General features: G+C 39.8%; 64 protein-coding genes (1 of these 64 only partly in view). 49 read left to right on the top strand and 15 right to left on the bottom strand.

The window, feature by feature from the left end; translation table 11 throughout:
- Nucleotides 1-1201, top strand: partial view of a S9 family peptidase gene (locus tag E4661_RS01670; RefSeq protein WP_136465077.1) — the 3' portion only. Its footprint begins 857 nt before the window's first position; the window shows 1201 of its 2058 coding nt (coding positions 858-2058); its start codon lies off the left edge, out of view; it ends in the stop codon at nt 1199-1201.
- A 52-nt stretch (nt 1202-1253) separates the two neighbouring features.
- Here the strand turns inward: E4661_RS01670 and E4661_RS01665 are convergent, their stop codons facing one another.
- The 6 genes from E4661_RS01665 to E4661_RS01640 all read right to left on the bottom strand — a co-directional run bounded on the left by E4661_RS01665 (nt 1254) and on the right by E4661_RS01640 (nt 7706).
- Nucleotides 1254-1628 (bottom strand): DoxX family membrane protein, encoded by a 375-nt coding sequence (locus tag E4661_RS01665; RefSeq protein ID WP_136465076.1) that lies wholly within the window; start codon nt 1626-1628, stop codon nt 1254-1256.
- 92 nt (nt 1629-1720) lie between these two features.
- Nucleotides 1721-2506, bottom strand: a complete 786-nt coding sequence (locus tag E4661_RS01660; protein ID WP_136465075.1) for an SDR family oxidoreductase — start codon at nt 2504-2506, stop codon at nt 1721-1723.
- 1 nt (nt 2507) lies between these two features.
- Nucleotides 2508-2819, bottom strand: a complete 312-nt coding sequence (locus tag E4661_RS01655; protein WP_136465074.1) for a cupin domain-containing protein — start codon at nt 2817-2819, stop codon at nt 2508-2510.
- 109 nt (nt 2820-2928) lie between these two features.
- Nucleotides 2929-4944, bottom strand: coding sequence for an OmpA family protein (locus E4661_RS01650; protein ID WP_136465073.1), 2016 nt, complete (start codon nt 4942-4944; stop codon nt 2929-2931).
- Between the two features lie 3 nt (nt 4945-4947).
- Entirely contained in the window at nt 4948-5883 is a 936-nt protein-coding gene (locus E4661_RS01645; RefSeq protein ID WP_136465072.1) for a PorP/SprF family type IX secretion system membrane protein, read from the bottom strand.
- Between the two features lie 11 nt (nt 5884-5894).
- Entirely contained in the window at nt 5895-7706 is a 1812-nt protein-coding gene (locus tag E4661_RS01640; protein WP_136465071.1) for a gliding motility-associated C-terminal domain-containing protein, read from the bottom strand.
- Between the two features lie 157 nt (nt 7707-7863).
- On the opposite strand from E4661_RS01640, the gene E4661_RS01635 reads away from it, so the two are divergent.
- Nucleotides 7864-9219 carry a UDP-N-acetylmuramate--L-alanine ligase gene (locus E4661_RS01635; protein ID WP_136465070.1) on the top strand — a complete coding sequence of 452 codons (1356 nt, stop codon included), beginning with the start codon at nt 7864-7866 and terminating at the stop codon, nt 9217-9219.
- 96 nt (nt 9220-9315) lie between these two features.
- Nucleotides 9316-9465, top strand: a complete 150-nt coding sequence (locus tag E4661_RS01630) for a hypothetical protein (protein ID WP_205728911.1) — start codon at nt 9316-9318, stop codon at nt 9463-9465.
- A gap of 11 nt (nt 9466-9476) precedes the next feature.
- Here E4661_RS01630 and E4661_RS01625 read toward each other — a convergent pair whose 3' ends face one another.
- Nucleotides 9477-9926, bottom strand: a complete 450-nt coding sequence (locus E4661_RS01625) for a DUF1569 domain-containing protein (protein WP_136465068.1) — start codon at nt 9924-9926, stop codon at nt 9477-9479.
- Nucleotides 9927-9978: 52 nt separating this feature from the next.
- Between E4661_RS01625 and radC the strand changes: the two genes are divergently transcribed.
- From radC to E4661_RS01595, 6 genes are read left to right on the top strand one after another with little or no spacing between them, the layout of a single operon-like run.
- Nucleotides 9979-10677, top strand: a complete 699-nt coding sequence (gene radC, locus E4661_RS01620; protein WP_136465067.1) for a RadC family protein — start codon at nt 9979-9981, stop codon at nt 10675-10677.
- Between the two features lie 5 nt (nt 10678-10682).
- The gene (locus tag E4661_RS01615; RefSeq protein WP_136465066.1) at nt 10683-11978 is read left to right on the top strand and encodes a polysaccharide deacetylase family protein; all 1296 of its coding nucleotides are present in this window, start codon (nt 10683-10685) and stop codon (nt 11976-11978) included.
- Nucleotides 11971-12657 (top strand): YjjG family noncanonical pyrimidine nucleotidase, encoded by a 687-nt coding sequence (locus E4661_RS01610; RefSeq protein ID WP_136465065.1) that lies wholly within the window; start codon nt 11971-11973, stop codon nt 12655-12657. Before E4661_RS01615 ends, E4661_RS01610 begins: the two co-directional genes overlap by 8 nt.
- A gap of 57 nt (nt 12658-12714) precedes the next feature.
- Nucleotides 12715-13266, top strand: coding sequence for a hypothetical protein (locus tag E4661_RS01605; RefSeq protein ID WP_136465064.1), 552 nt, complete (start codon nt 12715-12717; stop codon nt 13264-13266).
- On the top strand, nt 13263-14720 hold the full coding sequence (locus E4661_RS01600) for a DUF5723 family protein (protein WP_136465063.1): 1458 nt from the start codon (nt 13263-13265) through the stop codon (nt 14718-14720). Before E4661_RS01605 ends, E4661_RS01600 begins: the two co-directional genes overlap by 4 nt.
- Before the next feature lie 13 nt (nt 14721-14733).
- Nucleotides 14734-15576 carry a hypothetical protein gene (locus tag E4661_RS01595; RefSeq protein WP_136465062.1) on the top strand — a complete coding sequence of 281 codons (843 nt, stop codon included), beginning with the start codon at nt 14734-14736 and terminating at the stop codon, nt 15574-15576.
- Here E4661_RS01595 and E4661_RS01590 read toward each other — a convergent pair.
- Nucleotides 15573-16850: a replication-associated recombination protein A gene (locus E4661_RS01590; protein ID WP_136465061.1), complete on the bottom strand. Its 1278-nt coding sequence runs from the start codon at nt 16848-16850 to the stop codon at nt 15573-15575. The two genes, E4661_RS01595 and E4661_RS01590, sit on opposite strands and share 4 nt — an antisense overlap.
- A gap of 449 nt (nt 16851-17299) precedes the next feature.
- On the opposite strand from E4661_RS01590, the gene E4661_RS01585 reads away from it, so the two are divergent.
- A complete protein-coding gene (locus E4661_RS01585; RefSeq protein WP_136465060.1) occupies nt 17300-18025 on the top strand; it encodes a rhomboid family intramembrane serine protease in 726 nt (241 codons plus the stop codon).
- Between the two features lie 275 nt (nt 18026-18300).
- Here the strand turns inward: E4661_RS01585 and E4661_RS01580 are convergent, their stop codons facing one another.
- Together E4661_RS01580 and E4661_RS01575 are read right to left on the bottom strand one after the other, a co-directional pair.
- The gene (locus E4661_RS01580) at nt 18301-19032 is read right to left on the bottom strand and encodes a BspA family leucine-rich repeat surface protein (protein ID WP_136465059.1); all 732 of its coding nucleotides are present in this window, start codon (nt 19030-19032) and stop codon (nt 18301-18303) included.
- 45 nt (nt 19033-19077) lie between these two features.
- On the bottom strand, nt 19078-20055 hold the full coding sequence (locus E4661_RS01575) for a cadherin repeat domain-containing protein (protein ID WP_136465058.1): 978 nt from the start codon (nt 20053-20055) through the stop codon (nt 19078-19080).
- Nucleotides 20056-20097: 42 nt separating this feature from the next.
- Here E4661_RS01575 and E4661_RS18990 point away from each other — a divergent pair, with 42 nt between their 5' ends.
- Complete coding sequence (locus E4661_RS18990) at nt 20098-20241, top strand: hypothetical protein (RefSeq protein ID WP_168796306.1); 144 nt, start codon at nt 20098-20100, stop codon at nt 20239-20241.
- A gap of 391 nt (nt 20242-20632) precedes the next feature.
- Here the strand turns inward: E4661_RS18990 and rlmB are convergent, their stop codons facing one another.
- The 5 genes from rlmB to E4661_RS01550 all read right to left on the bottom strand — a co-directional run bounded on the left by rlmB (nt 20633) and on the right by E4661_RS01550 (nt 31298).
- Nucleotides 20633-21364, bottom strand: coding sequence for a 23S rRNA (guanosine(2251)-2'-O)-methyltransferase RlmB (rlmB, locus tag E4661_RS01570; RefSeq protein ID WP_136465057.1), 732 nt, complete (start codon nt 21362-21364; stop codon nt 20633-20635).
- Nucleotides 21365-21403: 39 nt separating this feature from the next.
- Entirely contained in the window at nt 21404-24757 is a 3354-nt protein-coding gene (locus tag E4661_RS01565; RefSeq protein WP_136465056.1) for a VCBS repeat-containing protein, read from the bottom strand.
- A 199-nt stretch (nt 24758-24956) separates the two neighbouring features.
- The gene (locus E4661_RS01560; RefSeq protein ID WP_136465055.1) at nt 24957-26291 is read right to left on the bottom strand and encodes a hypothetical protein; all 1335 of its coding nucleotides are present in this window, start codon (nt 26289-26291) and stop codon (nt 24957-24959) included.
- 29 nt (nt 26292-26320) lie between these two features.
- Nucleotides 26321-28027, bottom strand: coding sequence for a SusD/RagB family nutrient-binding outer membrane lipoprotein (locus E4661_RS01555; RefSeq protein ID WP_136465054.1), 1707 nt, complete (start codon nt 28025-28027; stop codon nt 26321-26323).
- Nucleotides 28028-28043: 16 nt separating this feature from the next.
- A complete protein-coding gene (locus E4661_RS01550; RefSeq protein WP_136465053.1) occupies nt 28044-31298 on the bottom strand; it encodes a SusC/RagA family TonB-linked outer membrane protein in 3255 nt (1084 codons plus the stop codon).
- Nucleotides 31299-31732: 434 nt separating this feature from the next.
- Between E4661_RS01550 and rpsL the strand changes: the two genes are divergently transcribed.
- The 38 genes from rpsL to ctlX all read left to right on the top strand — a co-directional run bounded on the left by rpsL (nt 31733) and on the right by ctlX (nt 56669).
- A complete protein-coding gene (gene rpsL / locus E4661_RS01545; protein WP_013305196.1) occupies nt 31733-32107 on the top strand; it encodes a 30S ribosomal protein S12 in 375 nt (124 codons plus the stop codon).
- A gap of 20 nt (nt 32108-32127) precedes the next feature.
- Nucleotides 32128-32604 (top strand): 30S ribosomal protein S7, encoded by a 477-nt coding sequence (gene rpsG / locus E4661_RS01540; RefSeq protein WP_136465052.1) that lies wholly within the window; start codon nt 32128-32130, stop codon nt 32602-32604.
- Between the two features lie 8 nt (nt 32605-32612).
- Nucleotides 32613-34739 carry an elongation factor G gene (gene fusA / locus E4661_RS01535; protein WP_136465051.1) on the top strand — a complete coding sequence of 709 codons (2127 nt, stop codon included), beginning with the start codon at nt 32613-32615 and terminating at the stop codon, nt 34737-34739.
- 12 nt (nt 34740-34751) lie between these two features.
- A complete protein-coding gene (rpsJ, locus tag E4661_RS01530; RefSeq protein ID WP_007094989.1) occupies nt 34752-35057 on the top strand; it encodes a 30S ribosomal protein S10 in 306 nt (101 codons plus the stop codon).
- Between the two features lie 160 nt (nt 35058-35217).
- A complete protein-coding gene (gene rplC / locus E4661_RS01525; protein ID WP_136465050.1) occupies nt 35218-35835 on the top strand; it encodes a 50S ribosomal protein L3 in 618 nt (205 codons plus the stop codon).
- Nucleotides 35835-36464 (top strand): 50S ribosomal protein L4, encoded by a 630-nt coding sequence (gene rplD, locus E4661_RS01520; protein WP_136465049.1) that lies wholly within the window; start codon nt 35835-35837, stop codon nt 36462-36464. Before rplC ends, rplD begins: the two co-directional genes overlap by 1 nt.
- A gap of 7 nt (nt 36465-36471) precedes the next feature.
- The gene (gene rplW, locus E4661_RS01515) at nt 36472-36762 is read left to right on the top strand and encodes a 50S ribosomal protein L23 (RefSeq protein ID WP_136465048.1); all 291 of its coding nucleotides are present in this window, start codon (nt 36472-36474) and stop codon (nt 36760-36762) included.
- A gap of 9 nt (nt 36763-36771) precedes the next feature.
- Nucleotides 36772-37596 (top strand): 50S ribosomal protein L2, encoded by an 825-nt coding sequence (gene rplB, locus E4661_RS01510; protein ID WP_136465047.1) that lies wholly within the window; start codon nt 36772-36774, stop codon nt 37594-37596.
- 11 nt (nt 37597-37607) lie between these two features.
- On the top strand, nt 37608-37886 hold the full coding sequence (gene rpsS, locus E4661_RS01505; protein WP_136465046.1) for a 30S ribosomal protein S19: 279 nt from the start codon (nt 37608-37610) through the stop codon (nt 37884-37886).
- Nucleotides 37887-37893: 7 nt separating this feature from the next.
- Entirely contained in the window at nt 37894-38301 is a 408-nt protein-coding gene (rplV, locus tag E4661_RS01500; RefSeq protein WP_073181014.1) for a 50S ribosomal protein L22, read from the top strand.
- A gap of 9 nt (nt 38302-38310) precedes the next feature.
- Nucleotides 38311-39027 carry a 30S ribosomal protein S3 gene (gene rpsC / locus E4661_RS01495; RefSeq protein WP_136465045.1) on the top strand — a complete coding sequence of 239 codons (717 nt, stop codon included), beginning with the start codon at nt 38311-38313 and terminating at the stop codon, nt 39025-39027.
- 20 nt (nt 39028-39047) lie between these two features.
- Nucleotides 39048-39467 (top strand): 50S ribosomal protein L16, encoded by a 420-nt coding sequence (gene rplP, locus E4661_RS01490; RefSeq protein ID WP_136465044.1) that lies wholly within the window; start codon nt 39048-39050, stop codon nt 39465-39467.
- 19 nt (nt 39468-39486) lie between these two features.
- On the top strand, nt 39487-39678 hold the full coding sequence (gene rpmC / locus E4661_RS01485; protein WP_136465043.1) for a 50S ribosomal protein L29: 192 nt from the start codon (nt 39487-39489) through the stop codon (nt 39676-39678).
- Between the two features lie 13 nt (nt 39679-39691).
- Nucleotides 39692-39952 (top strand): 30S ribosomal protein S17, encoded by a 261-nt coding sequence (rpsQ, locus tag E4661_RS01480; RefSeq protein WP_136465042.1) that lies wholly within the window; start codon nt 39692-39694, stop codon nt 39950-39952.
- Between the two features lie 2 nt (nt 39953-39954).
- Nucleotides 39955-40323, top strand: a complete 369-nt coding sequence (gene rplN / locus E4661_RS01475) for a 50S ribosomal protein L14 (protein ID WP_136465041.1) — start codon at nt 39955-39957, stop codon at nt 40321-40323.
- Between the two features lie 16 nt (nt 40324-40339).
- Nucleotides 40340-40651 carry a 50S ribosomal protein L24 gene (gene rplX / locus E4661_RS01470; protein ID WP_136465040.1) on the top strand — a complete coding sequence of 104 codons (312 nt, stop codon included), beginning with the start codon at nt 40340-40342 and terminating at the stop codon, nt 40649-40651.
- Nucleotides 40652-40653: 2 nt separating this feature from the next.
- Entirely contained in the window at nt 40654-41205 is a 552-nt protein-coding gene (gene rplE, locus E4661_RS01465) for a 50S ribosomal protein L5 (protein WP_136465039.1), read from the top strand.
- Between the two features lies 1 nt (nt 41206).
- A complete protein-coding gene (gene rpsN / locus E4661_RS01460; protein ID WP_073180998.1) occupies nt 41207-41476 on the top strand; it encodes a 30S ribosomal protein S14 in 270 nt (89 codons plus the stop codon).
- 17 nt (nt 41477-41493) lie between these two features.
- Entirely contained in the window at nt 41494-41892 is a 399-nt protein-coding gene (rpsH, locus tag E4661_RS01455) for a 30S ribosomal protein S8 (RefSeq protein ID WP_136465038.1), read from the top strand.
- An 18-nt stretch (nt 41893-41910) separates the two neighbouring features.
- The gene (gene rplF, locus E4661_RS01450; RefSeq protein ID WP_136465037.1) at nt 41911-42453 is read left to right on the top strand and encodes a 50S ribosomal protein L6; all 543 of its coding nucleotides are present in this window, start codon (nt 41911-41913) and stop codon (nt 42451-42453) included.
- 11 nt (nt 42454-42464) lie between these two features.
- The gene (gene rplR / locus E4661_RS01445; RefSeq protein ID WP_136465036.1) at nt 42465-42818 is read left to right on the top strand and encodes a 50S ribosomal protein L18; all 354 of its coding nucleotides are present in this window, start codon (nt 42465-42467) and stop codon (nt 42816-42818) included.
- Between the two features lie 7 nt (nt 42819-42825).
- Entirely contained in the window at nt 42826-43350 is a 525-nt protein-coding gene (gene rpsE / locus E4661_RS01440; protein WP_136465035.1) for a 30S ribosomal protein S5, read from the top strand.
- A gap of 12 nt (nt 43351-43362) precedes the next feature.
- Complete coding sequence (gene rpmD / locus E4661_RS01435; protein ID WP_136465034.1) at nt 43363-43542, top strand: 50S ribosomal protein L30; 180 nt, start codon at nt 43363-43365, stop codon at nt 43540-43542.
- Nucleotides 43543-43555: 13 nt separating this feature from the next.
- Entirely contained in the window at nt 43556-44008 is a 453-nt protein-coding gene (gene rplO, locus E4661_RS01430) for a 50S ribosomal protein L15 (RefSeq protein ID WP_136465033.1), read from the top strand.
- 13 nt (nt 44009-44021) lie between these two features.
- Complete coding sequence (gene secY, locus E4661_RS01425) at nt 44022-45365, top strand: preprotein translocase subunit SecY (RefSeq protein WP_136465032.1); 1344 nt, start codon at nt 44022-44024, stop codon at nt 45363-45365.
- A gap of 92 nt (nt 45366-45457) precedes the next feature.
- Entirely contained in the window at nt 45458-45673 is a 216-nt protein-coding gene (infA, locus tag E4661_RS01420) for a translation initiation factor IF-1 (protein WP_014031991.1), read from the top strand.
- A 4-nt stretch (nt 45674-45677) separates the two neighbouring features.
- Nucleotides 45678-45794 (top strand): type B 50S ribosomal protein L36, encoded by a 117-nt coding sequence (ykgO, locus tag E4661_RS01415; RefSeq protein WP_013621733.1) that lies wholly within the window; start codon nt 45678-45680, stop codon nt 45792-45794.
- Between the two features lie 2 nt (nt 45795-45796).
- On the top strand, nt 45797-46171 hold the full coding sequence (rpsM, locus tag E4661_RS01410) for a 30S ribosomal protein S13 (protein WP_136465031.1): 375 nt from the start codon (nt 45797-45799) through the stop codon (nt 46169-46171).
- A 137-nt stretch (nt 46172-46308) separates the two neighbouring features.
- Nucleotides 46309-46701, top strand: coding sequence for a 30S ribosomal protein S11 (rpsK, locus tag E4661_RS01405; protein WP_136465030.1), 393 nt, complete (start codon nt 46309-46311; stop codon nt 46699-46701).
- Between the two features lie 100 nt (nt 46702-46801).
- Nucleotides 46802-47407: a 30S ribosomal protein S4 gene (gene rpsD / locus E4661_RS01400; protein WP_136465029.1), complete on the top strand. Its 606-nt coding sequence runs from the start codon at nt 46802-46804 to the stop codon at nt 47405-47407.
- A 19-nt stretch (nt 47408-47426) separates the two neighbouring features.
- Nucleotides 47427-48419, top strand: a complete 993-nt coding sequence (locus E4661_RS01395; RefSeq protein ID WP_136465028.1) for a DNA-directed RNA polymerase subunit alpha — start codon at nt 47427-47429, stop codon at nt 48417-48419.
- A gap of 61 nt (nt 48420-48480) precedes the next feature.
- Complete coding sequence (gene rplQ, locus E4661_RS01390; RefSeq protein WP_136465027.1) at nt 48481-48987, top strand: 50S ribosomal protein L17; 507 nt, start codon at nt 48481-48483, stop codon at nt 48985-48987.
- A 95-nt stretch (nt 48988-49082) separates the two neighbouring features.
- Entirely contained in the window at nt 49083-50195 is a 1113-nt protein-coding gene (gene carA / locus E4661_RS01385) for a glutamine-hydrolyzing carbamoyl-phosphate synthase small subunit (protein ID WP_136465026.1), read from the top strand.
- 115 nt (nt 50196-50310) lie between these two features.
- Nucleotides 50311-51603 carry a phosphopyruvate hydratase gene (gene eno / locus E4661_RS01380; RefSeq protein ID WP_136465025.1) on the top strand — a complete coding sequence of 431 codons (1293 nt, stop codon included), beginning with the start codon at nt 50311-50313 and terminating at the stop codon, nt 51601-51603.
- 128 nt (nt 51604-51731) lie between these two features.
- Entirely contained in the window at nt 51732-53267 is a 1536-nt protein-coding gene (locus tag E4661_RS01375) for a glycogen synthase (RefSeq protein WP_136465024.1), read from the top strand.
- A gap of 132 nt (nt 53268-53399) precedes the next feature.
- Complete coding sequence (locus E4661_RS01370) at nt 53400-54683, top strand: citrate synthase (RefSeq protein ID WP_136465023.1); 1284 nt, start codon at nt 53400-53402, stop codon at nt 54681-54683.
- A gap of 82 nt (nt 54684-54765) precedes the next feature.
- Nucleotides 54766-55680: a dimethylarginine dimethylaminohydrolase family protein gene (locus tag E4661_RS01365; RefSeq protein ID WP_136465022.1), complete on the top strand. Its 915-nt coding sequence runs from the start codon at nt 54766-54768 to the stop codon at nt 55678-55680.
- Nucleotides 55681-55739: 59 nt separating this feature from the next.
- Complete coding sequence (ctlX, locus tag E4661_RS01360; protein WP_136465021.1) at nt 55740-56669, top strand: citrulline utilization hydrolase CtlX; 930 nt, start codon at nt 55740-55742, stop codon at nt 56667-56669.
- Nucleotides 56670-57089: the final 420 nt, after the last annotated feature.

The following is a 57089-nucleotide window of genomic DNA, read 5'->3' as shown; positions in this document are numbered from 1 at the left end:
AAGTGATAAGGCCGAAATTGTCCTATATGACTTAAAGGAGGACAAACTCATTGAAAAAGTATTCACCAATGATTACTATGATGTACAAGACCTTGGGGTTTCGCGCACAAGGGATTATACCATTGATTATTTTGAATACGAAGGAGAGAAAGCCATTGTGGTTCCTGTCAGTGAACCATATAAAAAATTGCATAAAAAAGTTAGTAAGGAACTTCCTGAAAAAACATACAGTGTCTTAGATACTACCGAAGATGAGAATCTGCTTATGGTATATGTAGGTAGTGATAGGCTTTATGGGGTGTATTATGCCTATGATGTAGCCAAAGATCAACTCAAAGAACTATATAACACCATGCCTCAGTTGAAGGAAGAAGATATGGCCGAAATGAGACCAATTACCTTTAAAAGTCGTGATGGAATCACATTGCATGGATATATTACCTTGCCAAAAGCCGCTTTGGCTGGTCAAAAAGTACCGGTTATTGTGAACCCGCATGGTGGTCCGCAAGGTATTCGCGACTCTTGGGGTTTTAATCCAGAGTCTCAATTATTTGCTAGTAGAGGGTATGCAACGCTACAGGTGAACTTTAGAATTTCGGGTGGTTACGGAAGAGAGTTTTTGGAGTCAGGCTTCAAACAAATTGGAAGGAAGGCTATGGATGACGTGGAAGATGGACTAAAATATGTCATTGATCAAGGATGGGTAGATGGAAGTAAAGCGGCCATTTATGGGGGTAGTCATGGAGGTTATGCCGTGTTAAGGGGGTTGACCAAAACACCCGACCTCTATGCATGTGGGGTTGACTACGTGGGTGTTTCCAATCTATTCACTTTTATGAAGACCATTCCGCCATATTGGAAACCCTATTTGAAAATCATAAAGGAGATTTGGTACGATGAGGACAATCCTGAAGAGAAAAAGATTATGGAGGAAGTATCTCCGGTCTATCAGATTGACAAAATAAAAAAACCACTTTTCGTTGTGCAAGGCGCCAATGATCCAAGGGTGAACATCGATGAATCTGACCAAATTGTAAGTGCCCTAAGAAATAAGGGGTATGATGTACCTTATATGGTAAAATACGATGAGGGCCATGGGTTTGGAAAAGAAGAGAACAGATTGGAACTCTACAAAGCTATGCTGGGCTTTTACGCCAAGCATTTGGGCAAGCAAGAAATTCCAACACCTTTAAAGGATTAAAAGATTTGAAATCTATTAAAAAGGAGCCTAAAAGGCTCCTTTTTAATTTGCTTTAAGGTCGGAGAATTTCTTTATATCTGTCCTTATATCCGATAAGAACAACAATATTCAAAACTAACAGTAATAGAGCGCCCCAAATATCATCTGGAGCCAATGTGGCATGAAACAGTACAGCATTTACTGAAACACTCATTAGAATAAGCGCCATAAGTGAACCATACTTGTTCAAAATGAATGCGAGTCCAGCTAAGATTTCAATAACTCCAACAAGTTTAAGAAGATGGGTTGGGCCCAGGCCGGTGAAGTAGCTTATTGCTGCTTCCGGCATTTCTCCAAAAGGAATAAAACCAAAGAATTTGTTTAAGCCAAAGGTAAGAACGAATAATCCTAAAAGAATTCGGGCTACCATGAAAACTTTTGAATTCATAAAGTTAATTTTTAGTGGTTAAACAATAAAATTAACTAAAATTTACAAATTTGATAATTTTAACACGAATTTGTTTCGATATTAAAAAAAGGTTATAGCGATTTCAACAAACCACCGTCTATGGGAATGTTGGTGCCCGTGATGTACCCAGCTTGCTCTGACACCAAAAACGCGACCAAATAACCATATTCGGCAGGTTTGCCAATACGCTTCATAGGAATCTGGGCTTCCATGGTTGAACGTACTTCACTAAATGGAACTCCCATTTTCTCTGCTTTTTTTTCATTTAACTGAGCTATACGGTCGGTATCAAAATAACCAGTAAGTACATTGTTCACTGTAATGCCATCTTTAGCTACATCAAAGGCAAGGCTTTTTGCCCAAGTGACCACTGCAGCCCTTATGGAATTGGATAATGCCAAATAATTCAAGGGCTCTTTGACCGAAACTGATGCCACGTTTATGACCCTTCCCCACTGCTTTTTCTGCATATTGTCCAACGCTAACTCAGTGGTCAACACAACAGATTTGAATAGGAGGTCAAAGGCGTTTTGATAATCTTCTACCTTTTTTTCCAAGGCCCCTCCTGCCTGTGGTCCCTGCGTATTGTTCACAAGGATATCTACCGAATTTTGTTTAAAAAAAGAAGTAATGATTCCTTTGAAGTTCTCAAAATCAGAAAAATCAACTATAATATATTCGTGCTTTTGCCTATGTTCTGAAGGGAGTTCTGAAACAATTCGTTTCAAACGGTCCTCATTTCGAGCCATGAGGGTAACGTTGGCCCCGCTTTCGGCAAGTTGTCTGGCAATAGCTTCACCAATGCCTTTGCTGCTTCCCCCGACAAGTGCATTCTTTCCTAAAAGTGATATTTTCATACTATCTGTATTCTTCTCTTACCGGACTAAAAACGTCCATTAACCTGCAATTGGTCAATGCTTTTCCACTATGTGGAACGTTCGAAGGAATGATTACTACATCACCAGGGTTATGGACATTGGTGTTTCCGCCAACAGTAAATTTAAAAGTACCTTCCAAAACATGCATGATCTGTTCGTGAACATGATAGTGTTCCGGTACTTCAGCATCTTTTTCCACATCCCAAAAAGCCCAAGTCATGGTTTCACCGTGAATCATTTTACCATGATAACCCGGCATTATTTCTTTGGATTGAATTTTGGATAAGTTCATTTTTTTCAATTTTAACCTAAGGTAGCAATTAATAAGATGGTATCTGAGTTTGTACTTGGGGGGCAGCAATGTTTGTTTAATATCCCCCACAAGATTAAGGAGATGAGTTTTAATCCCATCTTTTGATTACAAATTCGCATCTTCGATTCCATTCATGATCTTCTTCGGAACAATCATTTTCAGTCTTGCATTTTACAATAGGTTGTGATTCTCCATATCCTTTGGCGATTATTCTATTTGGTGTGATACCTTTGCTTATCAAGAATTCTTTTACGACATCGGCACGCTTTTGAGAAAGATTCCTATTATACTTTTCATTACCACGAATGTCGGTATGCGTGCCAATTTCAATTATGATATTGGGATTGTCGGTCATAACTTGGACAACTACCTGCAAGCGTTCCCGGGACTCTCTTCTAAGATACCATAAACTATAATCAAAGTGAATTTCCTGAGTTTTGATTATGGTCCTATTTTTTTCTTTGACCAATGCATCTTCTCGTTCGATAGCATCCTTTATTTTGGCCTCTTTGTTTTTTTGTGCCTGGATTAGTTGCTGCTTTTTAACTTCTTTTAGTGGCAATAATTGGAGGGAGCCATCTAAAGCTTTTTTACGCACTTTGGTGCTTGCTACATTCCTGTAGTTATCCTGATACCCTTCTTTGTTTGCGAATATGGTGTAAGATGATGAACACTCAATGGCAAAGCTAAATTGGGCATTGTTATCTGTCAATAACTCTGTTATGGTTTTTCCTTGATAATCCAATAGTTTGATTGTGCCATTTGGTATGGGTTGGTTAGTGATTTGATCTGTCAGGAATCCTACTATAAATTGTTGACAATCTTCTATAACCAAAGGCTTTGTCTCTATAAACGAATAGATGTCATCACTCCCTTTTCCGTTTGGTCGATTTGAGGAAAAAAAACCTTTTTTGCTCGAATAAAAAGAAATGGAAAAATCATCATAGCCGCTGTTAAGTGGTAATCCTAAATTGTCAGGTTTCTTGTAAACTCCGGTATCAAATTTGGAAAAGAAAATATCCAGAAGACCAAACCCGGGATGACCATTCGAGGCAAAATAAAGGTTATCCTCCGAATCGAGATATGGAAACTGTTCTTTCCTAGAGGTATTTATAGTGTTCCCGAGGTTTATTGGATTTCCATATCGTCCATTTGACAATATATCTACACTATACAGGTCAAAAGACCCATGCCCACCAGGACGATCGGAGGCAAAATAGAGCTTTGTTTCATCTTTGTTCAAAGCCGGATGTTCAATGGAAAATTCAGTACTGTTAAAAGGTAATTCTGTTATATTTCCCCAGCCTTTATCCAACCAAACGGCCTTATAAATTTTTAAATTGGTAATCTTTTCTGCGTCAGTTCTTTTTTTGCCGTTGATAAAACTGTTTCGTGTAAAATATATGGTTTTTCTATCCTTGGTAATGGCAAAAGTACCTTCATGCATCTTGGTGTTTATTTGACTTGAAATGCTTTTGCTCAGACTATCACCGTGGGATATTTTATCAATGGGATGGGTATAGATATCCAAATAGTTTTGGTTGTTCCAACGATATAATTTTTTTGTTGAAGTATTTTTTTTTCTGGCGGCTGAATAGACTAGTGTAGAATCAACACGTGCAGCTCCAAACTCCGAAGTGCTAGAATTTAATGGTAGGTTTTTAATTGAAAATCGATTGCCGATTGCACTTATGTTCTCTATATATAGAAGCTCTTGTCTTAGTTTGCCCAATGCTACAGTATCGTTTCTGTGTTTATGATAATTTTCTAGTCTTTCATAGGCCTCATCATATTTGCCGATGGCCTTTAAAGTCTGACTTAGCTTAAAGTAATAAGATGAATCAACAGTATGGCCGTATTTTGAGATTAGAACTTTGTACCATCTTGCCGCAGAATGCAGGTTATAGGTGTTGTAATATGAATCAGCTAAATTTTTTAAAACGGATTGGCTTTTGTCAGTCTTCAACAATTGCTCATATAAAGGAATCGCATCACTATAAAAAGCTCGTTCAAAATAAGTTTTGGCTCGCAGTTGCAATTCTTTTTGAGTATACAGTGGTTGCAGGCTTAAATAGAAAATAATAAAAGGAATCACTTTTTTCATGACCTAATAGAATCTTGGGGATTTGTCATATCCTTTTTTAAGACTAAAAAAATTCAAATTGAAAAGCGCAAAAATTTCATGGGAGCCTGAACTAAAGCTTTCCAAATTGGAAATTGTATGGTCATAGGAATAGCCCATTCGAATTGATGGCGTGATCGACATATTGAACATGGCACTTATAGCGTCCTCGAATCTGTATGAAAGGCCACCTTCAAACCGATTATTAAACAATACATTGAGGGATGTGTCAAAAGAAATTGGCGAGCCTAAAGCTGTCTTTGCCATAAATGAGGGCTTTATCTTTATAATAGAGCTCAAAGTATAAACATAACCAGATGTGAGGAAAAGATGTATTGCTTCTGAACCGATTCTTTTTAGTTCATTTTGATTGTCCAGATGTTTTGTTGTAAGCAGGTTGGGGGCTGATATACCCACATAAAAATTGGATTTATTGTAAAAAGTACCAATACCAACATTAGGGAAAATACGGTTTATGTTTTCGTTGAAAGCATCGTCATCTTGAAATTCTGGTAGAACAAATCCGTTGAAGTTAGCTTCAAAGGAGGTAAAGCCTCCCTTAAGTCCCAAGGCAACATTACTCTTAGCATTAAGTTGAAGAATGTATGCAAAATCCGCATAAATGTTATTTTCCTTGAGTACGCCATTACCAATATTGTCAGAAATAAAAGATATTCCCGTTTCAACTTTTTTGTTAAATGCAGTATGGGCAAAAAATGTCAATGTTTTTGGTGCTCCTTCAACATTGGTCCATTGAGAACGATAGAGTGTTCCAAAGTTTAGCACTCCAGTTTCGTTAATGGTATACGCTGGGTTTATAACACTAGGATTGTATATGTATTGGGTGTACTGAGGATCCTGTTGTGCTACGGAGTCAATTTGCCATAACAAAAACAGCACTAAGAAGTTTGTTCTTTTCATATACTTCAGGTTCATCGATTGAGGTAAAGTCTGCCTTGTTTGGGATTATATCCTGTTTTATTGAATCTTACTATATAGAAGTATACTCCATTTGGGGCGATGTTCTTTCCATTTTTTGAGCCGTTCCAGGCAGGATTGTCGATGTTTCCCTTGAACAGAGAATTTCCATATCTGTTGAAGATTTCTAGGGTGAAATCAGGAAAGATTTTTTCAATATTCGGAATAAAGAAAGTATCATTTCGTCCATCATTGTTAGGGGAAAACCCATCAGGAATGTAAAAATCATAATCTTCCGGATTGCAATGACCAAGATCAACGGTCACTGGTGTCCTCTCAGGATCAATGATACATTCAGATTCTAAATAGATCTGCGCATAATAGGTGGCATTATCTTTTAAAAGATTTTGAACGGATAATGGTTCACCTCCTTCCGCTGTATCGAACCATTCTATCTGTTGATCAATAACATTTTCTAAATCCTTGAGTTCATTCACAGTTGGATTGTCCAAACGGCAGAGAAAAAGTTCGTTGGCACTTAGGTAGTTGTCGTCAGGAATGGTTGGGTCAGAGACCATAAATGTTTTTGATTGAACCAAGACGTTGTTGCAAACATCTTGCTCAGGCATTGTCCCTTGGATTCCAATGATATCAATTTCTATAGGCTCATTGACCGGAACAGAAGAAGATGGGATGATGAACATACCTAAACCATTGATCAAATCGATATCTGTGTTGATTTGCTGTACGCCTAGGGTGCTGTTTATTGAATACACAAGTTCATATAAGCCGTCTGGAAGTATTGATTGATCATAATTTAAAGTGACCAGATATTCTTCTTCCAGACAATAATTCGGAATATCTATATTTCCATCAAGAACCGGCAGAATTGTAATTAAAACTTCGGTCATGGCTATGGGACAAACCGGATTTGTTGGAAAAACGGTATAGTGAAAACCATACTCGCCATAACCAAAATTCTGATTGATTTCCTGAACATTTATAAAATGATCCATTTCATTGTCAATCTGTCCAGTGCCATTTTCTGACCAAATTCCGAAAGGATCTTCATTCACTAATCGGGTGGCCAAATCCAAATTGGTAAAACTGCTTAGATCATCTGTCGTGCAAACAACAATATCAATTGGTTCTCCTGAATTGGCCTTTGGATGTACTTCCAATTTAACCTTTGAGCTATAACCCTGACAACTACCTACATTGGGAACCATGTATATAAAATCGTATTCTCCAATGTCTGCCAGTTCAGCATTAAAAAGATTGCCATTCAAAGTTTCCTGAGGTGGAGCGTTGCCCATTGGATCTCCAATCCACAAACCGTTGGAATCTGGCACTACATCCGGCTCGGGACTTCCGATAAAATTGAAAAGATTAACTTTTGGGTTACCGTTACAGGCATTCGCACTACCATCTATATTATCTTCCCCTGCATAACCGCCAAGTTGTAAGGTCACTGAAGCAGATTCACCGCAGGCTTCGTTGGTATAGATGAAAAGATGCTCTCCAAAACGATTTATTTTCCATAAATCAACAATTCCAGTATTTGTATTTAGGGCATTTAAGTTTAAAGAGTTTGTTGTTGACCAAATACCACCTGGTTGAGGTGCGCCACTTAAAATATTGAATAGATTGAAAGTTCTGTTCGATAGGTCACTGTATTTATCGCAAACATCAATTGTATTGTCACCGCCGGCGCATTGGGACTGTACAATAGAAATATTCGAAAGGAGGAAGGTGAAAAAGGCAATAAAGGCCTTAAACGTTTGGAATTTGTAGAATGATAAACCTAAATAAATGTATCGTAACATACGAACAACATTAATCGAGGTCTATTAAAAATAATAACTATGCTACAAATGTATATTTTTTATTGGTAACCCGTTTTGTGGTTGCAATAAAATATGATAATTAAAAAACCATCATTTTCAGGGCTATAAGTATCTTTGGATGCCAAAATAGATTTAGATGAAAATCCATTTTATTGCCATTGGCGGAAGTGCCATGCATAACCTGGCCTTGGCCTTGGAACATAAGGGATACAAAATTACCGGGAGTGATGATGTTATTTTTGAACCCTCAAAGAGTAGGCTCAAAGCTAAAGGATTGCTACCCCAAGAATTTGGTTGGTTCCCAGAGAAGATTCATAAGGATTTAGATGCCGTGATTTTGGGGATGCATGCCAAACCAAACAATCCTGAATTGCTTAAAGCACAGGAAATAGGATTGAAAATTTACTCTTATCCAGAATTTTTATACGAACAGTCAAAAGATAAAACTAGGGTTGTGATAGGCGGAAGTCATGGTAAAACAACCATAACTTCGATGATTCTTCATGTGTTGAACTATCATGACATCCCGGTGGATTATATGGTTGGGGCACAACTTGAAGGTTTTGACCGAATGGTGCACCTTACGGAAGAAAATGATTTCATAGTTCTGGAAGGGGATGAATATTTGTCTTCACCCATTGATAGAAGGCCTAAATTTCATCTGTATCAACCCAACATCGCACTTTTAAGTGGAATTGCCTGGGATCATATCAACGTTTTTCCAACATTTCAGAACTACGTGGAGCAATTCCAGATTTTTGTGGATGGCATAGTTCGAGGAGGCTCCATTACCTATAACGAAGAAGATCTGGAGGTTAAAAAAGTGGTGGAAAGTTCGGAAAATGCCATAAGGAAGTTTCCTTATGCAACCCCTGCATATCGTGTCGTGGATGGAGTAACGTTATTGGATACTCCCGAAGGGGAAATGCCCATTGAAATTTTCGGAAAGCACAATCTGAACAACTTGGCCGGAGCCAAATGGATTTGCCAGAACATGGGTGTTGATGAAGATGATTTTTATGAGGCCATAGCTTCATTTAAAGGTGCCTCAAAACGTTTGGAAAAAATAGCCGAGGGAGATAACAAAATTGCTTTTAAAGATTTTGCCCATTCCCCGAGTAAGGTAAAGGCAACAACAAAAGCAGTCAAAGAACAATATCCGAACCGAAAATTACTCGCATGTCTTGAACTTCATACTTACAGTAGTTTGAACGCAGAATTCCTGAAGGAATATGATGGAGCTTTAGATGCAGCAGATGAAGCTGTTGTTTTTTACTCCCCAGATGCTGTAAAAATCAAGCAACTGGATGAAGTGACCGAAAAGCAGATAGCGGAAGCATTGAAAAGAGCGGACGTGAAGATCTTTACAGACTCCAAAGCCTTTCAAGAGTATCTTTTTGCCCAAAATTTTGACAATTCTACTTTGTTATTAATGAGTTCTGGAAACTATGGTGGATTGGATTTCGACAAGGTTAACCAGCTTTTTCATTAAAACTTCTAAAAGGCAATTTGTCAGTCTTTTAGCAAAAGGAATGGTAATTGACCGTTTTCCTGCGTGAAAAGACAGGCACATTTTTTTCTCCAAAGTTTGCTGAAAAGACTTCGACGCATTGTGTCGATATTCTTGGCGGCGTTTATGTTGGGGATTTCCAATGTTTTTTTGGAGGAAGATCGAATGATTAATGATACCCGTGCCAAAATTGAACATCAAGAGATCCAGAGTGAAGATGAGGATTGAACGTGTTTGAATCAGATTCCGAACTGTCTCAAATGATGATCTAGATGTTTATATTGCATTTTCCCCCATTGTTCATGGGTGAATTGCCCGAAAGCCGGATGCGGTTCCCAGTTTGTCCTATTTCTTTCTTCATGAAAATCATTGATTGCTGTGATAAGTTTGGTTTTTTCAGAACTGAAATCCTTTTTGTCTACAACTTTAAAAGGCTTTGCCGTAGGTAGATTGGGCTTCCACAACTTATCATCGTACAAACCCTTTTTAAAACTTTTAAAAATTAGTTTCATAATTGGGTTTGGTTTTTTCATTTCATATCTTCCCAGAGCCAAATTCAATGGAAATTGACAATGAAAAAGCATTTGGCCAACCTCCATTTTACCCCATAACCCTTTTGAAGACTCGTTCAACTCGTTGATGAGACTTAAAATTTCCGAATGCGATTCGGTTTCAAACAGTGATTTCATTTGAAATGATTTATATGATAATTTACATAAAATAATCTTCTATATTTAGACTATGCAAGAGAAAATCGTGTCCTTTTCCATTAAGAATTGGGCAGATGATGACAAGCCAAGAGAGAAATTGATGCAAAAGGGACGTTCGGTGCTCTCAGATGCAGAATTGATTGCAATTTTGATAGGCTCCGGAAACAGAAGTGAAAGTGCGGTTGAACTATCAAAACGCATTCTGGCATCGGTCAACCATAATTTAAATGAACTGGGGAAACTTTCGGTAAACCAGTTAAAACAGTTCAATGGTATTGGAGAAGCCAAGGCAGTTTCAATTGCAGCTGCTTTGGAGGTAGGACGAAGGAGAAGAGGGGAAGACGCTGAAATAATATGTAAAATTACAAGTAGTAGAGATGCCTTTGAGCTTTTGTATCCATTGATGGGAGAGTTGGAGCATGAAGAATTTTGGATTGTTTATTTGAACAATTCCAATAAGGTCATTCACAAGTCGCAACTGAGTAAAGGCGGTATTACAGGTACTTTGGTAGATGTTCGGTTGGTGTTGAAACAAGCTTTGGAATTAGGGGCGGTAGGTCTTATTTTGGCCCATAACCACCCATCAGGAACCATAAAACCCAGTGCAGCGGATAAGCATGTTACCTTAAAATTGAAAAAAGCAGCAGAGGCTCTTGACATAAAAGTACTTGATCATTTAATATTGACACAGCATAGCTATTTAAGTTTTGCTGATAAAGGAATTCTTTAGTATACATGTTATTGATTTATACCCATAAAATCACGAATAGGCTAACGTATACGGCCAAACAACTGTTTGAAAGGATTTTAGGGATCAATGTGATTTTTACGACCAAGGTCGAGGATTTTATAAAACATTCCGGGCCCAAAATCACTTATTCCAAACAACCACTACAAAGTGAGTTTTTTATTCGGAGCAATGATTTGCTTTTTGAACAGGGCATAAATGATTTGGATATAAAAATATCTGATTGGGACGGAATTCCCTGTTTTTTTTCATGTGGCGAGCAGAGCAGCATACCTTATGATATATTTTCCGCTAGTTTTTATTTGTTGAGTCGTTATGAAGAATATCTGCCCCATGTAAAGGATGCCGTTGGAAGGTTTCCTGCGAAAGAAAGCATAGCGTATCAACATAATTTCTTACATCTTCCGGTTGTAGATTTATGGGCACAAAAATTACTTTTGAACTTAAAGGAGCGTTTTCCCGATATTCAAACAAAATCTAAGAAATACAATTTTGTTCCAATTATAAATGTAACCACATCACATTGCTATGCCCTAAGGGGTTTTGCACGAAATTTCGGTGGTTTCATGCTCGATTTGGGGAATTTAAGATTCCGAAGTTTTGCGAGACGTCTATCAGTTGTTTTAGGATTTAGAAAAGATCCTTACGATAATTTTTATGAATTGATTGAGGTTCATAAAAAATTTCCCATAAAAACGATGTTTTTTTTCCAGATGGCCAAGTATTCGGCACACGATAAAAATGTTTCTCCAAACAACAATAAGTTTCGGTACCTTGTGAAATCTGTTGCAGATTACAGCGCCGTTTCACTAAGTACCTCTTTCCTTTCTTCAACAGATAAAAAAGTACTTAAGGAGGAAAAAAGAACATTGACAGATTTGATTAACAGGCCAGTTTCGTATTGCAGGTTGCGATATAATCGTGTGAATGTCCCAACAACCTATAGAAATCTCATCGAAACTGAATTCACCAATGATTTTTCTATGGGTTATACGCATGAGATTGGATTTCGGGCGGGTACTTGCACTCCCTTTTATTTTTATGACATTAATATGGAAGTAAGGCAGCCACTAAAAGTGCATCCTTTTGCAGTTCATGATTATGCCTTGATAAATTTTGAGAGAAAGGATCAAGTGTTTGAAAAAATGGATCAAATCTATAGGCAAGTGAAGCAAGTAAATGGTGACTTGGTTGCCGTCTTTTCCAATGAATTGTTGGGAAGTGATCATAAGATAAACTGGTTGGACCTCTATCAATCCTTTTTAAAGCGATATTATGTATAAAGAGGTCACTGATATTTTTTTTGACTTGGACCATACCCTTTGGGATTTTGAGAAGAATTCAGCGCTTACTTTTGAAAAAATCTTTTATAAAAACCGATTAAATATTGAATTGGATAAATTCCTTGAAGCGTATGTGCCAATAAACCTTGATTATTGGAAGTTATATCGAGAGGATAAAATCAGTAAAACAGAACTGCGGTACCAACGATTGAAAAAAACATTTGATAGGGTTAATATACCGGTTTCAGACGAAACAATTGATCTGTTGGCATTGGAGTATATTGAGTATTTATCTTCTTTTTCTAATTTGTTCCCCCATACTCAGGATATTCTGGAATATTTAGCTCCAAAATATAAGCTTCATATCATTACCAATGGGTTTCAAGAAACCCAAGAAAAGAAGTTGAAAGAATCCAATATCCACCATTATTTTAACCAAATAATCAATTCGGAAACCGCTGGGGTGAAAAAACCCCACCCATATATTTTTGAATTGGCCTTGCAAAAAGCCCAAGTTTCCCCAAAAAAGGCCTTGATGGTAGGGGATAGCATAGAAGCTGATATTATGGGAGCTCAATCTGCAGGATTGCAAACACTTCACTTTAATGCACATAAAGAACCTAAACATCATTTGTGTAAGATGATTAACAGTCTTATTGAAATAAAAAGCATTTTATAAAGTTATATTAGGGTATAACCAGCTTTAACTGTTGTATTAAAAAATGCTTGTTAAGCTATGAGAAGACTATTTTTTCAACCTGCCCTGGTTGCTATTACCCTTTTTCTTTGCCTTTCATGTTCTGACAAACAAGACTTTAACCAGTTTGATGATTTGGAAATTACTCCAACCGTTGCATCCAGTATATTCTATCTGGAGGCCGATGAAACTCATATAAATGACATTGGAAGCTTTGCCAATTTCTATTCTCAAACAGTCGACTTTGAAGCTTTTAACGAAAAATATGTCTCGGAAAGGCTGCTAGAGGGGAAGCTTATCTATGAAATCGAGAACACCACGAGCAAAACATTGAACTTTACCATAGAGTTTTTGGATGAAGAAGGTGATATTCTTGATGTTCAGGTGTTTGATGTAGACCCCACACCATCTCCCTTGCTGATTTTGGAGGTTTTTTACGGCCCAGGGGATAAGAACATCGATATTTTGACCAATACCACTTCACTTCGTATTAATGGAAGCAATCAAAGTGACTCTACAAGTGTGTCGGGGTTGTCAGAACCCAAAGTGAGATTTAAATCGGCTGCCGAATTTATATTTCGATTAAAATGAGATGTAGTCTTTGTTTGTTCCTCGCAGCTTTGTTTGGAGCACAGATTATATGTGCTCAAAATAAGCAGTTGCTTTATGATTTTTATGAAATTCCTCAATCTTTGATGGTAAATCCAGGTGTTAAAACTATGGAAAAGTGGCACGTAGGGATTCCTATGCTGTCTGGCTTGGCATTTCAAGCTGGTACCAGTGGAGTAACCGTTAACGACCTTTTTGCTGATGATGGAGTAGATTTCACTACCAAAGTAAGAGAACATTTGATTCAGGGCATGCGAAAAAGGGATGACTTCAGTACTACCAGTCAAATAGAGGGATTCAATATAGGTTTTAGAGGTGAAAATCGACCTGAAAACTATTACAGCTTTGGAATGTACGGGGAAACCGATATTATAGTCTATTGGCCAAAAGATTTAGCTGCTTTGGCATTTGAAGGGAATGGCGGGAGTAATATTGGCAGAAGCTTTGATCTCGGTGATTTGAGCCTTCGTGGAGAGATGGTAAATGTGCTGCATTTTGGAATTAATCGGAAGGTTAGCAACACCCTTACCATTGGAGGGCGGGCTAAAATTTATTCTGGCATATTTCAATTTCAATCTATAAATAATTCAGGTTCCTTTAGAACCTCTCAAGGCCAAAACAATATTTATACAACCAGTGTAACTGCCGATATGCAACTTCAAACTTCAGGCGTAGAAGAGATTGTTAATATTTTAGATGAAGATACCGGTACAACACAAAAAGACTTGGCCAGCCTGTTCATAAAAAGAGTATTGTTTGGGGGTAATCTAGGACTGGGTTTTGATGCTGGATTTACCTATCAATTAAACCCAAGAACCACGATTACAGGAAGTATTTTGGATGTAGGCTTCATTCATAATTCGAAGGATCTTAAAAATTATACCCTAAGTGGTAATGTGAACAACGAAGGTATTTCTGTTTTTCTTCCTGAGGATATTCCAAATTTGAATAATAACCTATGGGAAGATTTGGTAGATGAAATTGAAGAAGCCATTCCCTATGAAGAGAATGAAAAAGGGTATATCTCGTTTAGACCTGTAAAAGCATATGGATCTATCCGCTACAATTTTGGAGAAGGTAGTACTTTTAATGAAAATTGTGGCTGCGGGGTAAATGCGCAAAGTGGCGGTCAAAATGATGCTTTTTATAGAAACAGCCTGGGTGGGCAATTGTTTTTAATGAAACGTCCTAGGGGCGTACAGGCGGCCGTAACAGGGTTTTTTCAAAAGAGATTGGGCCGTGGATTTGCCTTTAAGACCACTTATACCGCTGATAAATATTCGTTGACAAATATAGGGCTGGGACTCAATTTTCAAATGGGGCCTGTAAACTTCTATGTCTTGGGAGATAACTTGTTAGGATATCAAAATATTGCCAATAGCCACTACGCCTCTTTACAGTTTGGATTTAATATTATATCTTGGAACGATAATTGATTTGTTACAAGGTATGAAACTAAGAGTATTAATTTTAGCGGTATTTGTGATAGGTTTGAGCGGGTCTATGAATGGGCAATTGAACAAGTATAAATATATTATTGTGCCCAAACATTTTGACGCTTTCAAAACTCCGAATAAGCATCAGACCAGCACTATAATCAAGCATTTGTTCACCAAAAATGGTTTTAATGCCGTTTACGATGATGCCTTGCCAGATGATTTGACCATTAATAGATGTTTGGGATTGTTGGCGGATTTGGAAGACAACTCAGCTTTGTTTTCAACCAAAACGGCAATTGTGTTAAAAGACTGTCAGTCGAATGAGGTTTTTAGGTCTATTGAGGGTAAAAGCAAAATTAAAGAGTATCAAAAAGCGTATAGAGAAGCACTTTATGATGCCTTTATCTCATTTAATGGAATGAACTACGCTTACACCCCCGAAACTGATGAAAAGCAGGAGGTTTCAGAAGAACCGATTGTTGTCAGTTTTCGGAATGATATCAAAACAGTCGAGGAAAAACCAGTGGAAGAAGTTATAATTCAAGAAGCAACACCGGAAAATCAAACCTATAAGAGTGTCAAGCCAAAAGAGTCTTCATATACAAAGGCAGAAAAGAGCCAAAAACTTGCTGACGGAACTCTTTTGTATGCCCAGCCCATTGATAATGGATACCAACTTGTAGATAGTACTCCAAAAGTAGTCATGAAGTTGACGAAAACCTCTGTGGATGATATTTTTCTGGTGAACCATAACGGTAAAAGCGGTATGCTCACTAATCAAGACGGAAAATGGATTCTGGAGTATGCTGATGACGCTGGTAAAAAGTCAAAAGAATTAAATATCAAGTTCTAGAACTGGTATTTATTTTTCCAGTGATTTTTTAAGAACTCTTTCATCGCATTTTCACGGGGATTTTTTCCGGGTTTATAAAATGTGGTTCCTGATATTTCTTCGGGCAAAAATTCAAAGTCGACGAAATTGTCTTTGTGATCATGGGCATAATCATACCCTTTTCCGTACCCTAGGTCTTTCATCAACTTAGTTGGAGCATTTCGTATGGCTAGAGGAACAGATAAATCTCCTGTTTCCTTGACTTTTTGCTGCGCGGCCTTTATTGCCATATAACTAGCATTACTTTTCGGTGAACTTGCCAGATATGTTGCACATTGGCTTAGAATGATTCGTGCTTCTGGATAGCCGATAGTGTTTACAGCTTGAAAGGCTGAATTTGCCAGCACCAAAGCGGTAGGGTTCGCATTGCCAATATCCTCCGAAGCCAAAATCACCATTCTTCTGGCAATAAACTTAACATCTTCGCCGCCCTCAATCATTCTGGCGAGCCAATATACTGCAGCGTTCGGGTCACTTCCTCGTACCGATTTGATAAAAGCAGAGATGATATCATAATGTTGTTCTCCGGTTTTGTCATAAAGTACTGTGTTCTTCTGAACTTTTTGAAGTACAAGGTCATTGGTTACGGTTACGTTATCCCCGGTTTCTGAATTGACAATAAGCTCGAAAATGTTTAGTAATTTTCGTCCATCGCCACCAGAGAGTCGAAGCAGGGCTTCCGTCTCTTTTAAATCTATCTTTTTTGACTTTAACATGGCGTCAGTGGTCATGGCCCTATCCAAAAGAGCTTCTAGATCTCCCTTTTCAAAAGGATTTAAGATATATACCTGACATCGGGACAAGAGTGCCGGAATCACCTCAAAACTTGGGTTTTCCGTAGTAGCACCAATCAGAGTCACCCATCCCTTTTCCACGGCGCCCAATAAAGAGTCTTGTTGTGATTTGCTGAAACGATGAATTTCATCAATAAACAAAATGGGGTTTTTGGCGGTAAAGAGACCTCCGGCCTGTTTGGCCTTGTCGATTACCTCTCTTACATCTTTTACACCACTACTTATGGCACTAAGGGTATAAAATGGCCTTTGACTTTCATTAGCAATAATGTTGGCCAAGGTGGTCTTTCCCGTACCCGGAGGCCCCCACAAAATAAGCGAGGGAATAATGCCATTTTTAATTTGATGGGTCAATGAGCCATTTTCACCTACCAAATGGTTCTGGCTTATATAAGCTTCCAATGTTTTGGGCCGTATGCGTTCTGCCAAAGGTTCGTTCATACGGATAAAAATAAGACAAATTTGTACGAGGTATTTGCTTTAGCGAGAATCTTGCTTAAGGGATAAGATGTCATTTCGAGTGAAATTTCATGGAAATTTAGTATCGAGAAGTGTTTTTCTGGAAGGAATTTATTGGCAGGGAGAAGATTAAAAACCCTGCGATTTTATTGTAATTTCTATAAATTATTTGCACCAAGTTTGTCATTCCGCACTTGATGCGGAATCTAATATATATTGTTTTTTTGGATTCCTGCCTTCGCAGGAATGACAACTCTCCATTGAAAAACGATTTCATTCTTTTAAGATTAAGATGAATTATTGGTTTTTTGATACACTCGGCACTCTAACTGACATAAATTTCTTATTCGAGATTCACATTGCTTTACGTTTTAGAGCATGACAAAATGTGTAATTTACAGGAATGGCTAGATGTTTGATAATTTAGCACTATGTCCGATACCAATTACTTCAAATTTTCCAATAGCGTTTTAATAGCTCCTTTTTTGGCTGTACTTTCTATTTGGACAGTTTTTTGGATTGAGCTACAGCTTGGACAAAACTTTAACGAATTTGGTATTTACCCTCGAAGACTTATAGGACTTAGGGGTGTTGTTCTGAGTCCTTTTATACATGGTTCATTGGAGCATTTGTACAATAATACCATTCCTTTGGCCATATTGACCGCCTTTCTGTTCTATTTCTATCGGTCGGTGGCCTTAAAAACGTTGATTTGGGGGGTGTTGATATCGGGAATGTTGACCTGGGTCATTGGTAGAACATCATACCATATTGGGGCAAGTGGAATCATCTATGTTTTGGCAAGCTTTATTTTCTTTAAAGGAGTATTTGCAAAGCATTTTAGGTTGATTGCTCTATCTTTGGTGGTGGTCTTTATCTATGGAAGTATGATATGGTACATATTCCCGATTGAAGAAGGGATTTCATGGGAGGGGCACCTTTCTGGGTTTGTTGCAGGGCTTGTTTTGGCAGTGGGTTTGAAGGTGAAAGTCCCGAAGCAAAAAAAGTATGATTGGGAGCGTGAAGATTATAACGAAGAGAACGATCCTTTTTTAAAACATTTTGATGACGATGGGAATTTTATAGAAGTTCCTCCAGAAGAAACAAATGCTAAAATCGAAATCAAATATCATTATAAAAAAGACTCGAAGGATTAAAAGAGCAAATAATGAATTTTTGATGATGGTACTTGACGGAATACTCGCCTGAATAATGCAAACACTTTGGTTTTTTTCATTCTTGTATTTTTATGGCATTCCTGCGGAAGCAGAAATCTTATAGTTAGAAGCAATCAACCCCGTGGATCCCACATCAAGCACGGAATAACAAATTGGGATGTATCCCGCATCAGGTGCGGGATACAATACATCACAAAACAAAAAAAGGAGGCTTAGCCTCCTTTTTAATATTTTACAGTGTTCTGTTCAATGGTTTAGTCACAAGGAACGGGATTTCCAACTCCGTCAAAAGTCCAATTTGGTTCAGCCAACAGAGATAATGCAGCTAGCTGGGCATCTGTGTCATCTTCGCAGAGAGCCATGCCCTCAGAGCCCAGAATTATGTTCTGTGGTATTGTCTGTCCTTCGGGTGGGTTGGCCCAACCTATAAGAGTGGCACCAAAATTCTGTGGGGACATCCCTGAATTATCCAACATATTGACCATACTGGTTACATTACTTATGTTCCAGGCCCCTAAATTTTGATTAAAAGCTGTAGCATCTTCGAACATGAAGCTCATACTGGTAACACTGGACACGTTCCAACCACTGATATCTTGGTTAAAGGCGGCTGCTTGTCGAAACATGGACTCCATGCCTATAACACTGGATACGTCCCAGCCACTGATGTCTTGGTTAAAAGCATCTGCCCCAATGAACATTTGGCTCATACTGGTCACACTGGACACGACCCAATCACTGATGTCTTGGTTAAAGGCAACTGCTCCAGCGAACATTTGGCCCATATCGGTCACACTGGATACGTCCCAATCGCTGATATCCTGGTTAAATGAATTGTTGTTAAAGAACATAGATCTCATAGTGGTCACACTGGATACGTCCCAATCAGCGATGCTTGTATTAAAGATGATATTGCAACTTGAAAATGTATTAACTAATCCAACACTATTTGAAAGGTCGGGAATATCCTCGGCATTGTACTCCATACCATCGACTCCAGTAAAGGAAATAAATCCCCATTGGATATTGCCTCATTGCTCCAAACTGGTAATATACTCTTGTGAAACGAATGGAAAAAATACGGGAAACTGCCCGGCAATGGCCACGGTATAGGTCCCCGGTTCAGCATACTGGTGTGTAATCTTTCCATTTGTAAGGTTCTCTTCAACGGTGCCATCTCCCCAATCTATGGTGTAGTCAAATTCAAAATTATTTACCCCAGCATTCTCGTTCAGTATAATCTCTACATTGGCGACATCGGTTGTCCAAACAGTGATAAAGGAGTTGGGGTCGTCGGACAACAATTCATCATCAACCACATTTATAGTAATCCCGGCTTCGGTTGCAACGGTGCCGTCCGTTACGCTCACGGTCAATGTATAGGACGGAGTGCCTTCAAAATCGAGCGTTTTGCCCTCGTCCAAGCTCAATATCCCTGTTGCCTTATCGATCACAAAAAGGCCGTTGGCAGGGTCGGTGATATCGGTCACAATCTCAAATTCAAGTGTGTCGCCATCAGGATCGGTCGCATCTACTGTTCCAACCTCGGCGCCTTCAACGTTCTCGTCCACCTCGAACACTTGGTCAGCCGTTATCTCTGGGGCCTTGTTCACGTTGTTTATGTTTATGGTGACCTTCCCATCCCCCGACAGTGCCCCGTCAAAGGCAGTTACCGTTATGCTGTGCGAGGCTTCGCCATCGAGGCTCTTGCCCGTTGCCAGGCTCAGTGCCCCGGCATCGGTGATCACGTACAGTCCTTTGTAGTTGGTGGAGAAGCCAAGGGTTATTTCATCCCCGTCGGGGTCGCTTGCCGTTACCGTACCTATTTGGCCGGTTGCGGTCTCATCTACCGTAATGGTCTTGGCCTCCACAACAGGGGCCCTGTTGGCAGGTTCATCATCCTTGCTACAGGATACGGCCCCGATGAGCAATAGGGCCAATAGTAAAGATCTTTTTTGGGGTTTTACGCTCGATGGCGCTCGATGGCGCAATTTTAGCTTATTTCTCATGGTATTTAGTATTTAAGTGAATACCGCTAAGTTAGCCTGCCAATGTATGGCCCATTGCTCCCAATTGACGGATGGCCCGTTTGGGTTGACGGATGGGGGAGTACGGTGAACCGTTCAGTTGGCAGTGGTCAGAAATCAGAGGCCAGAAATCAGAAAATCAGAGGTCTGGTGTTTGGTGTTGGATAGATCCTTCGCCAGCCTTCTTCGCCAAAGTGGCTTGGGTACGACGGCCGAAAGGCTTCGGACCAGGGGTTTGGTTGTTGGATAGATCCTTCGCCGGTCTTCTTTGCCAAAGTGGCTTGGCTACGACGGCCGAAAGGCTTCGGGCTACAAGTAAAGAATGGAAGGCTACGGACTAGGGGTTTGGTATTCGATTGTTGGCTTATTGGATGGTTGGATAGTGAAATAGTGGAATAGTGGAATAGTGGAATAGTGGGATAGTGGGATAGTGAAAAGTAACTACTTGACAGTTTATCGTGTTGAACTTGACATTGATAATTGTTTATTGGTATTAGCGAGATTCATGCCAAAAACACTGCAGAATCAATTTGCTAAAAACTTAATTGATAGTCTGGCCTTAACGCATTCGTTGGCGAACCACTTCGTATAAAAAAACGCCGCAGGCCACAGAAACATTCAAAGAGCCAATTCCACCCATTAAGGGAAGTTTTGCTTTATGGTCCACAAGATTGAGAATGGAGGGCGAAATGCCTTTGTCTTCAGAACCCATTATAATGGCCGCAGGTTGATTAAAGTCTATATCGTAAATGCTGTCATTTCCTTTTTCGGTAGCAGCAACGATCTTTATATCTGAAGACTGAAGGTAAAACAGTGCATCTTTTAGATGGTCCACTTTGGCAATGGGAACATTAAAAGCGGCACCAGCCGAGGTTTTGACCGTGTCATCGGTTATGGGGGCCGTTCCATTTTTCGGAACAATGATGGCATCGACACCACAACATTCAGCCGTTCTTATGATGGCACCAAAATTTCGGACATCGGAGACTTGATCCAATAGTAAAAAGAAAGGGGTTTTATCATTTTCGAGGACCTTCTCGACCAAATCCTCAAAATTGTGAAACGCAACGGGAGAAATATTCGCAACAGCCCCTTGATGGTTGTTTTTTGTTAATCGGTTCAGCTTTTCAATGGGAACATACGAACTGCTGAGGCCATTTTTACGGATTTCGGTTTCCAGTTCCTTGAACAACTCCCCGCCAAGCCCTTTTTGAAGAAATATCTTGTTTATGGGTTGCTCGGCATGGATGGCTTCGAGAATTGCCCTTATTCCATAGATTTGGTTGCTCATGGTATCTTTCAATTTTGGCGCAAGGTAAGTTACTTCTGCTTAAGAAGAAACTTTATAGATTGTCAATGCCCCATTGTTTGCGGCACTAAGTAAGTATTTTGTGTTGTTGGGACCTTCAATAAGTTCAATGCTTTTGACATTTCCGTCCAAAAACAATCCAGAATCTTCGTGCGAAAGGGGTTGATATCCATCTTTTCCATTTGATAAGAGCACAACACCTGAGATAGCATCCAAACGAGGGGTCTCCACTTCTGTCTCGTAAATATTTCCGGCGGTTATGACATCTTCAAAACCGTCTTGGTTCAGGTCGATGAAAACACAATCCAACAAAGGAAATGTTTGTGCTTCCGTTGGGAGTAACTTTTTTTCAAAATTACCATCACCTTTGTTGATCAATAAAACAGATTCAAACTGGGTGACACTATTTTCGTAAGATGAATTCAATTTTTCACCATAAATATCTGAAAGGCTTGCATTGGCAAATTCGGTATAGGTTTCAAATTTTTGTTTTATAAAGGGCATTTGCTGAGAGGAACACTCCCTGCCGCGTACGGGAACATAAGCCCCGTTATATTTTTTGCTCAACACAATATCGTTGGTGCCGTTGTCATCAAAATCGGTGGCATAGATTTTAAACGGTTTTTCTGGGGAAGCTTTGAACTTAATATTAAGGCCTATATTTCCGATGATATAGTCTTTTAAACCGTCATTGTTTATGTCAGTTTCATTGACTGAAAACCACCATCCCTTTTCTTTTAAAGCATTATTTTCTTGACCAACGTTTTTAAAAGTTCCTTTATTATTAATAAAAACACCTATACCGGTCCATTCGCCAACGGCAATAAAGTCCATCCATCCGTCATTATTGACATCTGTGGTGAGAATGTCGTTTACGATACCAAAATCCAAAAATTCTGGAACGACCTTTTCGGTGGCCTCAATAAGCTCGCCATTTACGTTTTCGAACAGTGCTGATGGTTGATGGTTTGGATACATTTTTGGTATAATCCTGTTGCCCACCAGAATATCTTTGTCACCATCTTGGTCAAAATCAATAAAACTTACTGCTTTTCCATTTTTGGGGAAAGAGCCAAGGGCGTCGCTCCCAAGTCTGCTGAACTGGCCCTTACCATTATTGATATAAATTCTGTCGGTATGATAAGAGGAGTGTTCCGCAAACTCATTACCTCCACTGGTAACATATAAATCGAGATCGTTGTCGTTGTCAAAATCGAAGAACATCGATTCCATATCTTCAAATTGCGCATCATTGGAAAGGGCAGGGGAGTTACCTTTGGTAAAACCCGATGCGGTCTGTAGATAGATTTGACCAGCTTGTCCTGAGGCACCACCGACATAAAAATCCATGAAGCCATCATTGTTCACATCTCCTTTTGAAATGAACGGTCCTAGGTTGGATTGCTTGTAAGGCAATAATATTTCATCTTCAAAATCGTCGTAAACATTTTCTTTATGTACAAAATCTACCCCAAAATTACCGTTTGGTGTTTTTTGAAAGTAACCTTCTTTATTATCTGTCCTATAGGGTGTTTTGGCGTCTTTTTTAAGAAATGTAAGTGTGGTATTCGCAGGGACGTTGGTTTTTTGTTCCATTTTCCCGTTTCTCCAATAGACTGTTACGGTATCTATCATTTTTGCCTCTCCAAGCCCAAATAGGGCATTATTTTCCTGTGATGATCTGTAACCCCGTACACGTTTTATTTCTATGAATTGCGCTTGTTCGCCAACATTGATCATAACCTTTGCGAACTCTTCGGAAGCATCGCCATTGGCAATTACTTTGAGGTAGTTTCCGGTTTCTTCTTCTACGGAGAGATTTTGATAGATGAAAGCACGGTCATCCATGTTGTTGATAATCAGGTCAAAGTCGCCATCATTATCCAAATCTGCCGATACAGCGCCATTGCTAAAAGAAAAATCGTCCAATCCCCAGTCCGAGGAAACATTTTCAAAATGTAACTCTGAATTTCTTTTGTACATAATATTGGGCAGCTTCTCCGAGGGCATAGCGTTGTAAAGTTGTTGTTTTATGGCCAAGGGTACATTATTGCCATATTTTTGACGAGCTTCAAAAACCTGCCTTTGTAGGTCGTTGTCCAAAGCGTAGCGCCGGTATCCATTGGTCACATGGATTTCTTTATGGCCGTCGAGGTCAAAATCGTTCATCAATACGGACCAGCTCCAATCAGTGTTAGCCACACCTGACATTTGGGCTATATTGTTGAACTTTAGGTTCCCCATATTTTTTTGAAGGGAGTTGTACATGTATTGGTATTGAAAATCTGCTTTGTTGACCAAATAATCAAATCGCCCCGTGCTCATTGACGCCATTAAAGTTTTTGACCTTACATGGTCATTGGCAGCCATATCCAACACAAAAATGTCTTGAAGGGCATCGTTGTTGATATCGGCAACGTCGATTCCCATGCCATAAAATGAGATTTGGTTGGTGGTCTTCTTGATTTGATCTGAGAAGGTGCCATTTTTATTGTTGATGTAAAGTACATCGGGTAAATAATAGTCACTGGCCATATAGATGTCCATCCAACCATCTTCATTGATGTCCGAAACCATGAGACCTAGACCAAATATGGGTTTTTCCAATCCAGCCTCTTTGGTAATGTCTTTGAATTTACCGTTATCGTTTCGGTATAGATGTGATGAATTATAATAAATGTTTTCCTCGTTGGATTTAGCGTATTTGTTCAAACTAATAGGATCCAAACCATAAAGTTCGTTCTCGTTCATTACAATGCAATCCAAATCGCCATCGTTGTCATAATCCAAAAAAGCAGATTGTGTGCTGATTCCCATATCGTCCAATCCGTATTCTTCAGCTTTTTCGGAAAAGCTTCCATCTTTTTGATTGATGAAAAGTAAATTTTTTCGGTTTTCCCTTGAGTTTGGCCCTCCTTGGGAAATGTAGATGTCCATCCAACCATCGTTGTTGACGTCGGCAAAAGTGATTCCGTTGGACCAATGTTTTTTACGACTTATTCCCGAGGTTTCGGTAACGTCGGTGAATTTAAGATCACCTTGATTGAAATATACGCGATTTGGTACTTGGTTTCCGCAAAAGACAATATCTAGAAGTCCATCATTGTTTAAATCTTCCACGCCTACTCCTGCACCATTATAGAAGTAGTCATAGTCGAAGAGGTTGTGCATAGTGGATACATCGTGCTGAATAGTATTGGCAAAATCAATATTGGTAGATGATGTTCCAAGTTTTTTGAATAAAGGTTGCTGAGTAATTGAAGACTTTGATGCTTCGGGGGATTCTACATCCTTTGGTTTTGTATGGCATCCGTTGACCAGTAGAAGGGATATCGCAAGTAGTAGGACTTTAGTTTTTTTGACTAATGCTTCCATTGAAGAAATATACTATAATTAATGTTCGTCAGCCTATTGGTTGATGAAAAACTGTCATTTATTAGTGTCAAACAATCCGGATAAATTACAATTAGAGGACATAATCAGCCTGTTTGAAAATCTAAATTAGTTCACCGTATGAAAACTAAAGAAAAAAGGCACCCATTTGGGTGCCTTTTTTATGGTAAAATTGTTTTGTTTATTCACAAACAGCTATACCGATAGGGCCTACAACAGGACCTAGCGCACCACCTGGATCAGCTGCGGCCTGGTTACCGTTTGGATCCAAGATCACATAGCTGTGCTCTTCTTCGAAGTCTCCGGGAACGTAAGTAACCTCTAACGATGTTGCTCCTTCAGGAACGGTGAACGTTCTAGAACCACTACCACCACCCAAGATGGTAAATGACCCTACGGAAGAACCGTCAACAGAAACATCGATAGTAGCACCATCCCAACCGCCTCCAAAGCTATCGAAGAAGTTAATGGTGTATTCTCCTGGGAATGGAGCATCTGCATTCAATAGCTTACATTCAAGTACGTTGATCAATACAAAATACTCGGTTCCATCAGAAGTTGTGGTGACAACCCTTCCGTCTGCAGTGATAATTTCGTAACGTAAACGGAATTCGTCATTCACACCAAGGTCATCGAATTCGATGTCACTTCCATAAAGTTGATCTAGAGTATAGGTAAGCTCAAGAGTTCTCACGCCTTCATCAGAAGTTAAACTTGAAATGTCATAAGTTTCGAACAAAGTTTCTTCTTCAGAAAGGTTAGGATCTCCCTCTTCAACGGTTCTATCAATAAACTCTCTGTAGATATTAAGCGTCTCCAATAAATCACCATCGTTGTCATCGTCAATCAATACGGTAACTGAGTAATCATCGTTTACAGCACCTTCAGCGATATTGATACCGGTTTTGTCAGCTACATTTATACCATCATTTTGGAATGGAAGCAAAAAGCTAATTCCATCACTGATAGTTTTTGTGTACTGAAATGGTGAGCTGAAGAATGAACCTCCACTAACGTTTCCAGTAGCATCTGCTGCAGAATAGGAGTTGCCATCGGTTAGAAACAACTCAAGATCCATAACAAACTGATCTCCAGGAAGAATTTCGGTGATGTCAATACCTGTTGTTGTCAACGCTTGTTGAAGTGTCAAAGTATAATCAAATCGAGGTAACCCTGAATCCCCAGCAGTAAAATCACTTGCCGGAACAGTGGCCAATGTTGCTTTGTCCACAGAATTGTCAGTACCTCCTGAAGGAACATTGTTATCAACAAAGCTTAGAGTCATTTCAACACGATCAAGGAGAGCTCCGAGCTCAACATCTTGTTCCTCTATCGTTAGGTTGAACTCCCTAGAGAGGTCGAACATATTATAAGACCCTGTATTTGTTATGGTTCTTAGGACAGCTCCCCTTGCAACGTTCTCCTGAACGTCCAAGGTTATCTTGTCATCTTCACTACAACCCAATGCAAGAAGGAAGGCCGTAGCTGAAAGAAATATATTTTTTGTTTTTCTCATAATTTCTAATTTTTTAGTCACAGCAATTATTAATTGGCCTCAGGTGCACTGCCATTGGTATCCCAGAAAACTGGCTGTGACTGATTCAGCTTTTGACTGATGTTAGAGTTGTTGTTTACAGAATTTGAAGGATAGTACAATGATCTAATGAAAGTACCAGGATCTGGCTCCAAATTAGGCTGAAGCGTAGTAGGGTAACCGGTTCTTCTGTAAAAGTTGTATGGATCTACACCGTTTCCAAAGAAAGCAATCCAATACTGCTCGGCGAAAACATCCCACTTACCTTCAAGGTCTGCATCATCAAAAGCTGCCAAGAATGTATCTCTATAAAGAGTTATTTGTGCTTCGGTGGGAGCAAAGGATAAATCAGCTCCAGCTTCTCTACCAGACAAGAAAGCCTGTACTTTTGCCAAGTTTTTGTTGAAGCCGTCGATCAATGCCATTCTTGCAGCAGGAACATTACCAGCAACAAGTGCCATTTCCGCTTTCATAAAATCTACACCAAAAGCCGTTAAAAGTGGAGTTACTCCCGTTCCTGCGCCACCTGATGTTGTGCTAATTCCCTGGAAGCTATCATCGTCAAACCTTCCGCCTACTGGATAGGTTCCAAATGTAGTTCTTAAGAAACCATCTGGAGGTGTACCGTCGGTATCTCCGTGGTCCCTACCCCAATAGCCATTTGGAAGATTACAGAAAGTAAAGCCTCCATTAACATAATGCTGGGGAGCAGTTTCTAAAGAGCAGTTCAATGTTTCTTCGTCGGGAGCTACTCCATTTCCTGGAACATTTTCAGATTGTCTGTAGAAATAATATCTAATACGGGGATCATCAGTAGTGTCCATTAGGTTCATCAACCAGTTAGACTGGTAATCACCTGCACCAGCAGCTTGATAGTTCAACCCATATCTTGGATGTCTAGCATCTGGTTGTGTGGCACTGGACGCTGGCCAGTTGTATTCAAAATCGTCAGCCGTGTCAGTGATATAATCTCCAGAATCCACTATGGCATTAAAGCTTGCCAATGCATTTGGATCAACAAGTCTGCGCTGCACATAAATTCTCATTTTAAGCGTGTTGGCAGCATTTTCCCACTTGTCATAATCATTTCCATAAAAGAAATCTAACTGAGGCTCTGCGGCCGGAGTACTTCTAAAGTTAGCAATCGCTTGATCTAAAAGTGTCAATGCAGCGTTATAGATATCCGCTCCAGGATCAACCGTTGGATTAAGATTACCTTCGATGATTGCCTCGCTATATGGAACATCTCCGAAGAAGTCTACCATGGTAACCATTAGGAAAGCTTCAATGAACTGAGATATACCTATGTGGTGGGTCAATTCTCCTTCTACAGCCAAAGGAGTCATTCTTCTGATGTCTACAAGAACACCTTCATATGTATTACTCCATTCATCATCATTGTCAGATGCTTGATAAGCACTTACATATTGACGCCCGTTAAGGTTCATGATCCTGGTAAGCTCCATACCGAATAGGTTGAAACCATCACCATTGGTGTTACCTCCGGATGCCCAATTGTCATTATTATCGAAATCTGCATCACCCTCAAAACTTCTAACAAAATCCTCTTGAATAGAATTTAGATAAAAATCTGCTCCAGCTTGATCTGGTGTAAGAAAGTTAGGGTCTTGCGTAAGGTCTAACTCGGTAGTCTCACAAGACGTGGCCAATACACCTGCCAAAAGTGAGAATACTAAAATTTTATTTATGTTTTTCATTATCATCAATTTTTTCTTAGAATGTTGCTTTTACGCTTAAACCATATCTCCTTGAGCTCGGACCGTTGATGAAATCAAAACCAAATCCGTTACCAACTCCAGTACCAGAGGTATTTGGGTCAAAGTTTGCTCCTTTTGGAGTATTGAAAGCTCTAAACCACAAGTTCTGCCCTGAAACCGTGAATGACAAAGATCCGAAAGGTGTCTTGTCCAAGAATTTTTGAGGTACAGAATAGCTGAAAGAAGCTTCTTGTAGTCTTAGAGTAGTAGCGTCATATACTTGCAATTCGTTTGGTCCAAAAAGAATGTTGCTGAACCAAAATGTAGAGTTATTGATCTGGCGGTTGTTTGGATTACCGTTAGAATCAACACCTGGCAAAATATATGTGTCTTCACGATTTAAGGTTTCGGTAATTAGACCTCTTCCCAGCAAAGTAGAAATAGTTGATGAGTAAACATCACCACCTTGGGTATAGTTCCATTGGAACCCTAATGTGAAGTTTTTATACGATATACTGTTTCTTACGTTAGCAACCCAATCCGGATTCGGATCTCCAATGATTCCATCATTTGGAGCATCAACATAGTTGCCATCAGAACCTACAACAAAATCGCCATTGTCATCTTGCAGTATGCGACCACCGAAAAGTACACCAAGAGGCTCACCCTCGATAGCAGCGTTTCCTAAGTTGGAAAAACCAGAGTAGATGATTTGATCTGTATCTACACCCAAATCTTTTACTTCACTTTCATAAGTGGTAAAGTTGAGGTCTGTAGACCAGCTAAAGCCACCTTCACTAGAGCTTCTAAACCAGTTGATTCCCAAATCAGCTTCCAATCCTTGAAGGTTGATTTCACCAATATTGGTAAATGTTCTGTCAAAACCAGTTGCTGGATCCAATGGACGACGGATAATCAAATCTTTTGTAATCCTGTTGTAAGCTGAAGCATCCAACGTGATTCTTCCATCCCACCAACGGGTTTCAATTCCCACTTCAAACTCGTCCAATCTTTCAGGCTTCAAATCAGGGTTTCCTAGTAGAAGGGTGTTTGTGTTGGTTACAACATTGTTTCCTCCTGAATCTCTAGCATCCTGCGTATCTAAACGAAGTGTAGCAGCTACTGGATAGGCAGATGAATCAAAGTTTGCCGAAGTTCCGTAACCAGCTCTAAGTTTCAAATAGTTCAAAACGTTCTCTGATTTCAATCCATCAAAGATTTTAGTTGGAATTACAGAGATACTCGCACTTGGGTAGAAAAGAGACCTGTTAGCTACGGAGAAGTTGGATACCCAATCGTTTCTTGCAGCAACTGTTAGATAAACCATGCTGTCATAATCAAATTCTGCCTGACCGTAAAGTCCAACAATGTTACGCTCAGTAAACGTTTGGATTTCATTTTGATTCAAGAAATTGAAATGCCTCAAAACACCGAATACTTGCTGTCCATCACTGGCCACACCATTCTGATCAAAAATTTCTCTCCTAGATGTACCACCTACGTTGAAGTTGGTGTTGATTTTGTCCGTAATTGCAAATGAACCGTTCAAAACTAAGTTGTGGTCCCAAATAGTGTTGGTGTTGTTCCAAGTTTCGTAGACGCCACTTGCCAATCGAACATCACCACTGTTACTGTTGATACCTCCCTTGTTTTGGGACTGAATATTGTTTTCACTATACACATCAATACCTGCGCGATATACCAAGTTCAGGTTATCGTTAATCTCGTATTGAACAGTAGCGCTACCAAAGACCCTGTTGGTGTGCTGTTGTGACTCTGCATTGGCAACAGTCCATAATGGGTGTTGTATAGAGTTGTTCTGTCTGTAATAAACACTTCCACCGGTAACAGGGTTTTGGAAAGGAAGTCCTACAACATCAATACTACGTGGTGTAAACCAAAGATCTCCAAAAACTGAAGAACCTGTACCTGTAGCACCATTACCTTGACTTAATGCAACTGGAGGTGAAACGAACTTTGTTCTTGCAAAGTTCAAAGTTCCATTAACGGTAAACTTATTGGACAGCTTAGCACGTCCACCTACAGATAAAGTATTTCTGTTAACACTATTGTTTGGTGTAAAACCTTGGTCATTTAAGAAACCATAGTTGATATTATAACCAATATTGCCATCATCGGAAACCCCTCTTACGTTTACAGAGGTGTTTACGATAGTTCCAGTTCTAAAGAAGTTCTTCACACTGTCATAAGGTCTCCACTCATACCTGGCTCCTTGAAATTCTGGGAAAGCCGCTGGAATACCAGTAGCAGCAGCAGCAGTAGAGTATGGGTGAGCCAAAGTTCCGTTGTCATCAATGGCATTTTGTGCAGCCCATCCTGAAGCTCCGTCTCTATTAAAGCTTGGCCCCCAGTTACTGAAAAACCATCCGAAAGATTGGTCAAACCCATTACCATATTCATCTTGATAATCTGGTAATGAAGCGATTTCGTTGAAAAAGGTGGAGGCGTTTATGGTGACCTCATTCTTTTTCGGTCCAGCTCCTCTAGAAGAACCACCTTTAGTAGTAATCAGGATAACCCCGTTTCTACCTTGGGAACCGTATAGTGTGGCCGCAGCCAAACCTTTAAGAACGTTTACGCTTTCAATGTTGTTTGGGTCAAGGTCCAAAAACCTACTTGAACCGTTGTTTCCATTAATAAAGTCGTTACGATCACCTATTCTACCTTGAGAGTTGGTGTCTGTGCTAAATGGCACGCCGTCAACAATGAAAAGAGCTTGGTTACTAGAGCTGAATGAACTAAAACCTCTAATAACAACATTGGTTCCAGATCCTGAAAGACCACTTTGATTGGTAATCTGCACCCCAGAGGCTTTTCCTTGAAGAACCCTGGCTACATCACCTTCGGGACGTGATTCGAGTTCTTCCTCTCCAACCTCGCTAACAGCGTATCCAAGAGCTTGTTTCTCTCTTTTTATACCAAGAGCCGTAACTACAACTTCTTCTAGCGCTTGAGTATCCTCTTGCATTTGAACGTTGATTACGCTCTCTGAACCTACAGCCCTACTTGTTGGTCTTTGCCCAATATAGGTGAAAAGAAGTGTTTGACCTTGACTGGCACTAATAGCATAGTTTCCATCAAAATCTGTTTGGGTACCATTAGTGGTGCCTTGAACGACAATATTGACTCCAGGTAACGGAAGTCCATCGGCATCCGTAACAGTACCTGTAATCGTCTTGTCTTGTGCAAAGGAAACATGCACAACAAACGCCAATAACAGCGTTAACAATCCATTAAGTTTTGTTCTCATTTTAAAATTATTTGAATTAGCTAGGCGCTAAAATCATAATTTCATGTTAATAATCCAACTTTTTCTTAATAAAATTATGCGCGCATAATTTTTCTTCTTGTTATAAAGAGTGTTGAAAAATGAATAATATGCAACTTTTTAACAATTATGGTCTTTTTTCTACTCAAGAATCACAAAAAGAAATACAAATGATTGAATTTTCTGCAGGAAAAGGTTTAATTACAGAGTGTTAAGTAAATGTTATTGTAAATGTCAGGGAATTTCGGGTGATTTAATACCTTATATATATAATAGGCATCGTTTCAATGATTATGATTGATGGTTGGGTATTTTATCATATGGAAAAATATTTTTGACTGCATTTGAATTATTCCGAATAATCACTACATTTGCAGCCCTCAAAATGAGGGTTATTTTATTTAACAGAAATTTTAATGCCAACAATTTCACAATTAGTACGAAAAGGAAGAGCCACGATTACCAAGAAGAGTAAATCGGCTGCTTTGGATTCGTGTCCTCAAAGAAGAGGGGTTTGTACGCGTGTTTATACTACTACGCCTAAGAAACCAAACTCTGCAATGCGTAAAGTTGCAAGGGTGAGGCTTACCAATGGTAAAGAGGTGAACGCATACATCCCTGGTGAAGGTCACAATCTCCAAGAGCACTCGATAGTATTGGTTAGAGGTGGGAGAGTTAAGGATTTACCAGGTGTTAGATACCACATCGTTCGCGGTGCGTTGGATACAGCCGGTGTTGCCGGAAGAACACAACGACGATCTAAATATGGTGCAAAACGTCCTAAGAAGTAATTAACTTTTAACAAGAAGTAATGAGAAAAAGACAGGCAAAGAAAAGGCCATTATTGCCAGATCCAAAATTCAACGATCAGTTGGTGACACGTTTCGTCAATATGATGATGTGGGATGGTAAGAAATCAGTTGCTTTCAAAATCTTCTATGATGCAATTGATATCGTTGATGAAAAAAACAACGATGAGGAGAAGACTGCTTTGGAACTATGGAAAGATGCACTTTCCAATGTAATGCCACATGTTGAGGTGAGAAGTAGAAGAGTGGGTGGTGCTACATTTCAGATTCCCATGCAGATTCGTCCTGACAGAAAGATTTCAACCGCAATGAAATGGTTGATCAGCTACGCAAGAAAGCGTAATGAGAAATCCATGGCACAAAAGCTGGCTGCTGAAATTTTGGCTGCTGCAAAAGAAGAAGGTGCTGCAGTGAAGAAAAGAGTTGATACACACAAAATGGCTGAGGCCAATAAAGCGTTCTCACACTTTAGATTCTAGTTCATAAAATGGGAAGAGATTTAAAATATACAAGGAATATAGGTATTGCAGCTCACATTGATGCTGGAAAAACTACTACTACTGAGCGTATTCTTTTTTATACAGGTGTGAGTCACAAGATTGGTGAAGTGCACGATGGTGCAGCTACTATGGACTGGATGGAGCAAGAGCAAGAGCGTGGTATTACCATTACTTCTGCCGCTACAACCTGTACTTGGCAGTTTCCAACTGAAAATGGTCAGCCAACCTCAGATGCAAAAGGATATCACTTTAATATTATTGATACTCCTGGACACGTTGACTTTACCGTTGAGGTAAACCGTTCGTTGCGTGTTTTGGATGGTTTGGTGTTCTTGTTCAGTGCGGTTGATGGTGTTGAGCCTCAATCTGAAACGAACTGGAGATTGGCCGATAACTATAAAGTACCTCGAATTGGTTTTGTGAACAAGATGGACCGTCAAGGTTCCAACTTCTTGAATGTGTGCAAGCAGGTTCGCGAAATGTTGGGGTCCAATGCGGTGCCGATTGTTTTGCCAATTGGTGAGGAAGCTGATTTTAAAGGTATCGTTGACCTTGCAAAGAACAGAGCTATTGTATGGCATGATGAGAACTTTGGTTCTACATTCGATGTTATCGACATTCCTGCTGAAATGCAAGATGAGGTAAAAGAATACAGAGCTGCATTGATTGAAGCAGTGGCTGAATATGATGAGGAGTTGATGGAAAAATTCTTCGAGGATGAAGATTCTATCACTGAAGAAGAAGTTCATGCTGCATTAAGAGCTGCTGTTATGGATAGGGCTATCATTCCTATGGTTTGTGGTTCTTCTTTCAAAAACAAAGGAGTTCAGTTCTTGTTGGATGCCGTTTGTCGTTACTTGCCATCCCCTGTAGATAAGGATGATATTGTAGGTACCGATCCAAATACTGGAAATGAGATTACGAGAAAACCGGATCCAAAAGAACCATTTTCTGCTTTAGCATTTAAAATTGCTACAGATCCATTTGTAGGTCGATTGGCTTTCTTTAGAGCATATTCAGGTCGTTTGGATGCTGGTTCTTATATCTTGAACAATCGTTCAGGTAAAAAGGAGCGTATCTCCCGTATTTATCAGATGCACTCTAACAAGCAAAATGCAATTGAGTATATAGAAGCTGGAGATATAGGTGCAGCAGTTGGATTTAAGGATATTAAGACTGGCGATACCATGTCTTCGGAGAAACATCCAATTATATTGGAAAGTATGGATTTCCCTGATCCTGTAATTGGTATTGCTGTTGAGCCTAAAACTAAGGCTGATGTGGATAAATTGGGTATGTCTTTGGCAAAATTGGCTGAAGAAGATCCTACTTTCCAGGTGAAAACAGACGAGGCTTCGGGTCAGACCATTATTTCTGGTATGGGCGAGCTTCATTTGGATATTATTGTTGACCGTTTACGTCGTGAGTTTAAAGTTGAAGTAAACCAGGGCCAACCTCAAGTTGAGTACAAAGAAGCGATCACTCAATCCGCTGATCATAGAGAAGTCTATAAAAAGCAGTCTGGTGGTCGTGGTAAGTTTGCGGATATTGTCTTTACCATGGAGCCTGCTGATGAGGAAGTGGTAGGATTAGAATTCGTGAATACTATTAAAGGAGGTAATATTCCTAAAGAATATATCCCGTCTGTTGAAAAAGGATTTAAAGAGGCTATGAAAAATGGTCCTTTGGCTGGATTTGAGATGGATAGTATGAAGGTTACTTTGAAGGATGGTTCTTTCCACCCAGTGGATTCGGATTCACTATCCTTTGAGTTGGCTGCAAAAATGGGATACAAAGCTGCTGCAAAATCTGCAAGGTCGGTATTGATGGAACCAATCATGAAAATTGAGGTATTAACCCCTGAAGAAAACATGGGTGATATTGTTGGTGACCTTAACAGGCGTAGAGGAACCATAAGCGATATGAGTGATAGAGCCGGTTCTAAAGTGGTAAAAGGTGAAGTGCCTTTATCTGAAATGTTTGGTTATGTTACCTCATTAAGAACATTGTCATCTGGTAGAGCTACTTCAACCATGGAATTTTCACATTATGCGGAAACTCCTACCAATATTGCAGAGGAAGTTATTAAATCAGTAAAAGGAGTAACCGCTTAATTTTTCAGCAAGATGAGTCAAAAAATTAGAATAAAGCTTAAATCTTATGATCACAATTTAGTGGATAAATCTGCTGAGAAAATTGTGAAAACAGTTAAGACAACAGGTGCTGTGGTAACCGGACCAATTCCGTTGCCAACGCATAAAAAGATATTTACAGTTTTGCGTTCACCGCACGTGAACAAGAAATCAAGAGAGCAATTTCAGTTAAGTTCATACAAGAGATTACTTGATATTTACAGTTCTTCTTCAAAAACTATTGATGCTTTAATGAAATTAGAGCTCCCAAGTGGTGTAGAAGTCGAAATAAAAGTGTAGATTTGCACGCCTTTTGAAGAAAAAGGTGAACATGTCCGGAGCTGCGTGCGAAGGAAAAACGGGAAAAAGAAAAATATCTGGGTCACAGAATCTTTTCTTTGACCCAATTTTTTTGCCAAGCAATTGGCTTTTAAAAATGAATAATTAATAAATAATAAATATGTCTGGGTTAATAGGTAGAAAAATCGGCATGACCAGCATCTTCGACGAGAATGGAAAAAATGTTCCATGTACCGTTATTGAAGCTGGACCATGTGTGGTTACCCAAGTCAGAACCGAAGAGGTAGACGGGTACAGTGCCCTTCAACTAGGTTTCGATGACAAGGCAGAAAAACGTGCAAACAAGGCTGAATTGGGCCATGTTAAAAAAGCAGGTGCTTCTCCAAAGAAGAAAGTCGTTGAATTCCGTGATTTTGAAGGAGAATACAAATTGGGAGACACCGTTGGTGCCGATCTTTTTGTAGAAGGTGAATTTGTTGATGTAATTGGTACATCAAAAGGAAAAGGATTCCAAGGAGTTGTTAAGCGACATGGTTTTGCTGGAGTTGGTCAAGCTACGCACGGTCAACATAACAGATTAAGGGCTCCTGGTTCCATTGGTGCGGCATCTTATCCTGCCCGAGTTTTCAAAGGAATGAAAATGGCCGGTAGAATGGGTGGTGATAGAGTAACAGTTCAAAACTTGAGAGTGTTGAAAGTGGTACCTGAGAAAAACCTTATTGTTGTTAAGGGTTGCGTTCCAGGTCACAAAAATGCTTACGTAACAATTGAGAAGTAATGAAGGTTGCAGTTTTAGATATCAAAGGAAAAGATACAGGAAGAAAGGTTGACCTTTCTAAAGATGTATTCGGAATAGAGCCAAATGAGCATGCTATTTACTTAGATGTGAAGCAATATTTGGCACATCAAAGACAGGGTAACCATAAAGCTAAAGAAAGAGCTGAAATTACTGGTAGTACCCGTAAGATCAAAAAGCAAAAAGGTACTGGTACTGCTAGAGCAGGTAGTATCAAGTCTCCTGTTTTTAGAGGTGGTGGTAGAATCTTCGGTCCAAGACCAAGAGATTACCAACAAAAATTGAACAAGAATGTCAAGCGTTTGGCTCGTAAATCAGCCTTGACATTGAAGTCAAAAGAAAAAGCTATCACTGTGGTTGAAGACTTCAATTTTGAAGCTCCAAAAACCAAGGACTTTGTTGCCTTTTTAGCTTCCTTGGGCCTTGAAAATAAAAAGTCTCTAGTGGTATTGAGTGGCTCAAATAATAATATATATTTGTCGTCGCGCAATTTGGAGCGTTCTGAAGTTGTAACAAGTTCAGAGTTAAATACTTACAAAATAGTTAACGCTAAAAGTTTGGTATTGACCGAGAGTGCTTTGGAAGGAATAGAATCAAACCTTAAGAAATAAGAATATCATGAGTGTGTTGATAAAACCAATCATTACGGAAAAAATGACCGCAGATAGCGAGCTTTTCAATCGTTATGGTTTCTACGTTGACCCAGAGGCTAACAAGCTTCAAATCAAAGAGGCGGTTGAGGCTACTTATGGTGTATCTGTAGAAAAGGTGAGAACCATGAACTATGGTCCAAGTCGTAGGAGTCGTTATACAAAAACAGGTATCCAACACGGAAAGACAAATGCTTTGAAAAAGGCTATTGTTGATGTTGCGGAAGGTGATATTATTGATTTTTACAGTAATCTATAAAGACGAGAAATGTCAGTTAGAAAATTAAAACCGATAACCCCTGGACAGCGTTTTAGAGTAGTAAACGGATTTGACGCGATTACTACTGATAAGCCGGAAAAAAGCTTGCTTGCTCCGTTAAAAAAGTCAGGTGGTAGGAACAGTCAAGGAAAAATGACCGTACGCCATAGAGGTGGGGGTCATAAAAGAAGATATCGAATCATCGATTTCAAAAGGGATAAGCAGGGTGTTGATGCCAAAGTGGTTTCTATCCAGTATGATCCTAATAGAACTGCATTTATCGCCTTGGTAGAGTACAAGGATGGTGAAAAAAGATATGTAGTTGCCCAAAATGGTTTGCAGGTAGGTCAGAAGATTTCTTCTGGTTCCAAAGCTGCTCCAGAAATTGGAAATGCGCTTCCATTGAGCGAGATTCCGTTGGGAACTATTATTTCTTGTATCGAACTAAGACCTGGTCAAGGTGCGGTAATGGCACGTAGTGCTGGTACTTTTGCCCAGTTGATGGCTAAGGACGGAAAATTTGTTACCATCAAATTGCCATCTGGTGAGACTAGGTTGATTTTGGCCAATTGTTTGGCAACCGTTGGTGCGGTTTCCAACTCTGACCACCAATTGTTGGTATCTGGTAAAGCAGGTAGAAGCAGATGGTTGGGCAGAAGACCAAGAACTAGACCAGTAGCTATGAACCCTGTTGATCACCCAATGGGTGGTGGTGAAGGAAGAGCTTCTGGAGGTCACCCAAGATCTAAGAACGGAATTCCTGCTAAAGGATTCAGAACACGTTCTAAGACAAAAGATACCAATAGATATATCATAGAACGTAGAAAGAAATAAAAGAAAAGTAAATGGCACGTTCATTAAAAAAAGGACCTTACGTTCATTATAGTCTGGAAAAGAAAGTCCAGAACAATATAGAATCAGGTAAGAAAACGGTTATCAAAACATGGTCAAGAGCCTCTATGATAACTCCGGATTTCGTAGGACAAACCATCGCGGTGCACAACGGGAGACAATTTGTTCCTGTGTATGTGACGGAAAACATGGTAGGTCACAAGCTTGGTGAATTTTCACCTACACGATCTTTTAGAGGTCATGCAGGAGCTAAAAACAAAGGTAAAAAGTAAGTAAGCTATGGGAGTTCGTAAAAGACAAATGGCCGAAAGGTTAAAAGAAGAGAAAAAGCAGCTTGCTATCGCCAAGTTGAACAACTGCCCAACCTCACCTAGAAAAATGCGTTTGGTCGCTGATTTGGTAAGAGGAAAGCAGATTGAAATGGCATTAGCTATTTTAAGGTTCAACCCAAAGGAAGCTTCCAGAAAGCTTGAAAAACTGCTACTTTCTGCAATTGCTAACTGGGAAGCCAAGAATGAAGATGCAAGTATTGAAGATGCTGACCTTTACATCAAGGAAATTCGTGTGGATGGTGGAACTATGTTGAAAAGACTTCGTCCTGCACCACAAGGAAGAGCACACAGAATTAGAAAACGTTCCAACCATGTGACCATGATTTTGGAATCTAACAACAACGTTCAAAGCTAGAGATAAGATATGGGACAGAAGACCAATCCGATAGGAAATCGCTTAGGAATTATCAGAGGATGGGAATCCAACTGGTACGGAGGAAATGATTACGGCGATAAACTTGCTGAGGACGATAAAATAAGAAAGTATGTCCATGCGCGTTTGGCAAAAGCTAGCGTGTCAAGGGTCATCATAGAGAGAACCTTGAAATTGATTACCATTACGATTACCACGGCTAGACCTGGTATTATTATCGGTAAAGGTGGTCAAGAGGTGGATAAGCTTAAAGAAGAGCTTAAAAAAATCACCAACAAAGAGGTTCAGATCAATATCCATGAAATCAAGAGACCTGAATTGGATGCCAATTTGGTTGCTGCAAGTGTTGCAAGACAGATTGAGAGCAGAATTTCATACCGTAGAGCCATTAAAATGGCGATTGCAGCTGCAATTCGTATGAATGCCGAAGGTATCAAGATTCAGATTTCAGGACGTTTGAACGGAGCTGAGATGGCACGTTCAGAATCTTACAAAGAAGGAAGGATTCCATTATCAACTTTCCGGGCAGATGTAGATTACGCTTTGGTTGAGGCCCATACTACCTATGGAAGATTGGGAATCAAAGTGTGGATTATGAAAGGTGAAGTTTACGGGAAAAGAGAACTTTCTCCATTGGTAGGATTGTCCAAGAGTCAAGGAAAAGGCGACAAACGTGATGGTAAAAAACCACAACGTCGTAGAAAATAATAAGATAAAGAAAAGGTAAGATGTTACAGCCGAAAAGAACAAAATTTCGTAAAGCCCAAAAGGGACGTATGAAAGGAAACTCCCAGAGAGGTCACCAACTTTCCAATGGAATGTTCGGTATCAAATCTTTGGATTCCCACTTCATTACTTCCCGTCAAATTGAGGCTGCGCGTATTGCTGCGACAAGGTACATGAAAAGGCAGGGTCAATTGTGGATTAAAATTTTCCCAGACAAGCCTATCACCAAGAAACCTCTTGAAGTACGTATGGGTAAAGGTAAGGGTGCTCCAGAATATTGGGTGGCCGTTGTCAAGCCTGGAAGGATTATGTTCGAGGTGGCCGGTGTTCCGCACGACATAGCCAAAGAGGCATTGCGTTTGGCGGCACAGAAGTTGCCGGTTAAAACCAAGTTTATCGTAGCTAGGGATTATTCCGCTTAATTTTTAATTGGAAAGAAAGATGAAACAATCAGAGATAAAAGAACTTTCAATTGAAGAGCTAAAGGAAAAGTTGGCCGATTTGAAAAAGCAACACGCGGATTTAAAAATGGCGCATTCAGTTACTCCTTTGGAAAACCCTCTGCAGATCAAAAAGACTAGGAGGACAGTAGCAAGACTTGCAACAGAATTAACAAAAAGGGAATTACAATAATTGGTTTTGCCTTATGGAAGATAAAAGAAACTTAAGAAAAGAAAGAATAGGCGTTGTTACCAGCAGCAAAATGGAGAAATCCATTGTGGTTGCAGAGGTAAAGCGAGTAAAGCACCCGATGTACGGTAAGTTCGTTTTAAAGACCAAGAAGTATGTTGCCCATGATGAAAAGAATGATTGCAACGAAGGTGATACCGTTAAAATAATGGAAACCCGACCATTGAGTAAGACAAAGTGCTGGAGATTGGTTGAAATCCTTGAAAGAGCTAAATAATTATGGTACAGCAAGAATCACGATTAAAAGTAGCGGACAACACAGGTGCAAAAGAAGTTTTGACCATCCGTGTACTTGGAGGAACAAGAAGAAGATATGCTTCTTTGGGAGATAAAATTGTAGTAACCGTTAAGGAAGCTGCCCCTAACGGAACGGTAAAAAAAGGTTCAGTTTCCACTGCTGTCGTAGTGAGAACTAAAAAAGAGGTAAGAAGACCTGATGGTTCTTACATCCGTTTCGACGACAATGCTTGCGTATTGTTGAACCCAACTGGAGAGATGAGAGGAACTAGGGTTTTTGGACCAGTTGCAAGAGAACTTAGGGACAAGCAGTTCATGAAGATTGTTTCATTAGCTCCAGAGGTGCTTTAAAAGAAATATCAGAAAGATGAAGTTGAAAATCAAAACAGGAGATACAGTAAGAGTGATCGCAGGAGACCATAAAGGTTCCGAAGGCAAGGTTCTTAATGTAGATCGTGAAAAGAACAAAGCTATCGTGGAAGGTGTCAACACTGTTTCAAAACACGAAAAGCCAAGTGCAAAGAACCCGCAAGGGGGAATTGTAAAAAAAGAAGCTCCCATCCATATCTCCAATCTTTCGTTGATTGATCCAAAATCTGGTGATGCCACAAGAGTTGGATATGAAGTAAGAGATGGAAAGAAAGTAAGGATCGCCAAAAAATCCAAAGAAGTAATTTAGTTATGAGTTACATTCCAAGATTAAAGCAAGAGTATAAGGAACGCGTGATAAAGGCGCTGTCCGAGGAGTTTGGTTACAAGAATGTAATGCAGGTTCCTAAATTGGAAAAAATAGTGGTTAGCCGTGGAGTTGGTGCTGCAGTTTCTGATAAGAAGCTTATTGACCATGCTGTTGAAGAATTGTCCAACATTACTGGTCAGAAGGCAGTGGCCACACTTTCCAAAAAAGATGTTGCTTCCTTTAAATTGAGAAAAGGAATGCCTATCGGTGCAAAAGTAACCTTAAGAGGTGAGCGTATGTATGAGTTCTTGGACAGGTTGATTACTTCAGCTCTTCCAAGGGTACGTGACTTTCAGGGAGTAAAAGCTAACGGTTTTGATGGCCGTGGTAATTACAACCTTGGTGTTACCGAGCAGATTATCTTCCCAGAAATCAATATTGACAAGATCAATAGGATTAACGGAATGGATATCACTTTCGTTACTTCGGCACAGACCGATAAAGAAGCAAAATCATTGTTAACCGAACTGGGAGTACCCTTTAAAAAGAACTAATATGGCTAAGGAATCAATGAAAGCCCGTGAGGTAAAAAGGGCAAAAATGGTTGCAAAATATGCTGAGAAGAGAAAAGCTTTAAAAGAAGCTGGTGATTACGAAGCGTTGCAAAAGCTTCCAAAGAATGCATCTCCTGTGCGTATGCGCAATCGTTGCAAATTGACTGGAAGACCAAGAGGGTACATGAGAACCTTTGGTATCTCAAGGGTAACTTTTAGGGAAATGGCCAATCAAGGCTTGATTCCAGGTGTTAAAAAAGCAAGTTGGTAAACCGATAAAGTAGAAAAATGCTAACAGATCCAATTTCAGATTATTTGACCAGAATTAGAAATGCCAGTAGGGCAGGTCATAGGGTGGTTAACGTACCAGGTTCAAACCTTAAAAAGCAGATGACCAAAATATTGTTCGATCAAGGATATATTTTGAGTTACAAGTTTGAAGAAGATACGGTTCAAGGAAACATCAAAATCGCCTTGAAGTATGACAAGTTTACCAAAGAGCCGGTGATTAAAAAATTGCAAAGGGTAAGTAAGCCTGGATTGCGTAAGTATGCTGGTTCAGAAGATTTGCCAAGAGTTCTTAACGGCTTGGGTATTGCAATAGTATCAACATCCCATGGGGTGATGACCAGCAAGCAGGCCAAACAAGAAAACGTAGGTGGCGAAGTATTGTGCTACGTTTATTAATGTTGAAAAGAAAAGAAAATGTCTAGAATAGGTAACAATCCAATTACAATTCCCGAAGGTGTCACTGTAGAGGTGAACGAGAATGTAGTTACCGTAAAAGGTAAGTTGGGAGAGCTTTCCCAAGAATTCTCAGGAATTGAGGTAAAAGTAGAGGATGGAAGCGTTCAGCTTACAAGACCTTCAGATTCCAAGGAACACAAAGCCAAGCATGGTCTATATCGTGCATTGATCGCCAATATGGCATCAGGAGTTTCCAAAGGATGGACCAAGGAATTGGAATTGGTAGGGGTAGGATACAGAGCAAGTAACCAAGGGCAAAAATTGGATTTGGCTTTAGGTTTCTCTCACAATATAGTGATGGATATTGCTCCAGAAGTAAAGATTGAGACGATTTCCGAAAAAGGAAAGAACCCAATCGTTAAATTGACATCTCATGACAAACAATTGGTAGGTCAGGTGGCCGCAAAGATTAGAGGTTTCCGTAAGCCAGAACCTTACAAAGGAAAAGGTGTCAAGTTTGTTGGAGAACAATTAAGAAGAAAAGCAGGTAAATCAGCATAATTAGTAATACGATGGGATTATCTAAGACTGAAAGAAGATTACGAATCAGAAGAAGAATACGCAAGATTTCTTCTGGTACTGAAGCAAGACCAAGATTGTCTGTTTTCAGAAGTAATAAAGAAATATACGCTCAATTGATTGATGATGACAAAGGGGTTACCTTGGCTGCAGCATCATCAAGAGATAAGGATTTGGATGCCAAAGGCACCAAAAGTGAGACAGCCAACCTGGTTGGAAAAACTATAGCCGAAAAAGCACTGAAACTTGGTGTGGAGACTGTAGCTTTCGATAGAGGGGGGAACCTTTATCACGGAAGAGTAAAATCATTGGCTGAAGGAGCACGCGAAGCAGGACTAAAATTCTAAATAAACTATGTACCAGAAATACAAAAACGTAGAGATAGTTAAGCCAGGTGGACTGGAGTTGAAGGATCGTTTGGTAGGTGTCCAAAGGGTTACAAAGGTTACCAAAGGTGGTAGAGCGTTCGGATTTTCAGCAATCGTTGTTGTTGGAGATGAGAACGGTGTTGTTGGTCATGGTTTAGGAAAATCCAAAGAAGTTGCCACGGCTATTGCCAAGGCCATTGAGGATGCCAAAAAGAACTTGGTTCGCATTCCTTTGAACAAGGGAACACTTCCACACGAGCAAAAAGGAAAGTACGGAGGAGCAAGAGTATTCATTAAGCCTGCTTCACATGGTACCGGAGTTATTGCTGGTGGTGCGGTAAGAGCGGTATTGGAAGCTGTTGGTGTGCACGATGTATTGTCAAAATCACAAGGTTCTTCCAACCCTCATAATGTGGTAAAAGCTACTTTTGATGCGCTTTTGCAATTGAGAGATGCAAGTACGGTGGCCAAACAAAGAGGTATCTCTTTGGAAAAAGTCTTTAAGGGATAAATAAAGGATATTATGTCAAAGATTAAGGTTAAACAAGAAAAGAGCGCTATCAAAAGGCCACAAAACCAAAAGAGAACTTTGGAAGCCCTTGGGTTGCGTAAGATTGGGCATGTTGTTGAGCACGAAGCAACGCCTAATATCCTTGGAATGATAAATAAGGTAAAACACTTGGTTTCCACTGAGGAAGCTTAAAATATAACGGTACATGGATTTACATAATCTTAAACCAGCAGAAGGCGCTGTAAACAGAGACGGGAAACGTTTAGGAAGAGGTCAGGCCTCTGGTAAAGGTGGAACGGCTGCAAGAGGTCATAAAGGTGCCAAGTCCAGATCTGGATACTCCAAGAAAATTGGTTTCGAAGGTGGTCAAATGCCTTTGCAACGTAGAGTTCCCAAGTTTGGATTCAAAAACATCAACAGAAAAGAATACCAAGGCATCAATTTGAGCAAATTGCAAGAGCTGGTAGATAAGGGTATTGTAAAGAAAGAAGTAACTTTGCAAACTTTGGTGGAGAACCGATTGGCCCACAAAAACGACTTGGTGAAAATTTTAGGTGATGGCGAATTAAAGGCCGCCCTAAAAATATCTGTACATAAATTTACTGCTTCTGCAAAAGCAGCAATCGAAGCAGCAGGAGGCGAAGCAATAAGTTTATAAGGAAAAATAAGGCATGAAGAAATTTATTGAGACCATATCAAATATTTGGAAGATTGAAGAGCTAAGGCAACGAATCATTATTACCTTGGGTCTGCTATTGGTGTATCGTTTTGGTGCCCAGATAGTACTTCCGGGAATTGACTCTTCTCAATTGGCAAGTTTTGCTGATACCGCTGGTGAGGGTATATTGGGTCTCTTAAATGCATTTACTGGAGGAGCTTTCGCAAATGCTTCTGTATTTGCTCTGGGGATTATGCCTTATATCTCGGCTTCCATTGTAGTACAGTTGATGGGAATTGCTATTCCTTATCTGCAGAAACTACAAAAAGAGGGAGAAAGTGGTAGAAAGACCATCAACCAGATAACACGTTGGTTGACTATTGCCATCTGTATCGTTCAAGCACCGGCCTATTTATTTGGTTTGGGAGCGTTGGGTGTGCCGGATAGTGCTTTTGTATTGGGAAAAGGCTTGGATTTTATTGTACCAGCTGTGATCATTTTGGTAACGGGTTGTGTGTTTGCCATGTGGTTGGGAGAGAAGATTACTGACAAAGGAATAGGAAATGGTATTTCGCTTTTGATTATGATTGGTATCATCGCTACAATGCCGCAATACTTTGTTCAAGAATTTATCTCAAGAACAACAAACAATACCGGTGGTATCATGTTTATGTTGATTGAGGTAATCATTTGGTTCTTGGTCATCTTGGCGAGTGTGCTATTGGTAATGGCAGTGCGTCAGATTCCAGTGCAATACGCTAGAAGAACAGCTTCTGGAGGTTATGAAAAGAATGTAATGGGATCAAGACAGTACATCCCATTGAAGTTGAATGCCTCTGGTGTAATGCCAATCATCTTTGCACAAGCAATTATGTTTGCCCCAAGTTTGTTGGGTAAAACCTTTAACAATACGGCTGTTGGTCAATGGATGGAAGTACAATTTGCGGACATCTTTGGTTTGGCATACAACATATTGTTTGGAGTGTTGATCATCATATTCACATATTTCTATACCGCTATCACCGTTCCTACGAACAAAATGGCCGATGATTTAAAAAGAAGTGGTGGTTTCATTCCTGGAATCAGACCTGGTAAAGAAACTGGGGACTATTTGGATAAAATAATGTCATTGATCACCTTGCCTGGTTCAGTTTTCTTGGCGCTATTGGCGGTTTTACCTGCAGTTGTGGTGAAGTTGATGGATGTGCAAGCGGGTTGGGCATTGTTTTATGGAGGAACGTCACTATTGATTATGGTTGGCGTAGCTATTGACACCGTACAACAGGTAAATTCCTATTTGCTGAACAGACATTACGATGGTTTGATGAAAACCGGTAAAAATAGAAAAGTAGCATAAAAAAGAAGTTAGAAGCTAGAAGTTAGATGTTAGACTTGTGATTCGAAAAAGCTTTAACTGATAACTGATAACTGAAAACTAATAACTGAAATATGGCAAAACAGCCAGCAATAGAACAAGACGGAACTATAATCGAAGCATTGTCAAACGCAATGTTTCGAGTTGAATTAGAGAATGGTCATGTTGTTACGGCACATATCTCTGGAAAAATGCGTATGCACTATATCAAATTACTTCCAGGGGACAAGGTGAAACTTGAAATGAGCCCATACGATTTAACAAAAGCAAGAATTACTTACAGATACTAATACGATGAAAGTAAGAGCATCAATAAAGAAGAGAAGCGCCGAATGCAAGATAGTTCGCAGAAAAGGCAGATTATACGTAATCAACAAAAAGAATCCTAGATTTAAACAAAGACAAGGGTAATTATGGCAAGAATTGCAGGTGTAGATATACCTAAACAAAAGCGTGGAGTTATTTCACTTACCTACATTTACGGAATTGGTAAAAGTAGGGCCCAAGAGATTTTGGAAAAAGCCCAGGTAAGTGAGGATACCAAAGTTTCAGATTGGAATGACGATGAAATAGGAAGAATCCGTGAGGCAGTTTCCGCTTTCACTATTGAAGGTGAACTTCGCTCAGAAACGCAGTTGAACATCAAGCGATTGATGGATATCGGTTGTTACCGTGGAATTCGTCACAGATCTGGGTTGCCGCTAAGAGGTCAACGTACCAAGAACAACTCTAGGACAAGAAAAGGAAAGAGAAAAACAGTTGCAAACAAAAAGAAAGCAACTAAATAATAATTAATAGTAGTCATTAGTATTTAGACGTTAGAAGAATCTGTTTGAAATGTAAAAGTCTAGGATTCCAATAACTAAGAATCTAACACCGCGTGCCGCTGAAGCTTTAGCGGAGGCGCAACTAAAAACTAAAAAATATGGCAAAGGCAAGTACTAAAACAACAAAGAAGCGCAAAGTAGTAGTAGAATCCACTGGGGAGGCGCACGTTGTAGCTTCTTTCAATAACATCATTATTTCTTTGACCAACAAAAAGGGAGATGTGATCTCTTGGTCATCTGCTGGAAAAATGGGCTTTAGAGGTTCTAAAAAGAACACTCCTTATGCTGCTCAGGTTGCTGCAGAAGATTGTGCCAAAGTGGCACACGAAGCAGGTCTTAGAAAAGTAAAGGTTTATGTAAAGGGACCGGGAAATGGTAGAGAATCTGCCATTCGTTCTATCCACAATGCAGGCATTGAGGTTACGGAAATCGTAGATGTTACACCGTTACCACACAACGGTTGTAGACCTCCTAAAAGAAGAAGAGTTTAATTAATATCATATGGCCCATAAGGGTCTTCACCCGAAGGTGCAACGGAGATTATCGAAGGATAAGCCTTAATTCATAATCGCACTTTCAAAACAAAAGAAGATGGCAAGATACACAGGACCAACATCAAAAATCGCTAGAAAGTTTGGAGAAGCGATATTCGGAGACGATAAAGCCTTCGAAAAGAAAAGTTATCCTCCGGGACAACACGGAAACAACAGACGCCGTGGTAAAAAGTCTGAATACGCAATCCAGTTGATGGAGAAGCAAAAAGCCAAGTATACCTATGGTATTTTGGAAAGACAATTTAGAAACCTTTTTGACAAGGCCAACCGTAGCAAGGGAGTAACAGGTGAGGTGCTACTTCAATTATGTGAATCACGTTTGGATAATGTTGTGTACAGAATGGGAATTTCCCCATCAAGAAGAGGTGCACGTCAGTTGGTTTCCCACAGACACATTACAGTGAACGGTGAAATCGTAAATATACCCTCATATTCTCTTAAAGCCGGTGACGTTGTTGCTGTTAGGGAAAAATCAAAATCTGTTCAAGCCATAAACGATTCATTGGCGAACAACAGCAGTGTTTACGAATGGATTACTTGGAATTCGGAAAAGAAAGAGGGTACATACGTAACTATACCTGAGAGATTGCAGATTCCTGAGAATATCAAGGAACAATTAATAGTCGAGTTATACTCAAAATAAAATCAACATTAATCCAATTATGGCATTACTTAATTTTCAGAAGCCCGATAAAGTTATAATGATCGATTCAACAGATTTCGAAGGGAAATTTGAATTTCGCCCTTTGGAACCTGGTTATGGATTAACAGTTGGGAACGCACTGAGAAGAGTACTACTTTCCTCCTTGGAAGGTTTTGCGATTACTTCTGTGCGTATCGACGGAGTTGAACATGAGTTTTCTGTTATTCCTGGCGTTGTTGAAGACGTAACGGAAATGATTTTGAACCTAAAGCAGGTTCGTTTCAAAAGACAGATTGATGATGTAGAGAGCGAGACAGTATCTGTTTCAGTAAGCGGAAAAGAACAATTGACCGCAGGAGATTTCCAAAAGTTCATTTCAGGATACCAAGTGCTGAACCCAGATTTGGTAATCTGCAATATGGACCCAAAAGTGAGCATCAACTTGGAGATCATCATTGAAAAAGGACGTGGATATGTTCCAGCCGAGGAAAACAAAAAATCCAATGCACCTTTGGGCAGCATTGCGGTTGATTCTGTTTACACTCCGGTTAAGAACGTAAAATATAGCATCGAAAACTTTAGGGTAGAACAAAAGACTGATTACGAAAAATTGGTTTTCGAAATCGTTACTGACGGTTCTATCCACCCAAAAGATGCTTTAACCGAAGCTGCTAAAGTTTTGATTCACCACTTTATGTTGTTCTCTGATGAGCGTATCACCCTTGAGGCTGATGAAATTGCTCAAACTGAGACTTACGATGAGGAATCATTGCACATGCGTCAGTTGTTGAAGACCAAATTGGTAGACATGGATTTGTCTGTAAGGGCATTGAACTGTCTTAAAGCTGCCGAAGTGGATACTTTGGGAGATTTGGTTTCCTTCAACAAGAACGATTTGATGAAGTTCAGAAACTTTGGTAAAAAATCCTTGACCGAATTGGAAGAGTTGGTAATCAACAAAGGCCTTCAATTTGGAATGGATTTGTCAAAATACAAACTGGACAAGGATTAATTAATCATATTTTGCTCCCCGAAATATAACGGGTTTGGTAGCAAGATGATAAAACAATAACATGAGACACGGAAAGAAATTTAATCACTTAGGAAGAACAGCTGCCCACAGAAAGGCAATGTTGGCCAACATGGCTTGTTCCTTAATAGAGCATAAACGAATCAACACTACGGTTGCCAAGGCCAAAGCTTTGAAGCAGTTTGTTGAGCCGTTGATTACAAAGTCAAAGACCGAGAACAATCAAACAGCCGAAAAAGGTTCGCACAACAGAAGAATCGTTTTCAGTAAACTTAGAAATAAGGAAGCAATTACTGAGCTTTTTGGTGCTGTAGCGGAGAAGGTTGGTGATAGACCGGGAGGGTATACTCGAATCATTAAGTTGGGTAACCGTTTGGGAGATAACGCCGATATGGCAATGATCGAATTGGTCGATTTCAACGAATTGTACAACGCTGGTAAAAAACCTGCCAAGAAAACTACAAGAAGAAGTAGAAGAGGAGGCGGTAAAAAAGTGGAGGCAGCGGCGCCAGTTGCTGAAACGGTAAAAGCTGACGATTCAGAAGAATAAAAGATGTTAATTACTATTGTATTAGTGGAAAAAGGATAAGTGAAAACTTATCCTTTTTTTATGTTTTTTTGTCAAACCGAAATTAAAAAATCGCAATGAAGTATCAATCTAAGAAAAGGGCTCTAGTACTGTTGGCAGACGGCACTATTTTCTACGGCAAGGCCGTGGGTGATAAAGAGGGAACTGCTGTGGGAGAAGTATGTTTCAACACCGGAATGACCGGGTATCAGGAAATTTTTACTGATCCATCTTACTTTGGACAAATAATGGTGGCTACAAACGCCCATATCGGGAACTATGGCACGAACTCCGAAGAAGTTGAATCCGATTCCATTAAAATAGCTGGACTCATTGTAAAGAATTTCAGCTATGAATATTCCAGGCCAAATGCAGATATGAGCCTTCAAGAGTTCTTGGATAAAAATAACCTTTTTGCCATATCTGATGTAGATACCAGGGCATTGGTGAGCTACATTCGGGATAATGGAGCGATGAACGCTTTGATTTCAACCCGAGTTGATGAAATAGATGCTCTTAAAGAGGAGTTGAAGAAAGTGCCCAGTATGGAAGGCCTTGAGCTCGCATCAAAGGTATCAGCCAAAGAACCTTACTATTTTGGGGAGGAGAATGCTGAATTCAAGATTTCAGCCTTGGATATTGGAATCAAAAAGAATATCCTTAGAAACTTGGCCAAAAGAGGAGCTTACATAAAAGTGTTTCCATACAACACCTCTTTTAAAGAGATGAAGGAGTGGAATCCTGATGGTTATTTCATTTCCAACGGACCTGGTGACCCAGAACCATTGACAGATGCAATTGCTGCAGCTAAGGAGATGATAACTTCAGATAAACCCCTGTTTGGAATTTGTTTGGGCCACCAAGTACTGGCTTTGGCCAATGGGGTATCAACCTATAAAATGCACAACGGACACAGAGGAATCAACCACCCCATTCTCAATTTGGTTACCGGAAAAGGTGAAATTACTTCCCAGAACCACGGGTTTGCTGTAAATAGGGAAGAAACGGAGGCTAATTCGGAATTGGAAATTACCCACTTGCATTTGAACGATGACACCGTAGCTGGAATAAAAATGAAAGGGAAGGAAGTGTTCTCGGTTCAATACCATCCAGAAGCAAGTCCAGGGCCTAATGACGCAGATTATTTGTTCGACCAATTTTTCGACGCTATCAAAACTGGAAAGAACTAAATCGTTGTAGGTTATTTTTACGTTATTCATAATGTTTTGTGCTGATTTTCACGAAATTCTATAGCACTCCTTTTGTATCTTTGCCGAATTAATTTTCAACCATAAATTGTAGTAGATGAGCATTATTATCAACATTCATGCAAGACAGATTTTAGACTCAAGGGGTAACCCAACCGTTGAGGTAGATGTAGTTACCGAAAATGGGATTCTAGGAAGAGCGGCGGTTCCTTCGGGCGCTTCAACTGGAGAGCATGAAGCGGTAGAGTTAAGAGATGGGGGAGATACCTTTATGGGAAAAGGCGTCGGTAAGGCTGTTGATAATGTCAATACGATAATAGCTGAAGAATTGGTAGGAACTTCTGTGTTTGAACAAAACCTGATAGACGAGACCATGATTTCGTTGGATGGGACACCAAACAAATCAAAATTAGGAGCCAATGCTATTTTAGGAGTTTCCCTAGCGGTTGCTAAAGCAGCTGCCAACGAATTGGGAATGCCTTTATACAGATACGTTGGTGGAGTAAGCGCCAATACGCTTCCAGTTCCTATGATGAACATCATCAATGGAGGTTCGCATTCCGATGCTCCGATAGCTTTTCAAGAATTTATGGTCATGCCAGTTAAGGCCAAGGATTTTAGCCACTCCATGCAAATGGGTACTGAAATCTTTCATAATCTTAAAAAGGTATTGCACGACAGAGGTTTGAGCACTGCGGTAGGTGATGAAGGTGGTTTTGCCCCTACTTTGGAAGGTGGTACGGAAGATGCTTTGGATACAATAGCTAAAGCGGTTGACAAAGCAGGCTACAAATTGGGCGATGAAATCATGATTGCCTTGGATTGTGCCTCAGCGGAATTTTATGTAGATGGAAAGTACGACTACACCAAATTTGAAGGTGATAAAGGACAAGTAAGAACTTCTGAAGAGCAGGCTCAATATTTGGCAGATCTTTGCGAGAAATATCCAATCATCTCCATTGAAGATGGAATGGATGAGAACGATTGGGATGGTTGGAAGATTTTGACAGAGAAGGTTGGAGATAAAGTTCAATTGGTAGGCGATGATTTGTTCGTGACCAACGTAGAAAGATTGTCTAGAGGGATTGAAAACGGTATTGCTAACTCTATTTTGATTAAAGTAAACCAAATCGGTACCTTAACAGAGACCATTGCTGCAGTGAACATGGCCAAAAATGCGGGATACACCTCTGTAATGTCTCACAGATCTGGTGAAACTGAAGATAATACCATTGCAGATTTGGCGGTTGCTTTGAACACAGGTCAAATTAAGACCGGTTCCGCTTCCCGAAGTGATAGAATGGCAAAATACAATCAATTACTGCGAATAGAGGAAGAGTTGGGAAGTACGGCCTACTACCCACAAGAGAAAGCATTCAAGGTAAATTAATTGATAATGATTTTATAGCACTAAAAAAGCCTTTCCATAACGAGAAAGGCTTTTTTTTTGTTTCCGAATAAACTTTGGTTAAATTGATTGAACAAATACCGAGCAAAACCAAATAATAAACTGACCGAATGAACAATTTCCTTTTTGTTGCAGCAGAAAACGACGCCCTTGCCAATTGCAAGGCAGGTGGAATGGGTGACGTAGTCCGTGATGTTCCCAGACAAATTTCGGAACGGGGAGACAAGGTGCACGTAGTGGTACCTTCTTATGGAAGGCTACATCAAGACGGACTTTTTAAGACCAATCTTAACATTGAACTGCGCGGTTTAAATTACACTGCTGAATTGTACGAGGTAAAACCTAAAAAAGAGTTTTCCAATATTGTTCATTATGTATTGCATCATCCAGAGATAGAGGCAGGAGATATCGCCCATATTTACCATAATGACCCTGAGGAACCGTTCTATACCGATGCCATCAAATACTTCATCTTTTGTACGGCTGTTGCTGAGGCGGTAAAAAAAGGTTCCTTCGGAAAAGTTGATATTATTCATTTGCACGATTGGCATGTAAGTCTTTTGTTGTTCTTACGTGAATATCACAAGGATTATAAAAACCTAAAAGATATTCAGTTTGCGTACAGTATCCACAACCTAGCCATTCAGGGCATTCGGCCATTCGACGATAACTATTCTTCTCTAAGAAATTGGTTTCCCAATGTAACCTTTGATTATAAAGCTTTGATGGATTATCGCTATCAAGACTGTATCAATCTAATGGCCGTTGGAATCCGTTTTGCAGATGTAGTTCACACCGTATCCCCTTCGTATAAAGAAGATGTGATGTTACCTAGCTCTCCCCCGGAATTTATCGGTGGAGAGGGATTGGAAAAAGATTTGCAAAAAGCAGATGAAGAAGGGCGCTTAGTTGGAATTTTAAACGGATGCAATTACAAAAATATTAATCAAGAAGAGAAAGGGTTTATTTATAGAAATACTGTTAAAGCCATCTTTAGATGGTTGCAAGAGGAATCCAAGAAATACAAGGCAGACTTTTTGGCCCATACAGGTGAAAAGATTATGGAATTTGTGGATAACAGACCCAAATTCATCGTTTCAAGTGTGGCGCGATTGACGGAACAAAAGTTCTACTTTTTTAAACGTTCTCCAGAAGCGTTTGTTGAGATCCTGAAAAAACTCGAAGAGGTAGACGGTATTTTTATGCTATTAGGTACAGGTGCCCCTGAATACGAGGAACTTTTTAGGGATTTGAGCTACAAGCATAGAAATTTTGTTTTTACCAATGGGCAGTCGGAAAACCTGATAGATTCTATCTACCTCGAATCGGACCTTTATTTCATGCCCAGCTTATTTGAACCCTGCGGTATAAGTCAAATGCTGGCTATGAGAAATGGAAATCCATGCTTGGCACATCATACTGGGGGACTAAAGGATACCGTTTCGCATATGAAAACAGGCTTCAGTTTTGATGGAAGCACCTATGAGGAAAAAATCAAGAATATGACTGAGACTTTTGACCTTGCTCTCGATGTTTTCAAGAACGACAAACCTACCTGGAATAAGATTCAAACAGCAGCAAAGAAAAAGCGTTTCACTTGGAAGAAATCCGTGGACGATTATTACAAATTTTTATACAATTTGTAGTAAACCGCACGATTAATTTTCGACATACAAATTATATGGTTAACAATACCATAAATGAGGCTTGGAAATTGTTAATAGCCTTGCTTTTTCGTAAATTTCCGCTTCCTTTTTATTAATCCTTTAAAATATAAAATGTCTGACAAAGCTATTCTTGAATATGATGGTAACAAATATGAATTTCCAGTTATACAAGGAACTGAAAATGAACTGGCTATAGATATAAAAACACTCCGTTCCTCAAGTGGTATCGTGACCATTGATCCGGGATATAAAAATACCGGCTCATGTGAAAGCGGTATTACCTTTTTGGATGGAGAAAAAGGAATTCTTCGCTATCGCGGATATTCCATAGAGGATTTGGCGGAAAAGGCCGATTTTCTTGAAGTGGCCTACCTTCTAATCTTTGGTGAACTACCAAACAAAGAACAGCTTGAGAACTTTCATAACGATATAAAAGAAGAATCCCAAGTAGATGAGGAAATGAAGAAGATTTTGGATGCCTTTCCAAAATCTGCCCATCCTATGGGAGTATTGTCATCATTGACGAGTGCCTTAGTGGCTTTTAATCCGACTTCTGTGGACGTTTCTTCAGAAAAGGCAATGTACCATTCCATAGTGCGCATATTGGCTAAGTTTCCTGTATTGGTGGCATGGACACAGCGTAAGAAAAAAGGACTTCCCTTGGATTATGGTGATGATAGTTTGGGTTATGTGGAGAATTTCCATAAGATGATGTTCAAAAAACCTCATCAAGAATATAAAAGGGATGCCATCGCAATTGATGCCATTGATAAGTTGTTGATTTTGCACGCGGACCACGAGCAAAACTGTTCTACTTCCACGGTCCGAATCGTTGGTTCTTCCCACGCAGGACTTTTTGCTTCACTTTCTGCCGGTATTTCTGCCCTTTGGGGCCCGCTTCATGGCGGTGCTAACCAAGCAGTTTTGGAAATGTTGGAAGCTATTCAAGAAGATGGCGGGGACACCAAAAAATATATGGCTAAAGCCAAGGATAAAAATGACCCATTTAGATTAATGGGCTTTGGACACCGAGTGTATAAAAACTTTGACCCAAGAGCTAGAATCATCAAAAAAGCGGCCGACGAAGTCCTTGGAAACCTAGGAATCGAAGACCCGATTTTGGATATCGCCAAAGGACTTGAAAAAGAGGCTTTGGAGGATGAATACTTCGTAAAACGAAAACTATATCCGAATGTGGATTTCTATTCGGGAATCATTTATAGAGCTTTGGGCATTCCTACAGAGATGTTTACAGTGATGTTTGCTTTGGGAAGATTACCCGGCTGGATTGCGCAATGGCGTGAGATGCGTCTAAGAAAAGAACCTATTGGAAGACCAAGACAAATCTACATTGGCGAGAATCATAGAGATTTTATTGATTTGAAGAATCGGTAAAAAAAGCATCAAATTTTTGAAAAAAGTCCATTTTTAATGCGGTTGAAAGTGGACTTTTTTATATTTGCGCAAAAATTGAACTATGTTGAATTTACATGTCGTAGATGAAACAAGCCCGCTTAAAGCGGTGATATTGGGTACCGCAGAAAGCTGTGGGCCAACTCCAAGGCCTGAAGAGGCATATGATCCGAAATCATTAGAGCATATTTTGGCGGGCACATATCCAAAAGAAGAGGATATGTTGATTGAAATGGATGCTTTTGCCAAGGTGTTTAAAAAGTATGAGGTAAAGGTTTTTCGCCCTTCTGTGCTTCAGGATTGTAATCAGATATTCTCTAGGGACATTGCCTTTGTGATTGAAGACAAATTGTTTCATTCCAATATTTTGCCAGACCGCGAAAGGGAGTATGAAGCTATTCAACATGTTTTGGACCAAATCGACCCGAATAAAATTATTCGACCTCCAGAGAAAGTTCATATCGAAGGTGGGGATGTAATGCCTTGGAACGATTATATTTTTGTCGGAACCTACACTGGACCTGATTATCCAGATTATATTACTGCGCGTACTAACAAAGAGGCAGTAGAGTTTCTAAAAGAACAGTTTCCGAATAAAAAGGTAAAGGCTTTTGAACTTAGAAAGTCCAATACAATTGCCAAAGAAAATGCATTGCATTTAGATTGCTGTTTTCAACCCGTCGGTAAGGACAAGGCCATTCTACATAAAAATGGATTTTTAGTAGAGGAGGAGTACCAATGGCTAATGGATTATTTTGGAAAGGAAAACATTTTCGAAATCACTAAGGACGAAATGTACCAAATGTTCAGTAATGTGTTTTCTATCTCTCCCGAAGTAGTGGTTTCCGAAAAAGGTTTCACTCGACTGAACAAGTGGCTGAGGGAACAAGGATTTACCGTAGAGGAGATTCCCTATGCCGAGATTGCAAAACAAGAAGGATTGTTGCGGTGCAGCACCATGCCCTTGATAAGAGAATAATTGAAATTGTCCCCTCAAGAGGGCTTTAGGGATGTTACATAAACATAAAGATTGAACAAATGCAGATAACCAGTACCATTTTAATGGTTCGGCCGATTAGTTTCAGAATGAACGAACAAACAGCCGTAAACAACTATTTTCAGGAGGAAATGGGCGTAGATCAGGATAAAATCAATGCCCGGGCCCAACAAGAGTTTGATGACTTCGTAGAGAAGTTAAGAGCTAAGGGAGTCAATGTGGTTGTGGTGCAGGATACCAAAGAACCAGATACCCCAGATTCTATCTTTCCGAACAATTGGATATCCTTTCATGCGGATGGAACCGTAGCGGTATATCCTATGTTTGCCGAAAACCGAAGAAACGAACGAAGAGAGGATGTTTTCGAGATTCTAGAACAAGACGGCTTCCGCATCGATAATGTTGTGGATTACACCTCTGCAGAGGAGGAAGGTGTGTTTTTGGAAGGAACTGGCAGTTTGTTGCTAGATCGAGTAAACAAAAAAGCCTATTGCGCTTTGTCTGACCGTGCAGAAGAGGAACTCGTCATTGAATTCTGTGAGGATTTTGACTATCTACCCGTAATTTTTACAGCAAACCAAACCGTTGAAGGGCAGCGATTGCCCATTTATCATACCAATGTGATGATGGCTCTTGCCGAAACCTTTGCCATTATCTGTTTGGATACCATTGATGACAAAAAGGAACGCAAAAATGTGGTGGAGCACCTAAAAGCTGATGGAAAAGAGGTCATCAATATTACCGAAGAGCAGATGTACCACTTTGCCGGGAATATGCTACAAGTGGTTGGAGCGGATGACCAGCGGTATATGGTAATGAGTTCTGCAGCCTACAATAGTTTGGACAAAGCCCGAAGAGAAGCCATTGAAAAGCACTGCCCCATCATCCATAGCTCACTGAGTACTATTGAAACTTGTGGTGGTGGAAGCGCTCGTTGTATGATGGCCGAGGTGTTTTTGCCCAAGGTTTAATTGTCCCTGGATGCTGAGCGAAGTCGAAGCATGAGAATCTCAAGAGTGTTTTTTGGTTTGACACGAATTTGCACGAGTTTTTTGAGCTCTCTTCATGTCGGGGAGAGGTGTTCATCTTCCTTGTCATTTTAAATCTGTCGAAGGAAAAGGTAAGGAGCCATTGTTGGTACAAACTGTCAACTTGAATGGATACATGGCAGAGCGGAAGCATGTTTCAGTATCTCACTCTTACAGGATGCCGAAATACTGAAAAGAATTCAATGCAGGCAAGTCTTGATATCACCAACTAATTATGACCCAAAAACATTCTTCTACAAACCCATAACAACATTTTATACAGGATTTCGCTAGGGAAAGATGATAATCACTACATTTATAAACATTTGATTTATTGACGATTAGTGAGTACTTGGTTCTCCT

Origin of the sequence: Flagellimonas onchidii (assembly GCF_004804315.1) — a bacterium.
Taxonomy (GTDB): Bacteria; Bacteroidota; Bacteroidia; order Flavobacteriales; family Flavobacteriaceae; genus Flagellimonas; species Flagellimonas onchidii.
This window is presented reverse-complemented; position numbering and strand designations above follow the sequence as displayed.

Excerpts from the sequence above, each read along its gene's own strand:
- E4661_RS01655 (WP_136465074.1), bottom strand. The coding sequence starts at position 2,819 with ATGAACTTATCCAAAATTCAATCCAAAGAAATAATGCCGGGTTATCAT.
- E4661_RS01615 (WP_136465066.1), top strand. The coding sequence starts at position 10,683 with ATGTTATTGATTTATACCCATAAAATCACGAATAGGCTAACGTATACG.
- E4661_RS01625 (WP_136465068.1), bottom strand. The coding sequence starts at position 9,926 with ATGAAATCACTGTTTGAAACCGAATCGCATTCGGAAATTTTAAGTCTC.
- E4661_RS01365 (WP_136465022.1), top strand. The coding sequence starts at position 54,766 with ATGTTGAATTTACATGTCGTAGATGAAACAAGCCCGCTTAAAGCGGTG.
- eno (WP_136465025.1), top strand. The coding sequence starts at position 50,311 with ATGAGCATTATTATCAACATTCATGCAAGACAGATTTTAGACTCAAGG.
- E4661_RS01665 (WP_136465076.1), bottom strand. The coding sequence starts at position 1,628 with ATGAATTCAAAAGTTTTCATGGTAGCCCGAATTCTTTTAGGATTATTC.
- secY (WP_136465032.1), top strand. The coding sequence starts at position 44,022 with ATGAAGAAATTTATTGAGACCATATCAAATATTTGGAAGATTGAAGAG.
- E4661_RS01590 (WP_136465061.1), bottom strand. The coding sequence starts at position 16,850 with ATGAACGAACCTTTGGCAGAACGCATACGGCCCAAAACATTGGAAGCT.
- carA (WP_136465026.1), top strand. The coding sequence starts at position 49,083 with ATGAAGTATCAATCTAAGAAAAGGGCTCTAGTACTGTTGGCAGACGGC.
- rplF (WP_136465037.1), top strand. The coding sequence starts at position 41,911 with ATGTCTAGAATAGGTAACAATCCAATTACAATTCCCGAAGGTGTCACT.
- rplC (WP_136465050.1), top strand. The coding sequence starts at position 35,218 with ATGTCTGGGTTAATAGGTAGAAAAATCGGCATGACCAGCATCTTCGAC.
- E4661_RS01565 (WP_136465056.1), bottom strand. The coding sequence starts at position 24,757 with ATGGAAGCATTAGTCAAAAAAACTAAAGTCCTACTACTTGCGATATCC.
- rlmB (WP_136465057.1), bottom strand. The coding sequence starts at position 21,364 with ATGAGCAACCAAATCTATGGAATAAGGGCAATTCTCGAAGCCATCCAT.
- E4661_RS01555 (WP_136465054.1), bottom strand. The coding sequence starts at position 28,027 with ATGAAAAACATAAATAAAATTTTAGTATTCTCACTTTTGGCAGGTGTA.
- rplO (WP_136465033.1), top strand. The coding sequence starts at position 43,556 with ATGGATTTACATAATCTTAAACCAGCAGAAGGCGCTGTAAACAGAGAC.
- ctlX (WP_136465021.1), top strand. The coding sequence starts at position 55,740 with ATGCAGATAACCAGTACCATTTTAATGGTTCGGCCGATTAGTTTCAGA.
- E4661_RS01585 (WP_136465060.1), top strand. The coding sequence starts at position 17,300 with ATGTCCGATACCAATTACTTCAAATTTTCCAATAGCGTTTTAATAGCT.
- E4661_RS01580 (WP_136465059.1), bottom strand. The coding sequence starts at position 19,032 with ATGGAGTACAATGCCGAGGATATTCCCGACCTTTCAAATAGTGTTGGA.
- rplE (WP_136465039.1), top strand. The coding sequence starts at position 40,654 with ATGAGTTACATTCCAAGATTAAAGCAAGAGTATAAGGAACGCGTGATA.
- E4661_RS01660 (WP_136465075.1), bottom strand. The coding sequence starts at position 2,506 with ATGAAAATATCACTTTTAGGAAAGAATGCACTTGTCGGGGGAAGCAGC.
- rpsH (WP_136465038.1), top strand. The coding sequence starts at position 41,494 with ATGCTAACAGATCCAATTTCAGATTATTTGACCAGAATTAGAAATGCC.
- E4661_RS01370 (WP_136465023.1), top strand. The coding sequence starts at position 53,400 with ATGTCTGACAAAGCTATTCTTGAATATGATGGTAACAAATATGAATTT.
- rpsM (WP_136465031.1), top strand. The coding sequence starts at position 45,797 with ATGGCAAGAATTGCAGGTGTAGATATACCTAAACAAAAGCGTGGAGTT.
- E4661_RS01640 (WP_136465071.1), bottom strand. The coding sequence starts at position 7,706 with ATGTTACGATACATTTATTTAGGTTTATCATTCTACAAATTCCAAACG.
- rplR (WP_136465036.1), top strand. The coding sequence starts at position 42,465 with ATGGGATTATCTAAGACTGAAAGAAGATTACGAATCAGAAGAAGAATA.
- E4661_RS01600 (WP_136465063.1), top strand. The coding sequence starts at position 13,263 with ATGAGATGTAGTCTTTGTTTGTTCCTCGCAGCTTTGTTTGGAGCACAG.
- radC (WP_136465067.1), top strand. The coding sequence starts at position 9,979 with ATGCAAGAGAAAATCGTGTCCTTTTCCATTAAGAATTGGGCAGATGAT.
- infA (WP_014031991.1), top strand. The coding sequence starts at position 45,458 with ATGGCAAAACAGCCAGCAATAGAACAAGACGGAACTATAATCGAAGCA.
- ykgO (WP_013621733.1), top strand. The coding sequence starts at position 45,678 with ATGAAAGTAAGAGCATCAATAAAGAAGAGAAGCGCCGAATGCAAGATA.
- E4661_RS01550 (WP_136465053.1), bottom strand. The coding sequence starts at position 31,298 with ATGAGAACAAAACTTAATGGATTGTTAACGCTGTTATTGGCGTTTGTT.
- rpsN (WP_073180998.1), top strand. The coding sequence starts at position 41,207 with ATGGCTAAGGAATCAATGAAAGCCCGTGAGGTAAAAAGGGCAAAAATG.
- rpsS (WP_136465046.1), top strand. The coding sequence starts at position 37,608 with ATGGCACGTTCATTAAAAAAAGGACCTTACGTTCATTATAGTCTGGAA.
- E4661_RS01375 (WP_136465024.1), top strand. The coding sequence starts at position 51,732 with ATGAACAATTTCCTTTTTGTTGCAGCAGAAAACGACGCCCTTGCCAAT.
- E4661_RS01395 (WP_136465028.1), top strand. The coding sequence starts at position 47,427 with ATGGCATTACTTAATTTTCAGAAGCCCGATAAAGTTATAATGATCGAT.
- rpmD (WP_136465034.1), top strand. The coding sequence starts at position 43,363 with ATGTCAAAGATTAAGGTTAAACAAGAAAAGAGCGCTATCAAAAGGCCA.
- rplV (WP_073181014.1), top strand. The coding sequence starts at position 37,894 with ATGGGAGTTCGTAAAAGACAAATGGCCGAAAGGTTAAAAGAAGAGAAA.
- rplX (WP_136465040.1), top strand. The coding sequence starts at position 40,340 with ATGAAGTTGAAAATCAAAACAGGAGATACAGTAAGAGTGATCGCAGGA.
- rpsK (WP_136465030.1), top strand. The coding sequence starts at position 46,309 with ATGGCAAAGGCAAGTACTAAAACAACAAAGAAGCGCAAAGTAGTAGTA.
- E4661_RS01610 (WP_136465065.1), top strand. The coding sequence starts at position 11,971 with ATGTATAAAGAGGTCACTGATATTTTTTTTGACTTGGACCATACCCTT.
- rpsC (WP_136465045.1), top strand. The coding sequence starts at position 38,311 with ATGGGACAGAAGACCAATCCGATAGGAAATCGCTTAGGAATTATCAGA.
- rpsE (WP_136465035.1), top strand. The coding sequence starts at position 42,826 with ATGTACCAGAAATACAAAAACGTAGAGATAGTTAAGCCAGGTGGACTG.
- E4661_RS01560 (WP_136465055.1), bottom strand. The coding sequence starts at position 26,291 with ATGAGAAAAACAAAAAATATATTTCTTTCAGCTACGGCCTTCCTTCTT.
- rpsJ (WP_007094989.1), top strand. The coding sequence starts at position 34,752 with ATGAGTCAAAAAATTAGAATAAAGCTTAAATCTTATGATCACAATTTA.
- E4661_RS18990 (WP_168796306.1), top strand. The coding sequence starts at position 20,098 with ATGTATGGCCCATTGCTCCCAATTGACGGATGGCCCGTTTGGGTTGAC.
- rpsG (WP_136465052.1), top strand. The coding sequence starts at position 32,128 with ATGAGAAAAAGACAGGCAAAGAAAAGGCCATTATTGCCAGATCCAAAA.
- rpsQ (WP_136465042.1), top strand. The coding sequence starts at position 39,692 with ATGGAAGATAAAAGAAACTTAAGAAAAGAAAGAATAGGCGTTGTTACC.
- rplW (WP_136465048.1), top strand. The coding sequence starts at position 36,472 with ATGAGTGTGTTGATAAAACCAATCATTACGGAAAAAATGACCGCAGAT.
- fusA (WP_136465051.1), top strand. The coding sequence starts at position 32,613 with ATGGGAAGAGATTTAAAATATACAAGGAATATAGGTATTGCAGCTCAC.
- rpsL (WP_013305196.1), top strand. The coding sequence starts at position 31,733 with ATGCCAACAATTTCACAATTAGTACGAAAAGGAAGAGCCACGATTACC.
- E4661_RS01645 (WP_136465072.1), bottom strand. The coding sequence starts at position 5,883 with ATGAAAAGAACAAACTTCTTAGTGCTGTTTTTGTTATGGCAAATTGAC.
- E4661_RS01605 (WP_136465064.1), top strand. The coding sequence starts at position 12,715 with ATGAGAAGACTATTTTTTCAACCTGCCCTGGTTGCTATTACCCTTTTT.
- rplB (WP_136465047.1), top strand. The coding sequence starts at position 36,772 with ATGTCAGTTAGAAAATTAAAACCGATAACCCCTGGACAGCGTTTTAGA.
- rplQ (WP_136465027.1), top strand. The coding sequence starts at position 48,481 with ATGAGACACGGAAAGAAATTTAATCACTTAGGAAGAACAGCTGCCCAC.
- E4661_RS01635 (WP_136465070.1), top strand. The coding sequence starts at position 7,864 with ATGAAAATCCATTTTATTGCCATTGGCGGAAGTGCCATGCATAACCTG.
- E4661_RS01595 (WP_136465062.1), top strand. The coding sequence starts at position 14,734 with ATGAAACTAAGAGTATTAATTTTAGCGGTATTTGTGATAGGTTTGAGC.
- rplD (WP_136465049.1), top strand. The coding sequence starts at position 35,835 with ATGAAGGTTGCAGTTTTAGATATCAAAGGAAAAGATACAGGAAGAAAG.
- E4661_RS01650 (WP_136465073.1), bottom strand. The coding sequence starts at position 4,944 with ATGAAAAAAGTGATTCCTTTTATTATTTTCTATTTAAGCCTGCAACCA.
- rplN (WP_136465041.1), top strand. The coding sequence starts at position 39,955 with ATGGTACAGCAAGAATCACGATTAAAAGTAGCGGACAACACAGGTGCA.
- rplP (WP_136465044.1), top strand. The coding sequence starts at position 39,048 with ATGTTACAGCCGAAAAGAACAAAATTTCGTAAAGCCCAAAAGGGACGT.
- E4661_RS01575 (WP_136465058.1), bottom strand. The coding sequence starts at position 20,055 with ATGAGAAATAAGCTAAAATTGCGCCATCGAGCGCCATCGAGCGTAAAA.
- rpmC (WP_136465043.1), top strand. The coding sequence starts at position 39,487 with ATGAAACAATCAGAGATAAAAGAACTTTCAATTGAAGAGCTAAAGGAA.
- rpsD (WP_136465029.1), top strand. The coding sequence starts at position 46,802 with ATGGCAAGATACACAGGACCAACATCAAAAATCGCTAGAAAGTTTGGA.